51 protein-coding genes (2 of these 51 cut by a window edge) are annotated in these 55773 nt (G+C 69.2%); 23 read left to right on the top strand and 28 right to left on the bottom strand.

The annotated features are described in order from the left end of the window. The 3 genes from ACOYR3_RS03325 to ACOYR3_RS03315 all read right to left on the bottom strand — a co-directional run. Positions 1 to 834, bottom strand: the 5' portion of a protein-coding gene (locus tag ACOYR3_RS03325) for a thiolase family protein (RefSeq protein WP_422845084.1). 342 nt of this gene lie to the left of the window's left edge; 834 of the gene's 1176 nt are visible here — the first part of the coding sequence; the start codon lies at positions 832 to 834; its stop codon lies beyond the left edge, outside the window. Next, positions 831 to 1262, bottom strand: a complete 432-nt coding sequence (locus ACOYR3_RS03320; protein WP_422845083.1) for a Zn-ribbon domain-containing OB-fold protein — start codon at positions 1260 to 1262, stop codon at positions 831 to 833. Before ACOYR3_RS03320 ends, ACOYR3_RS03325 begins: the two co-directional genes overlap by 4 nt. Before the next feature lie 64 nt (positions 1263 to 1326). After that, the gene (locus ACOYR3_RS03315; protein WP_422845082.1) at positions 1327 to 2307 is read right to left on the bottom strand and encodes a Bug family tripartite tricarboxylate transporter substrate binding protein; all 981 of its coding nucleotides are present in this window, start codon (positions 2305 to 2307) and stop codon (positions 1327 to 1329) included. 191 nt (positions 2308 to 2498) lie between these two features. Here ACOYR3_RS03315 and ACOYR3_RS03310 point away from each other — a divergent pair, with 191 nt between their 5' ends. Genes ACOYR3_RS03310 through ACOYR3_RS03285 form a run of 6 tightly spaced genes read left to right on the top strand, consistent with a single transcriptional unit; the run spans position 2499 to position 9704 of the window. After that, complete coding sequence (locus tag ACOYR3_RS03310; RefSeq protein ID WP_422845081.1) at positions 2499 to 3308, top strand: IclR family transcriptional regulator; 810 nt, start codon at positions 2499 to 2501, stop codon at positions 3306 to 3308. A 50-nt stretch (positions 3309 to 3358) separates the two neighbouring features. Next, a complete protein-coding gene (locus ACOYR3_RS03305; RefSeq protein WP_422845080.1) occupies positions 3359 to 4495 on the top strand; it encodes an acyl-CoA dehydrogenase family protein in 1137 nt (378 codons plus the stop codon). A 6-nt stretch (positions 4496 to 4501) separates the two neighbouring features. Further along, a complete protein-coding gene (locus tag ACOYR3_RS03300; RefSeq protein WP_422845079.1) occupies positions 4502 to 6631 on the top strand; it encodes an acetate--CoA ligase family protein in 2130 nt (709 codons plus the stop codon). After that, on the top strand, positions 6628 to 7734 hold the full coding sequence (locus tag ACOYR3_RS03295) for a CaiB/BaiF CoA transferase family protein (protein WP_422845078.1): 1107 nt from the start codon (positions 6628 to 6630) through the stop codon (positions 7732 to 7734). Before ACOYR3_RS03300 ends, ACOYR3_RS03295 begins: the two co-directional genes overlap by 4 nt. A gap of 3 nt (positions 7735 to 7737) precedes the next feature. Continuing rightward, positions 7738 to 8769, top strand: a complete 1032-nt coding sequence (locus ACOYR3_RS03290) for an NAD(P)H-dependent flavin oxidoreductase (RefSeq protein ID WP_422845077.1) — start codon at positions 7738 to 7740, stop codon at positions 8767 to 8769. Next, complete coding sequence (locus tag ACOYR3_RS03285; protein WP_422845076.1) at positions 8766 to 9704, top strand: NAD(P)H-dependent flavin oxidoreductase; 939 nt, start codon at positions 8766 to 8768, stop codon at positions 9702 to 9704. Before ACOYR3_RS03290 ends, ACOYR3_RS03285 begins: the two co-directional genes overlap by 4 nt. Positions 9705 to 9735: 31 nt before the next feature. Here the strand turns inward: ACOYR3_RS03285 and ACOYR3_RS03280 are convergent, their stop codons facing one another. Both ACOYR3_RS03280 and ACOYR3_RS03275 read right to left on the bottom strand, forming a co-directional pair. Continuing rightward, on the bottom strand, positions 9736 to 11265 hold the full coding sequence (locus tag ACOYR3_RS03280) for a hypothetical protein (RefSeq protein ID WP_422845075.1): 1530 nt from the start codon (positions 11263 to 11265) through the stop codon (positions 9736 to 9738). 1 nt (position 11266) lies between these two features. Then, a complete protein-coding gene (locus tag ACOYR3_RS03275) occupies positions 11267 to 12610 on the bottom strand; it encodes an SPFH domain-containing protein (protein ID WP_422845074.1) in 1344 nt (447 codons plus the stop codon). 232 nt (positions 12611 to 12842) lie between these two features. On the opposite strand from ACOYR3_RS03275, the gene ACOYR3_RS03270 reads away from it, so the two are divergent. The 3 genes from ACOYR3_RS03270 (at position 12843) to ACOYR3_RS03260 (ending at position 16267) form a co-directional block, all read left to right on the top strand. Then, positions 12843 to 13562: a response regulator transcription factor gene (locus ACOYR3_RS03270; RefSeq protein WP_422845073.1), complete on the top strand. Its 720-nt coding sequence runs from the start codon at positions 12843 to 12845 to the stop codon at positions 13560 to 13562. After that, positions 13559 to 15730 carry a sensor histidine kinase gene (locus ACOYR3_RS03265; protein ID WP_422845072.1) on the top strand — a complete coding sequence of 724 codons (2172 nt, stop codon included), beginning with the start codon at positions 13559 to 13561 and terminating at the stop codon, positions 15728 to 15730. The genes ACOYR3_RS03270 and ACOYR3_RS03265 overlap by 4 nt, the downstream gene beginning before the upstream one ends. Before the next feature lie 153 nt (positions 15731 to 15883). Then, positions 15884 to 16267 (top strand): hypothetical protein, encoded by a 384-nt coding sequence (locus tag ACOYR3_RS03260; RefSeq protein WP_422845071.1) that lies wholly within the window; start codon positions 15884 to 15886, stop codon positions 16265 to 16267. A gap of 131 nt (positions 16268 to 16398) precedes the next feature. On the opposite strand, the gene rpe is transcribed toward ACOYR3_RS03260, so the two are convergent. Next, the gene (rpe, locus tag ACOYR3_RS03255; RefSeq protein WP_422845070.1) at positions 16399 to 17088 is read right to left on the bottom strand and encodes a ribulose-phosphate 3-epimerase; all 690 of its coding nucleotides are present in this window, start codon (positions 17086 to 17088) and stop codon (positions 16399 to 16401) included. A gap of 63 nt (positions 17089 to 17151) precedes the next feature. Between rpe and apaG the strand changes: the two genes are divergently transcribed. The 4 genes from apaG (at position 17152) to ACOYR3_RS03235 (ending at position 22123) form a co-directional block, all read left to right on the top strand. After that, entirely contained in the window at positions 17152 to 17559 is a 408-nt protein-coding gene (gene apaG, locus ACOYR3_RS03250; RefSeq protein ID WP_422845069.1) for a Co2+/Mg2+ efflux protein ApaG, read from the top strand. Between the two features lie 17 nt (positions 17560 to 17576). Continuing rightward, positions 17577 to 19562, top strand: a complete 1986-nt coding sequence (locus tag ACOYR3_RS03245) for a site-specific recombinase (protein ID WP_422845068.1) — start codon at positions 17577 to 17579, stop codon at positions 19560 to 19562. A gap of 181 nt (positions 19563 to 19743) precedes the next feature. Continuing rightward, positions 19744 to 21009, top strand: coding sequence for a cation:proton antiporter (locus ACOYR3_RS03240; protein WP_422845067.1), 1266 nt, complete (start codon positions 19744 to 19746; stop codon positions 21007 to 21009). Further along, a complete protein-coding gene (locus ACOYR3_RS03235; RefSeq protein ID WP_422845066.1) occupies positions 20999 to 22123 on the top strand; it encodes a YbdK family carboxylate-amine ligase in 1125 nt (374 codons plus the stop codon). Before ACOYR3_RS03240 ends, ACOYR3_RS03235 begins: the two co-directional genes overlap by 11 nt. Before the next feature lie 30 nt (positions 22124 to 22153). Here the strand turns inward: ACOYR3_RS03235 and ACOYR3_RS03230 are convergent, their stop codons facing one another. Continuing rightward, entirely contained in the window at positions 22154 to 22306 is a 153-nt protein-coding gene (locus ACOYR3_RS03230) for a tautomerase family protein (RefSeq protein WP_422845065.1), read from the bottom strand. Between the two features lie 81 nt (positions 22307 to 22387). Continuing rightward, a complete protein-coding gene (locus tag ACOYR3_RS03225; RefSeq protein WP_422845064.1) occupies positions 22388 to 22618 on the bottom strand; it encodes a hypothetical protein in 231 nt (76 codons plus the stop codon). A 140-nt stretch (positions 22619 to 22758) separates the two neighbouring features. On the opposite strand from ACOYR3_RS03225, the gene ACOYR3_RS03220 reads away from it, so the two are divergent. Genes ACOYR3_RS03220 through ACOYR3_RS03210 form a run of 3 tightly spaced genes read left to right on the top strand, consistent with a single transcriptional unit; the run spans position 22759 to position 25162 of the window. Further along, entirely contained in the window at positions 22759 to 23670 is a 912-nt protein-coding gene (locus tag ACOYR3_RS03220) for a LysR family transcriptional regulator (RefSeq protein WP_422845063.1), read from the top strand. Positions 23671 to 23701: 31 nt separating this feature from the next. Further along, positions 23702 to 24748, top strand: a complete 1047-nt coding sequence (gene thiL, locus ACOYR3_RS03215; protein WP_422845062.1) for a thiamine-phosphate kinase — start codon at positions 23702 to 23704, stop codon at positions 24746 to 24748. Between the two features lie 60 nt (positions 24749 to 24808). Next, positions 24809 to 25162 (top strand): hypothetical protein, encoded by a 354-nt coding sequence (locus ACOYR3_RS03210; RefSeq protein WP_422845061.1) that lies wholly within the window; start codon positions 24809 to 24811, stop codon positions 25160 to 25162. Between the two features lie 36 nt (positions 25163 to 25198). On the opposite strand, the gene ACOYR3_RS03205 is transcribed toward ACOYR3_RS03210, so the two are convergent. Continuing rightward, on the bottom strand, positions 25199 to 25927 hold the full coding sequence (locus ACOYR3_RS03205) for a pirin family protein (protein WP_422845060.1): 729 nt from the start codon (positions 25925 to 25927) through the stop codon (positions 25199 to 25201). A gap of 185 nt (positions 25928 to 26112) precedes the next feature. Between ACOYR3_RS03205 and ACOYR3_RS03200 the strand changes: the two genes are divergently transcribed. Further along, positions 26113 to 27015 (top strand): LysR family transcriptional regulator, encoded by a 903-nt coding sequence (locus ACOYR3_RS03200; protein ID WP_422845059.1) that lies wholly within the window; start codon positions 26113 to 26115, stop codon positions 27013 to 27015. 53 nt (positions 27016 to 27068) lie between these two features. Here the strand turns inward: ACOYR3_RS03200 and ACOYR3_RS03195 are convergent, their stop codons facing one another. Together ACOYR3_RS03195 and ACOYR3_RS03190 are read right to left on the bottom strand one after the other, a co-directional pair. Continuing rightward, positions 27069 to 28232, bottom strand: coding sequence for an iron-containing alcohol dehydrogenase (locus ACOYR3_RS03195; protein WP_422845058.1), 1164 nt, complete (start codon positions 28230 to 28232; stop codon positions 27069 to 27071). A 120-nt stretch (positions 28233 to 28352) separates the two neighbouring features. Next, the gene (locus ACOYR3_RS03190; RefSeq protein WP_422845057.1) at positions 28353 to 29276 is read right to left on the bottom strand and encodes a LysR substrate-binding domain-containing protein; all 924 of its coding nucleotides are present in this window, start codon (positions 29274 to 29276) and stop codon (positions 28353 to 28355) included. A 136-nt stretch (positions 29277 to 29412) separates the two neighbouring features. Here ACOYR3_RS03190 and ACOYR3_RS03185 point away from each other — a divergent pair, with 136 nt between their 5' ends. From ACOYR3_RS03185 to ACOYR3_RS03175, 3 genes are all read left to right on the top strand, one after another. Beyond that, on the top strand, positions 29413 to 30564 hold the full coding sequence (locus ACOYR3_RS03185) for an alkene reductase (protein WP_422845056.1): 1152 nt from the start codon (positions 29413 to 29415) through the stop codon (positions 30562 to 30564). Positions 30565 to 30610: 46 nt separating this feature from the next. Continuing rightward, positions 30611 to 31633: a zinc-binding alcohol dehydrogenase family protein gene (locus tag ACOYR3_RS03180; RefSeq protein ID WP_422845055.1), complete on the top strand. Its 1023-nt coding sequence runs from the start codon at positions 30611 to 30613 to the stop codon at positions 31631 to 31633. 118 nt (positions 31634 to 31751) lie between these two features. Continuing rightward, on the top strand, positions 31752 to 32165 hold the full coding sequence (locus tag ACOYR3_RS03175) for a VOC family protein (RefSeq protein WP_422845054.1): 414 nt from the start codon (positions 31752 to 31754) through the stop codon (positions 32163 to 32165). A gap of 107 nt (positions 32166 to 32272) precedes the next feature. Here ACOYR3_RS03175 and ACOYR3_RS03170 read toward each other — a convergent pair whose 3' ends face one another. After that, positions 32273 to 33283, bottom strand: a complete 1011-nt coding sequence (locus tag ACOYR3_RS03170) for a fumarylacetoacetate hydrolase family protein (protein ID WP_422845053.1) — start codon at positions 33281 to 33283, stop codon at positions 32273 to 32275. Between the two features lie 85 nt (positions 33284 to 33368). Between ACOYR3_RS03170 and ACOYR3_RS03165 the strand changes: the two genes are divergently transcribed. The 3 genes from ACOYR3_RS03165 (at position 33369) to ACOYR3_RS03155 (ending at position 35882) form a co-directional block, all read left to right on the top strand. Further along, entirely contained in the window at positions 33369 to 34151 is a 783-nt protein-coding gene (locus ACOYR3_RS03165; protein ID WP_422845052.1) for an IclR family transcriptional regulator, read from the top strand. A gap of 33 nt (positions 34152 to 34184) precedes the next feature. Continuing rightward, positions 34185 to 35366 carry a DUF3108 domain-containing protein gene (locus tag ACOYR3_RS03160; RefSeq protein ID WP_422845051.1) on the top strand — a complete coding sequence of 394 codons (1182 nt, stop codon included), beginning with the start codon at positions 34185 to 34187 and terminating at the stop codon, positions 35364 to 35366. Between the two features lie 213 nt (positions 35367 to 35579). Further along, positions 35580 to 35882 carry a BTH_I0359 family protein gene (locus ACOYR3_RS03155; protein WP_422845050.1) on the top strand — a complete coding sequence of 101 codons (303 nt, stop codon included), beginning with the start codon at positions 35580 to 35582 and terminating at the stop codon, positions 35880 to 35882. 39 nt (positions 35883 to 35921) lie between these two features. On the opposite strand, the gene ACOYR3_RS03150 is transcribed toward ACOYR3_RS03155, so the two are convergent. The 16 genes from ACOYR3_RS03150 to ACOYR3_RS03075 all read right to left on the bottom strand — a co-directional run. Beyond that, positions 35922 to 38351: a tetratricopeptide repeat protein gene (locus tag ACOYR3_RS03150; RefSeq protein WP_422845049.1), complete on the bottom strand. Its 2430-nt coding sequence runs from the start codon at positions 38349 to 38351 to the stop codon at positions 35922 to 35924. A gap of 104 nt (positions 38352 to 38455) precedes the next feature. Then, the gene (locus tag ACOYR3_RS03145; protein ID WP_422845048.1) at positions 38456 to 39532 is read right to left on the bottom strand and encodes an AbrB family transcriptional regulator; all 1077 of its coding nucleotides are present in this window, start codon (positions 39530 to 39532) and stop codon (positions 38456 to 38458) included. Between the two features lie 126 nt (positions 39533 to 39658). Further along, on the bottom strand, positions 39659 to 40624 hold the full coding sequence (locus ACOYR3_RS03140; RefSeq protein WP_422845047.1) for a UDP-glucuronic acid decarboxylase family protein: 966 nt from the start codon (positions 40622 to 40624) through the stop codon (positions 39659 to 39661). Further along, the gene (locus ACOYR3_RS03135; protein ID WP_422845046.1) at positions 40621 to 42027 is read right to left on the bottom strand and encodes a UDP-glucose dehydrogenase family protein; all 1407 of its coding nucleotides are present in this window, start codon (positions 42025 to 42027) and stop codon (positions 40621 to 40623) included. The genes ACOYR3_RS03140 and ACOYR3_RS03135 overlap by 4 nt, the downstream gene beginning before the upstream one ends. 59 nt (positions 42028 to 42086) lie before the next feature. Beyond that, positions 42087 to 44309, bottom strand: coding sequence for a tetratricopeptide repeat protein (locus ACOYR3_RS03130; protein ID WP_422845045.1), 2223 nt, complete (start codon positions 44307 to 44309; stop codon positions 42087 to 42089). Between the two features lie 149 nt (positions 44310 to 44458). After that, on the bottom strand, positions 44459 to 44938 hold the full coding sequence (locus ACOYR3_RS03125) for a hemerythrin domain-containing protein (RefSeq protein WP_422845044.1): 480 nt from the start codon (positions 44936 to 44938) through the stop codon (positions 44459 to 44461). An 88-nt stretch (positions 44939 to 45026) separates the two neighbouring features. After that, positions 45027 to 45443 (bottom strand): ribonucleotide reductase subunit alpha, encoded by a 417-nt coding sequence (locus tag ACOYR3_RS03120; RefSeq protein ID WP_422845043.1) that lies wholly within the window; start codon positions 45441 to 45443, stop codon positions 45027 to 45029. A 51-nt stretch (positions 45444 to 45494) separates the two neighbouring features. Continuing rightward, the gene (locus ACOYR3_RS03115) at positions 45495 to 46175 is read right to left on the bottom strand and encodes a nitroreductase family protein (protein WP_422845042.1); all 681 of its coding nucleotides are present in this window, start codon (positions 46173 to 46175) and stop codon (positions 45495 to 45497) included. Positions 46176 to 46200: 25 nt separating this feature from the next. Beyond that, positions 46201 to 47532 (bottom strand): NnrS family protein, encoded by a 1332-nt coding sequence (locus ACOYR3_RS03110; protein WP_422845041.1) that lies wholly within the window; start codon positions 47530 to 47532, stop codon positions 46201 to 46203. Further along, positions 47529 to 49958 (bottom strand): adenosylcobalamin-dependent ribonucleoside-diphosphate reductase, encoded by a 2430-nt coding sequence (locus ACOYR3_RS03105; protein WP_422845040.1) that lies wholly within the window; start codon positions 49956 to 49958, stop codon positions 47529 to 47531. Before ACOYR3_RS03105 ends, ACOYR3_RS03110 begins: the two co-directional genes overlap by 4 nt. A 101-nt stretch (positions 49959 to 50059) precedes the next feature. Continuing rightward, complete coding sequence (locus ACOYR3_RS03100) at positions 50060 to 50737, bottom strand: carbonic anhydrase (RefSeq protein ID WP_422845039.1); 678 nt, start codon at positions 50735 to 50737, stop codon at positions 50060 to 50062. Between the two features lie 28 nt (positions 50738 to 50765). Continuing rightward, the gene (locus ACOYR3_RS03095) at positions 50766 to 51590 is read right to left on the bottom strand and encodes a peptidylprolyl isomerase (protein ID WP_422846515.1); all 825 of its coding nucleotides are present in this window, start codon (positions 51588 to 51590) and stop codon (positions 50766 to 50768) included. Positions 51591 to 51737: 147 nt separating this feature from the next. Beyond that, the gene (gene narI / locus ACOYR3_RS03090) at positions 51738 to 52469 is read right to left on the bottom strand and encodes a respiratory nitrate reductase subunit gamma (protein WP_422845038.1); all 732 of its coding nucleotides are present in this window, start codon (positions 52467 to 52469) and stop codon (positions 51738 to 51740) included. Then, entirely contained in the window at positions 52466 to 53167 is a 702-nt protein-coding gene (narJ, locus tag ACOYR3_RS03085; RefSeq protein WP_422845037.1) for a nitrate reductase molybdenum cofactor assembly chaperone, read from the bottom strand. Before narJ ends, narI begins: the two co-directional genes overlap by 4 nt. A 20-nt stretch (positions 53168 to 53187) precedes the next feature. Further along, entirely contained in the window at positions 53188 to 54711 is a 1524-nt protein-coding gene (narH, locus tag ACOYR3_RS03080; RefSeq protein ID WP_422845036.1) for a nitrate reductase subunit beta, read from the bottom strand. A gap of 23 nt (positions 54712 to 54734) precedes the next feature. After that, positions 54735 to 55773 carry the end of a nitrate reductase subunit alpha gene (locus ACOYR3_RS03075; RefSeq protein WP_422845035.1) on the bottom strand. It continues 2765 nt past the right edge of the window, so only the last 1039 of its 3804 coding nucleotides appear in the window; the start codon falls outside the window, past its right edge; the stop codon is at positions 54735 to 54737.

Genomic DNA, 55773 nt, shown 5'->3' with positions numbered 1-55773 from the left:
GATGCCGGCTTGCTCAAAAGCCGCCTGCGCGCTGCTGCGCACCAGTTCCACGGCGCTGTCGCCGTAGTGCGTCTCGGGGCGCTCGCTGCCCGCCACCGACGCCCGCACGCGCACGCAGCGGCGCGCATCCAGCCCCATCTTGCGGATCGCGTGGCCGGACACCACCATCACGGCGGCCGCACCTTCGCCCCGGGGGCAGCACTGCTGCACGGTGAGGTCGCCCACCACGCGGGGCGACGCCAGCACCTGCTCCAGCGTGCGCGGCTTGCGGAACTGCGCGAACGGATTGCGCGCAGCGTTGGCGTGGTTCTTCACCGCCACGCCGGCCATTTCCTCCACCGAGGCGCCGCGTTCGCGCAGGTAGGTGCGCGCCATCATGGCGAACTTCACCGCCGGGATCGTGGCCGTCTCGCTCAGCCGCTCCAGGCCGTCCTTGTTGGCGGCGCGGCGGCCATCGCCGTGCTTGTCCACGCCCACGGCCAGCACCACATCGCTCATGCCGGTGGCCACTTCCATGCAGGCCTGGCGGAAGGCGAACGAGCCGGAGGCCGAAGCGTTCTCCACCTGCGTCACCGCCAGGCCGGAGGAGCCGAGGTGGCGCAGCATCACGCGGCCCGCGGCCATGCCGATGGAGGTCGTGCCCACATAGGCGCTTTGCACGCGGTCCCAGGGCAGCCCTGCGTCGGCCAGCGCGGCGCGCACCGCCGTGAGGCCCAGCACCGTGTAGGGCGTCTCGGTGGGGAACTGGTACGGGTGCAGGCCGATGCCGGCAATGAACACGCCGCCGTTGGCGTCGAGCCAGCCACCGGCCTGGGTTTCAGCGCTGCGGCTCATTGCACGGCCTCCGCGTTGGCGGGGACGAAGCGGCAGGCGTACACGCCGTCGGCTTCATTCACCGCAGCCACCGCCTGCAGGGCCATGCCGGGCCGCAGCAGCGCTTCATCGGCCACGGCAATCACCCCCTCCTCAATGATTCCGGGCGCAATGCGGATGTCGCCGGCAATGCTGGGCGCGGCCATGCCCGGCAGCAGCGGCACGTGCAGGGTGACGAATTCCAGCAGTTCCCCGCCGCCGGGGCGGGTGACTTGCGCGGCACCCTCCAGCGGCTGCCCGCAATGCATGCAGCCCGGCACATTCGCCGGAAAGCTTAAGCCCCCGCAGGCGCTGCATTGCGTGAAGAGGAAATGGAGGGAGCGGCCGTCTTCAGCCAGCGCGTAGAGCGTGGGCTGCGCCGGCTTCAAGGAAGCCTGGGTATCAGTCATGGGCAGGATGGGGGTCAAGGAACAAAGGGGAACGTGGGCGGCCGTGCGGGCGCCGCCCGGCCTATCAATCGAGCTTGGCGCCGGACTGCTGGACCACGGCGCGCCAGCGGGTCATCTCCGACTTCACGAAGGCGCCCAGCTTGGCGTCGCGCAGGCCGACAAGCGGAACGCTGCCGAACTTCTCGGTGGCCTGCAGCATTTCGGGGTTCACGATGGCCTTGGCGATCTCGTCGCCCAGGCGCTTGACGATGTCCGGCGGCGTCTTGGCCGGCACAAATACCGCGCCCCAGGCCGTGGACTCGGCTTCCGGAACGCCCAGTTCCCCCACGGTGGGCACGTCGGGCGAACTCGGCAGCCGCGCCTTGGAGGTGACGGCCAGCGCCTTGAGCTTTTGCGCCTGCACCTGGGGCAGCACCACGGCCGGGTAGTCGAACATCAGGTCGATGCTGCCGGCCATGAGGTCAGTGAGCGCGGGGGCGCTGCCGCGGTACGGCACGTGGGTCATCTTGATGCCTGCCGCGCTCTGGAACAGCTCGGCCGTCAGGTGGGTGCCGGTGCCCGGCCCCGCGGAGCCGTAGTTGAGCTTGCCGGGGTTGGCCTTGGCGTAGGCAATCAGCTCGGGCACCGTCTTGAACGGGCGCGAGGGATTGATGACCAGCATCAGCGGCGTCTCGGACATGGCGTGCACGGGCACGAAGTCCGCCACCGGGTCATAGCGCACGTTCTTGTACAGCGCCAGGTTGGCGCCATGCGTTCCCTGCGTGCCGTAAATGAGGGTGTAGCCGTCCGGCGGCTGGCGCGAAGCCGACTCGACCCCGATGGAGCCGCCGGCGCCCGGGCGGTTGTCCACCACCACCGACTGCCCTAGCTGCGTGCTGAGCAGCTTGGCCAGAAGCCGCGACGTGTTGTCCGTGATGCCCCCGGGCGGGAACGGCACCACAAAGGTGATCGGCTTGCTGGGCCAGGCATCGCCCGCCGCATGAAGGACGCCGAAGGCCAGCGAGGCCACACCAAAAACGACCAGTTTTCGCAAGGTTCTACGCATGCTTGTCTCCGTTTTTTTGTTGCCACTTGATTGCGGCTGGTCGTAGAATACTTCAATATTTCGTAGACATGCAATACCTCGAGTCGCGCGATTGACAAAGGAATCCCGGGAAAATGGCCTGCCAAAGCTATCGTTTCATTGGTATCCACGGACTATGATTCGTTGATATCTACGAAATACCGGAGTAAGAAATGCCCACCATCGTCCCCGCCGCCTCGCGCACCATGGCCCTGCTGGAGGTCTTCGCCCGCGAGCGCCGTGAACTCTCCAATTCCGACCTCGCACGCCTGATGGACCTGCCGGAGAGCAGTTGCTCCGACCTGCTGCACACGCTGCACGAGCTGGGGTACCTGATGCGCACCGCGCGCACGCGGCGCTTCTATCCCACGGCCCGGCTGCTCACCATCGCCAAAGGCATTGCCGCGGGGGACTCGCTCTACGCAGTGGCGTCGGAGGCCTGCGAACTGCTGCGCGACAAGACCGGCGAGACGGGCATGTGCGGCCGGGTCGAGGCCGGCGTGGTGAAGGTGCTGGCCTTTGCGGAAGGCACGCACCCGCTGCGCTACGTGGAAAACGTGGGCAACAAGATCGCGCTGCACGTCTCTGCCCTGGGCAAGGCCGTCCTGTCGCTGGGCACGCCCGAGGAGGCCGCGCGCCAGCTGCGGCTCAAGCCGCTCAAGCAGATTGCCCCCGGCTCCATCACCGACCTCGCGGTGCTGGAGGCCCAGGTGGAGCAGGCCCGCCAGCAAGGCTGGATGTGGGTGGAAAACGAAGGCTTTGACGGCCTGGCCGCCATCGCCGTGGCCGGCTACCTGGGCGACGAACCGCTCGCCCTGTCGATTGCCGGCCCCACGGAGCGGCTGCGCCGCACGCAGGAGGCCTGCCTGCAGGCCCTCAAGGAGGTGCAGGCCCTCGTATTCCACGCACCCAACGCCCCGCCGCCACTGCGGGCCCCCACGGGGCGGCGCAGCGCCGGCACCAAAGACACCAGCCCCGCCTAGCGGCGGGGCCCACGCATTCACTACCAGGAGACCGTTCCATGTTTGCCGCCATGAATTCCGAACAAGAGATGCTGCGCGACAGCGTGCGCCGCTTCATGAAAAGCGAAGTCGCGCCCCACGTCGCCCAGCACGACAAGGGCAAGACCTTCCCGTTCGAACTGCTCCAGGAGCTGTCCCAGTTCGGGTACATCGGCGGCCGGCTGCCCGAGGCCCAGGGCGGCATGGACATGGACCAGATGACCTGGGCCATGCTCATGGAGGAAGCCGGCTACACCTGGCTGTCGCTGCGGACCATGGTCAACATCACCAACGCCGCCATCAACAAGCTGGCGGCAGAGGCCAACGAGGAGCAGCGCGAGCGCTTCCTCAAGCCCTTGCTGGCGTCGAAGCGCCGCGTGTTCAACGCCATCAGCGAGCCGGGCACGGGCTCCAACATCGCCCAGGTGCAGACGCGTGCGGACTTGCAGGGCGACCACTACGTGCTCAACGGCCGCAAGCTGTGGATCACCAACGGCGCCTTTGGGGACTTCGGCATCGTGGTCGCCCGCACGTTCAGCCCGGATTGCCAGGGCGGACTCTCCACCTTCCTGGTGGAGCGCGACGTTTCCCCCTACGAGATGCGGCCTGTGGACACGATGGTCCTGCGCAGCACCGGCACGGCGGAGCTCTCGTTCGACAACGTCAAGGTGCCGCGCGAGAACCTGCTGGGCGAAGAAGGCAACGCGCTCAAGAAGATGCTGATGGGGCTGGACAGCGCCCGCGTCAACATCGCCATGGGCGCGGTCGGCGCCGCGCAGGCAGCGCTCGACCTGTCCATCGACTACGCGCGCACCCGCACGCAGTTCGGCAAGCCCATCGGCAGCTTCCAGCTGGTGCAAAAGCTCATCGTGGACATGACGATCCGCGTGGAAGCCGCGCGTGCGCTGGGCCTGCGCGCCGCCGCGGCGCTGGATGCCAATGCCGATGCGCGCACTGCCTGCTCCATTGCCAAGCTCTACGCCACCGAGGCCGCGCACGAGGTGGCCAGCATGGCCCTGCAAGTACATGGCGGCCTGGGCTATGCCACCGAGTACCCCATCGAGCGCATCTTCCGCGACACGCGCGGCGGCACGATCCCCGAAGGCACCACCGAAGTGCAGACCCTGATCGCCGGCCGCGAAATCCTGGGCATCTCGGCGATTGCCTGAGCCTCCATGCCAGAGAACAACCAGGAGACAAGATTGACCGACCTTTCACGACTGATCCGCCCCCGCTCGATTGCCCTTGTCGGCGCCTCGGACCGCCCGCAGAGCATTGGCGAGCGCACGCTGACCAACTTGCTGGACCATTCGGAGTTCGACGGAGACATCTACCTCGTCAACCCGACCAAGGCGGAGATCCGCGGCCGCCGCTGCTGGCCCAGCATCGCGTCGCTGCCCGCCACGCCGGACGTGGCGGTGATCGTGGTGCCCGCCTCCGGCGTGCTGGCGGTGGCCGAGGAGTGTGCAGCCCGGGGCGTACCCTTCGCCATCGTGCTCACCTCGGGCTTTGGCGAGGCGGGCGAAGAAGGCGAGCGCGCCCAGGCGCGGCTCAAGGAGATTGCCGACGCGGGCGGGATGCGCCTGTACGGTCCCAACTGCCCCGGCCTCACCAACGTCAACCACCGCCTGGGCCTGACCTTCTCGCCTTCCTTCCCGCACGACCTGGTGAAGGGACCGATCGGCCTGGCCACACAGGGCGGCGGCCTGGGGCGCAACGTGATGCAGGCCATGGACCGGGGCATCGGCATCGGCCTGTGGGCCTCCACCGGCAACGAGGTGGATCTGCAGGTGGCGGACTTCATCCACTACATGGCCGACGCCCCCGACATCAAGGTGATCGTGACCCTGCTGGAGGGCATCAAGGACGGCGCAAAGTTCGTGGCCGCCGTGAACCGCGCCGCGGCCAACGGCAAGCCCGTGATTGCACTCAAGGTGGGCAAGTCGGCCTACGGGCAAAAGGCGGCGCAATCCCACACCGCGTCCCTGACAGGGTCGGCCGAGGTGAACAGTGCCGTGTTCCAGCAGTGCGGCGTGATCGAGGTGGACGACATCGACGAGCTGGTCGATACCGCCTGGCTGTTTGCACGCGGCGAGCCGGCGCCCAGCGAAGGGGTGGCCATCTACACCTCGTCGGGCGGCACGGCGGCCTTGACGGCAGACGCCGTGGGCACGGCAGGCCTGACCCTGGCGCAGTTTGCTCCGCACACGCGGGAAGTCCTGGCCGCGCTGCTGCCCGACTTCGCCGCGCTGGACAACCCGGTGGACACCACCGCCGCCGTGCTGAGCGATGCGGCGCTGATCGAAAAGTCGCTGAGCGCCGTGGCGGCGGACCCGAACCTGGGCTGCGTGATCGTTCCCATCGCGCTGGACTACGGCGAGACCACCATCCAGCTGGCGCGCACCATCATCGCGGCGCAGAAGGGGTGCGCCACACCCATCCTGCCCATCTGGATGAGCGACCGCATGGGCGAGGGCTACCGCATGCTCGTCGAAGCCGGATTCGCGCCGCCGCGGTCGGTGGGCAAGGCCATCAAAGCTATCCAGCGCTGGATCGACTATGGCCGCTGGAAGCGCACCCGCGGCACGCACACGCAGCTGAACCCCGTGGCGGCGCTGCCGCCCGCCCGCGCCACGCGCAGCCTGTCCGAGGCCGAGGCCAAGTCCCAGCTGCTGGCGGCCGGCATCCCGCTGCTGCCCAACGCCCTGGCCCGCTCGGTAGAGGAAGCCGTCGCAGCGGCCGACGCCATGGGCTACCCGGTAGTCGCCAAGATCGCCAGCGAGCAGATCGTGCACAAGTCCGACATCGGCGGCGTCATCGTGGGGCTGCAGAACGCCGACGAACTGAGCCAAGCGTGGGAGGACATCATGGCGGCTGCGAAGCACCACCGTCCCGACGCGCACATCGACGGCCTGCTGATCGAGAAGATGGCGCCGCGTGGCGGCATGGAGCTGATGGTCGGCGTCACGCGCGACCCGGTGTTCGGCCCTGTGATGACCTTCGGCCTGGGCGGCATCTACGTGGAGATCTTGCGCGACGTCACCCGGCGCATGCTGCCGCTTTCTGCCAGCGAGGCTGCCGCGATGGTCCGCGAGATGCGGTGCTTCCCCCTGCTGGAGGGCGCACGCGGCCGGCCACCGGCGGACCTGGAGGCGCTGCAAACGCTGCTGCTGCGCCTCTCGGACTTCGTGATGCGCAACGCAGGCCGCATCGAGGAAATGGACCTCAACCCCGTGTGGATTGGCGCGCAAGGCGAGGGCGTGCTGCCGCTCGACGCCGTGATCATCGAAAGAACCGCCGCATGACCGCCACCACAGCCCGGCCGCCGCTGCAGGGCATCACGGTGGTCGATTTCAGCGAGCTGCTGCCAGGGCCCTTCCTGACGCAGAACCTGGCGGAGATGGGCGCGCGCATCCTCAAGATCGAGCGCCCTCCGCACGGCGACAACGCGCGCCACCTGGGCCAGGGTGCCTTCGCGGCTGTGAACCGGGGCAAGCAGAGCCTGCTGGTGGACCTCAAGGACGAAACCCAGCGCGCCCAGGTTCGCGAGTTGATCGCGTCGGCCGACGTGGTGGTCGAGTCCTACCGCCCGGGCGTGATGGCGCGCCTGGGCCTGGATGCCGCCGCACTCTGCCAGGCCTACCCGCGCCTCATCTATGTGTCCCTCAGTGGCTACGGCCAGACGGGGCCCTGGGCCGACCTGCCGGGGCATGACATCAACTACCTGGCCGCCGCCGGGGTGCTGGCCGTCTCGGGCCCGTCGGACGGCGCCCCCGCGCAGAGCTTCGGGCTGCCGGTGGCCGATCTGTGCGGGACCATGTACGCACTGTCCGCCACGCTCGCCGCGCTGTTCCAGCGCGAGACCACGGGCCGGGGGCAGTACCTGGACGTGGCGCTGGCGGATTGCGCCTTGCACTGGATGAACCCACGGCTGGGCGCCTACCGGTCGGCCGGTGCCCGCACGGTGCAGGCGCAGCGCGAGGCCACGCTGGTCAAGGCCGCCTACGGCGCGTTCCGGTGCAAGGATGGGCGCTACGTGTCGATTGCCGCGCTGGAAGACCATTTCTGGAAGCGCCTGTGCACTGCCCTGCCGCTCGCGCCCTTCGATGGGCCGGAGTACGCCGCGCACAAGGCACGCAAGGCAGTCGCTGATGCGATCAACCGGCGCATTGCGCAGGCCTTGGAGCCCCTGGATTCGCGGGAAGCCTTCGGGCTGCTGTGCCGTCACGACGTTCCCGCCGCGCCGGTGGTGCACCCCGCCGAACTGTCGGCCCAGGCGCACTTTGCCTCGCGTGGTAAGTTTGCCACGGGGGATGACATGCCCTGGGTCCGCTTTCCGGTGGCCCTGGAGGGGATGGGCGGCACCGACCTGGCGGGCGCGCCGCCGCTGGGCGCGGGGATCGACTGAGCCATGGCCGCCGTCCTGCGCACGCGCATCACCCAGCTGCTGGGGATCGACCACCCCATTCTGGGAGGCGGCCTGATGTGGCTGTCCGACGCCCGGTATGTGGCGGCGCTGGTGAATGCGGGCTGCATGGGTTTCATCACGCCCCGGTCGTATGCCAGCGAAGCGGATTTCCGGGATGCCCTCGCGCTATGCGCGGAGCTGACCCACGGCAAGCCCTTTGGCGTGAACCTCACGCTCTCGCACCGGCCTGAAGCCAACGCCATGGTTCCGCGCTGGATGGATGCCGCCCTGGCGCAGGGCGTGAGGATCTTTGAGACCGCGGGGCATGCGCCGGCGGAACTCATCGCCGCGCTGCACCGGGCCAACGCCATCGTGGTCCACAAGGCCTCCAGCATCCGCCACGCGCTGTCCGCAGAACGCGCTGGCGCCGATGCCATCGCGCTCGTCGGCATGGAGGAAGGCGGGCACCCCGGCACAAACGAGCTGCCCACCATGCTGATGGGTGCGCTCGCCCAGGGCCAGTTCAGCGTGCCCGTGGTACTGGGGGGCGGCATCGGGCGCGGCAGGCAGCTGGCGGCGGCACTGGCCCAAGGACTCGATGGCGTGCTCATCGGCAGCCGCTTTCTGGTGTGCGAAGAAATCCGCACGCACCCCCGCTACAAGGAGCACCTGCTGACCTGCGACGAGCACTCCACGGTGCGCCTGCTGCAGTCGCTGGGCAGCACCTGGCGCGTGCTGCGCAACGAGACCGCACGTCAGGTGCAGGCCATCGAGCAGGCCGGCGCCCGGGACCACGCGGCCTTCGGCGACCTCATCAGCGGCACCACCACGCGCGACCGTTGCTACGCGCAGGGCGACTGGCAGCAGGGCATGGCCTCGCTCGGGCCCTCGATCGCGTTCGCCCGGCGGATCGAGCCGCTGCAGGCGATCGTGGACGGCCTGGTGGCGGAGGCGGTGCAGGCCATCGCCGCCCTGCGCGCCATCACGGCCACCGACGCATTGGATGCAATGAATTCGATGGAGCAAAAACGATGAACCGATTGCCTTTCATGGACCGGCTGGTGGTGCCGGTCATTGCAGCGCCCATGCTGCGCGTCTCGGGGATTGAATTGGTGTCGGCGGCCTGTGCTGCGGGCGTCATTGGCGCCTTCCCGACGGCCAACTGCGCATCGCTGGACGAGTTTGAGGCCTGGCTGCAGCGCCTGAACCGCGAGGCTGCCGAACAGCCGCAGCGGGCCCCGTACTGTCCAAATCTCATCATGCGCCGCAGCCCCGAGCGGCTCAAGGCCGAGGTGGATCTGATCGTGCGGCACCGCACCGAGCTGGTGATCACCAGCGTGGGCTCGCCGGCCTCGGTGATTCCCACGCTGCACGACGGCGGCTGCCGGGTGTTGGCCGACGTGGCATCGCTGCACCACGCGGAGCGCGCACTAGAGGCGGGCGTCGACGGCCTGGTGCTGCTGTCCTCGGGGGCAGGCGGACACACCGGCTGGGCCAACCCGTTCGCCTTCGTGCGCGCCGTGCGCCAGCTGTTCAACGGCCCCATCGTGCTGTCGGGCGGCTTGTCGGACGGCGTTGCCCTGCGCGCCGCCACGGTCCTGGGCTGCGACCTGGGGTGCGTGGGCACGCGCTTCATCGCCACCCAGGAGAGCCTGGCCTCGGACCCATACAAGCAGATGCTGCTGCACAGCTCCATGGACGATGTGCTGGCCACGCGCGCCTTCACGGGGCTGCCCGCCAACTTCCTGAAGCCCTCCATCGTCCGGGTCGGCCTGGACCCCGACGACCTGGACGAAACCGTGTCGGTGCAGGCGGCCCGCGAGAAGTTTGGCGGCGGTTCGGAAAGCGCCGTCATCCAGCGCTGGGCAGACCTCTGGAGCGCGGGGCATTCCGTGTCGGGCGTGAATGCCTTGCCGCCGGTCGCCGAGCTGGTGCAGTCGATGCACGCGGAGTTCAACGCGGCCGGCTGACGGCGGCACCGCCCTGCCCCGGCCTGCTGCCTCACCGCAGGCTCAGCGTCTGCCGCTTCCACCCCGCGTCCTGCCAGCGCTGGAACAGGGGCAGCGCGGCCACGTCGCCGGTAACGCGCTCCGTGGTCAGTCCGTCCAGGCGCACCACCTCGAAGCTCTTGCGGTAGCGGCCCTGGCCCCGGGCTTCGCGGGCCACCAGCATCTGTTGGCCGCCGGGCACCCAGCCGGCCCACTCGGCCACGCCGGTCTCGGGCGTGGCGGGTGCGGGGGGCAGCACATCGGCCACCCAGCCGCCTTCGCTCTTGCGCAGCACCCACAGCTCGCGCCAGCCTTCCAGGGGCTGCACGGCCAGCGCCACGGCCGTGCCCTCGCGGTTGGTGCTGGCCGATGCCATCCACACCACGCCATAGGTGCAGCGGCGCAGCAGCGCGGCCTGGGCGGTGTGCTGGGCATCCACCAGCAGCACGCAGGTTTCGCCGGGGGCGCCGGGCTCGGTGCGCAATGCGGGGCGCGAACCGGCGGGCGCCACGGCCGCCACGCTGGGCACAAGGGCCCAGCGCACGGCGCTCACGCGCATGGCGGCGTCGTTGTAGGCGCTCTGGTCTTCGTCCGTCAGATCGGCCCGGCTCACGCCCGCGAACTCCGCCAGGGCGCGCGCCGCGGCGGCGGCCACGGCCGGGTCGGCGGTGTTCTTGCGGGCCTGCTGGAAGGCCGTCGCGCCCCACACGCTGGCGCGGCGCATCTGCACCCGGTTGCGCAGGTAGCCGGGCAGGCCGGCCACGTCCGCGCGCTCCAGCACGTCGGCCTGCCAGGCGATGACTTTGGCGCGCTCATGTGCCGGCAGGTCGGGGTTGATGCACTCGGGGCGGGTCAGCGCCAGGGCGGCGCGGGCGCGCTGCCCGGCATCGGCCGCGGGCATGGCCAGCAGGCGGCGAAAAGCCTCGCCGTCGTAGCAGACCTGCATGCGGCCTTCGACCTCGTAGGTGGCAAAGCGCACGCCGTAGCCGCTGGCCACGTCCAGGTGTGCCGACAGCGTGGCGCCCGAGGCCTTGCCCGGCACAGCCGCCGAGGCGCGGCGCGCCAGCCGGTCGGCAAAGGCACCCAGCGCATCGAAGGCCTGCGCACCCTCCGCGCCCGCCAATGTCTGGGCCGGCGCGGCCTGCAGGTAGGCGGCGATGAGGCCGATGCCCAGCGCCTCGGCGCCCGGCGTGTCCTGCACAAAGCGCGCCACGGCCAGCAGCGCGGGCCCTTCGGCCTCGGTGAGCGCCATGCGGCGCACGTCGCTGGCGCGGACGAAGCCGCCGCGCTCGCGCTTGTGGTCCCACACCTGCAGGTAGTCCAGGCGCTCGCCGCGCACTTCCAGCACTTCACCCTGCCAGAGCACGGTCTGCTGCTGGGCGCCATCGCGCGGTGCGGCGCGCAAGCTGGCCTGGTCCTGCACCACGATGGCGGTGCCGAGGGTGCCAGGCACGGGGGCGGGGGACGTGGGTGCAGCTTCAGCGGCCACGGTGGCGGCGGCGCTGGCCACGGCCACCACCAGGGTTGCGAGGGTGGCGTTCATGTTATTGCTCCGTGGTGGTTGCGGTGGCGTCGTCGGCGGGTGCCGCGGCCTGCGCAGCCCCGGCCTGGGCGTTGCGCTGGCCACCCAGCAGCGCGGCGCCAATGAAGTCGCCGTTGGTGGGCGGGGGCGCGATGATGACCTGGATCTTGTCCGACAGCTTGTCCGCCAGCGTCTTCTGGATGAGCAGCGGGTGCTTGGTGACGAGGGCGCCTTCGCGCGCCATCTGCTCGGCGTTCACCTTGCCGATGCGGTCCGTGCGGTAGGCCTCGGCCTCGGCCAGCTTCTGGCGGGCTTCGGCCTCGCCCGCGGCTTCGATGCGGCGGGCCTGGGCCGCGCCTTCGGCGGCCTTCACGCGGGCCACGCGCTCGGCTTCGGCCTCCAGCTGGCGCTGCTCGATCTGGCGCTGCTTGAAGGGCAGCACATGCTTCATGGCTTCTTCCTGGGCCTTGGCGGCAATGACCTGCTCGCGGGCGGCGGCCTCGGCGGCGACCTCGCGGCGCACCTTCTCGGCGGTGGCGTCCAGCTCGTTTTCCTTCACGCGCTTGTCTTTCAGCTCCAGCGTGTAACGCATCTTCTCGGACGCCAGCTCTTCGGCCAGCAGGCTGTCCATGCCGCGCCGGTATTCGGCGGGCAGGTCCACCTTGCCGATCTGCACGCTGCGCAGCGTGACACCATCGGCCGCCAGGCGGGCGCGCAGTTCCGTTTCAATGGTTTGCGCAATCTCGGCGCGCTTGGACGAGAAGATCTCGCGCACCGTGTAGCGGGCAAACACCTTGTAGACCAGGCCCTGCACCGCCGGCTCCACGATGTCGGCGCCCACGTTGTCGGGCAGGTTGCCGGCCTTGACGGCGGGCGAGCTGGGGTCCAGCGCGTAGCGCACGCTCAGGTCCAGGCCCAGGGAGAGGCCCTCCACCGACTGCAGCGGCGCGCTGCCGTTGGCCTGGCGCATGGTCTCGGGGCGATAGCTCTGGTCGCGCAGCGAAAACACACGCAGGGTGTGCAGCCCCGGCACCACCCACACGCCGCCGTCGCGCCACAGGCTGACGTCGCCGGTGAACTGGTTCAGTCGCACCCCCAGCTCGCCCTGCGCCAGATGCTGCACCGGCGGGTTGCGAACCACCATGAGGCCCGCTGCGGCCACCACGGCGCCTGCGGCCAGCCAGCGCACGGTGCGGGCGGTGGGCAGCAGGTAGGCCCAGTTCAGGGGCGCGGCCGGTGCGGCGCCCACTGCGGCGGGGTCGCCTTGCAGGCCGGCATCCAGGACGGGCTCGGTGCCCGCCTCGGGCAAGGAGGTGGAAGAGCGGCCCTTCAGGGTCTGCACGATGCGGTACCAGGTGGCTTTCATGGTGTTTTCTCTCTCTCGGGTGGGTTTGGTGTTGTTGTCGGTCTCTGGGCCGCCGCCGTGGCAGGCTCATTGAGGACCGATTGTTCGAATCCACCCCGGAAGCAACAACGCGGCGCGCCGCCCAAACCCGTCACACCACCCGCGCGAATGCTCCGGCTCCGGAAGAAAAACTCACGCCGGTGCCGCCGGGCGGCCGGGATAATCCGCCCACCCCCACTGACCCGCCCTGCCCATGACCCGCATTGCCGTGATCGAAGACGACCTGCCCACCAGCAACCAGCTGGCCGGCTGGATTGCCAGCGCCCGAAGCGGCATCGTGATCGACCAATGGTTCACCCGCGACGACGCCGAGGCCGCCCTGGCCCGCGAGCACTACGACGCCGTGGTGCTGGACATCGAGCTGGGCCGCGAGCGCCATGCGGGCGTGGCGCTCATCAACGCCATCAACAAGCGCCGCCAGGGCACACCCGTGCTGGTGGTGTCGGCCATGCCGGCGGCCATCTACCGCAGCATCATGAAGGCGCTGGACGCGTGGGACTACCTGCAGAAGACCACGTTCGAGGAGTCCGACTTCATCGAGACCTTCCTGGACATCCTGCGCACGGCCAGCCCGGCCGCCGCCGCGCCCGCAGCCCCGGCGGGCGACGCGCTGGTGCTGGACCCGCTGTGGCAGCGCAGCCCTACCTGGCGCGGCGAGCGCATCAACCTGCCGCTGACGGCCCAGCGCATCCTGGCCACGCTGCACCAGCGCAGCGGCGAAGTGGTGTCGTACGACGAACTGTTCGAGGTGGTGAAAAGCGGCCGCAGCCGTGACAACGTGCGCAAGCATGTGAGCACGATCCGCGAGGCGTTGCGCGAAGTGGACCCTTCGTTTGAAGGCATTGAAAACGTGCCGATGCGGGGTTTCCGCTGGGTGGGCCTGCCCGCCGCATCGGGCAGCAAGCGCCCATGAAACGCCTGCTGCGCCCGGCCCTTGAAATCCCCCGCCTGGAGATGCCCCGGCTGGGCCTTCCAGCCTTCCGGCTGCGCATCCTCGTGCGCGGGGTGTTCCTGCTGCTGGCCGTGGCCACGCTGGCGTTGAGCGTGGTGCTGCTCAAGGAAGAGAAGGAACGCGCCTGGCAGGGCTACCAGCACGGCTTCGAGCGCAGCCAGGCCGAGGTGATGGCCCGGCTGCGCCACCCTGCGGGCCAGTTGGCCCTGCTCAATGCCCATCTGCAGGGCCAGGCCGCCACCCCGCTCGCGCCCGTGCTGCTGCCCTACGCAGCCATTGACTTCGACGACCAGAACAAGGCCCAGCAGGCGGTGGAGATGGCGGGCTGCGCGGTGCAATACCCTGACGGCGCCACGGCCTGCGCGGCGATCGGCAACAACCCCTACGCGGGCGGCTTCATCTACCTGGTGGGCAGCTTCTACGCGGGCGAGCTGGTACCGCGCGAGCGCGGCGCGCTGGAGCTGGCCGGCGTGCACCGCGCGCGCATCACGCTGGACATGCGCGGCGCCACCTACCGCTGGGTGGCGCCCTTCGAGGCCCTGCCGCCGCAGGGCAGCCTCCAGACGCGCGGACGGCTCACCGGTTTTGTGGACAACAGCAATGGCGAGGACAGCGAGGGCGCCGACCAGCTGGACGCCCGCGCCCGCCCGGTGCGCGACTTCCGCGGCTGGCTGTGGCAGAACAACCTGTGCCGCGACCTGGCCGGCACGCCGCCCGGCTGCCAGCGCCGCACCTTCTATTCCGTGCGCCTGCCGGTGGAGCTGTTCCGCGAGGCGCTGTTCAACCACAAGCAGCGCGTGGTATGGCCGCCCGAAGACCTGGGCAGCATGCGCGTGCGCATTGAGATGCTCGGGCCCGGCTCCGCGCCCGTGCTGTTTGACAGCAACACGCCCGGCGCGCAGCCCGCGGCCTCGCTGGCCGAGGTGGCGCGCTCGCTGCTGCCCGGCGAGAAGGCTCAGGTCCGCAAGCTGGGCAGCAGCGCGCAGGAGGCGATCATGCTGCACGGCTCGGCAGTGGAGGCGGGCCCGTCGGCCCCCTGGCTGATGCGCCTGATCAGCTGGCTGCCGCTGGATGGCACATGGACGCGCCCCAGCCAGCGCCCGCAGCCCGCGGTGCCCGCCGGCCTGGACATCCTGGACACCCCCGTGGGCAACTACGCCGTCACCTTCACCGGCGACCTGCGGGGCGTGGAGCAGGGCCTGGCGGTGGTGGCCACGCGCATGGCGTGGTACCTGGGCGCCATGCTGGCCGCCATCGGGCTGGCCTGGCTGGTGGTGGAAGTGGGCCTGCTGCGCCGCGTGACCGCCCTCACCCGCCGCGCCGCCGCCGTGTCGTACAACGTGCAGGACGGCCACATCGGCCCGCGCCTGGGCGACCTGGAGGTGTCCGACCTGCGCGGATCGGACGAGCTGGGCATCCTGGCCGGCGGCCTGGCCGACCTGCTGCAGCGCGTGAAGGACGACCTGGCGCGCGAGCGCCTGCGCGCCCAGCAGGAGCGCGACATGTGGCACGCCGTGGGGCACGAGATCATGTCGCCCCTGCAGTCGCTGATGGTGCTGCACGGCGGCGCCGAGGACCCCGGCCACCGCTACGTGCAGCGCATGCAGCAGGCGGTACACGTGCTCTACGGCACGGCCTCACCCGCCGAGGCGCTGCAGGCGGCCGACGTGCCCCAGGGCCGGCTGGACCTGGACGCCTTCCTGCACCATGTGGCCGACAACGCGCACTTTGCGGGCATCGCCAACGTGGTGTACCAAGGCAGCCCCGGGCCGGTGATCGTGCGGGCGGATGAGTTTGCGCTGGAGGACGTGGTCACCCACATCCTGGGCAACGCCGACCGCTACCGCCCCGCCGGCTCGCCCATCACGCTGACGCTGGCTGCGTCCGAATCCACCGCCAGCGCCACCTTGCACAACCAGGGCTCGACCATCGAGGAAAACCTGCTGGAACGCATCTTCGAACTGGGCGTGTCGGACCCCGGCCTGCCCGCGCCCATGGGCGAAACCGAGCACCGGGGGCAGGGGCTCTTTGTGGCCAAGACCTACATGGCAAAGATGGGCGGCACCATCAACGCGCGCAACGCGGAAGGCGGCGTGGCCTTCACGCTCACCTTCCAGCGCCTGGGCTGAAGAGCGGCTTGCGCGATCGTCTGCGCAGGACCGCGGCGCCGCTGCGGACGGCGGCGTCTGGCGGTGTCTGACAGACAGCCGCCGCGCCCGGGCGTACGCTGCCCTTCCATGGGTAGGCCGCTGCCTGCCCGCGTTCGAAAAAGGAGTTGTCCCATGCGATACCGTGATGCCGTCAAGCCGCTTTTCACCGCCACCCTGCTGCTGGCCTGCGCCGCCGCCAGCGCCCAGACCCCGCCGCAAGATGCACGGGCGCGCTACGAGCAGGAACGCCAGCGGTGCCAGACGAACAACACCCAGGACAGCCTGGCCACCTGCCTGCGTGAAGCCACCAACGCCTACGACGCAGCCCGCAAGGGCCAGCTGAGCGACCCCGGCCCGATTGCCATCGCCAACGCAACCCAGCGCTGCGAAGCGTTCCAGAACACGGCGGACCGAGCGGAATGCGTGCGCCGGATCGAAAGCGACCCCGCCAGCGGCTCCGTGTCCGGGGGCGGCGTGCTGCGCGAATCGGTCACGACCACGGTGATTCCCCAGTAAGCCCGAGGCGGCAGAATATTAATAGAAATGGCCTCTAGCGCTTATCCATCAAGCGCTGATAGCTATTAATTTAATAGCAATTGCAGCAGGCTGCCGCTGCGGGGCACGTACCAGCGGCAGGCCCCGAAGGCTCAGGCTGCGGCGAGTGCGCCGCGCATTGCGTCCACGACCGCCTTGTAGTCCGGCTTGCCGAAAATGGCGCTGCCGGCCACGAAGGTGTCTGCACCGGCGTCGGCCACGCGGCGGATGTTGTCGGCCTTGATGCCGCCATCCACTTCCAGGCGGATGTCCTTGCCCGAGGCGTCGATGCGCTTGCGCACGGCCTCGATCTTGCGCAGGGCAGAGTCGATGAAGCTCTGGCCGCCAAAGCCGGGGTTCACGCTCATGATGAGGATGAGGTCGATGTCGTCGATCACCCAGTCCAGCACGTCCAGCGGCTCGGCGGGGTTGAACACCAGGCCCGGCTTCACGCCCTTGGCGCGGATGGCCTGGATGCTGCGGTGCACGTGGCCCGCAGCGTCCGGGTGGAAGCTGATGTAGTCGGCACCTGCCTCGGCGAAGGCGGCTGCCAGCGCGTCCACGGGCTGGATCATCAGATGCACGTCGATGGGCACGGCCGCGCCGGCAGGCGTCTTGGCGTAGGGCTTCAAGGCCTGGCACACCATGGGGCCAAAGGTGAGGTTGGGGACGTAGTGGTTGTCCATCACGTCGAAATGGATCCAGTCGGCGCCGGCGGCGATGACGCTCTGCACTTCTGCGCCCAGGCGGGCGAAATCGGCAGACAGAATGGAAGGGGCAATGCGGTAGGTGGGGCTGCTCATGCCCGGATTGTCGCAAAGCCCGCGGCCCCGCGGTTTTTTGCCGGCCACGGTTACCATTCCGCCATGCCCAAGTACCAGTTCGATGTGGCGGTGGTCCCCGAGTACCTGCCCGAGCAGTCGTCGCCCGAGAGCGCGGTGTTCAGCTTCGCCTACACGATCACCATCACCAATGCCGGCGACGCGCCGGGACAGCTGATTTCACGCCACTGGGTCATCAGTGATGCGCAGGGCCACACCGAAGAGGTCAAGGGCCTCGGCGTGGTGGGCCACCAGCCGCTGCTCAAGCCCGGCGAATCCTTCCAGTACACCAGCGGCTGCCGGCTGCGCACCTCCAGCGGCACCATGCACGGCACCTTCCATTGCGTGGCGGAAGACGGCGAGCCGTTTGACGCCCCGGTGCCCCTTTTTGTGCTGGAAGCCGTGCACCAGGGCCCGGGCGGCGGGCCCATCAGCGGCCGGGTGCTGCATTGACGGCGAAGAACCAGGGCTTGCCCCTCCCCGCCCCGGCCGACCTCCCCAGCCTGCTGGCCGCGCTGGACCCCGAGGCCGGCCTGGCCGTCCGCCATCTGTGGCTGATCCAGCTGCTGGACTGGGTGCGTGGCGGCGGCGACTCCGTACCGGCCGCCGTGGGGCGGGTCCAGCTGTTCCTGGATGCGGTGGAAGCCCGGCCCGAGGCCGCGGCCCGCCTGCGGGCCTGGTGGACCACGCTGGTGGAGCACGTGGACATCACCACGCTGCTGGCGGATTTCGGCTTCGCGCCCCGCACCGCGCTGGTCAGCGAGATGGCCGAGCGCCTGCGCACCAAGCTGCTGCCGCACAGCCCCGAGACCATCGACGCGTCGGAGCTGTTCATGCTGGCCCTGCCGGGCGAATTCGACGCGCAATGGCTGGCGGCGCTGGAGGAAACCCAGCTGCAGCGCCTGATCGCGCTGCTGGCCCCGCCCCCGGCGGACGAGGCCCGGGGCGGCGCCTCGCGCTGGCAGAAGGCGCTGCTGGACGCCATCACCTACTGCGCGGGGCAGATCCTTTCCACCGGCTTTGCGCCCGAGTTGCGCCTGCGCATGAGCGAGGCGGCGCGCGATGCGCAGCCCTTTCACGCGCTGATCCGTGATGTGGAGAGCCTGCGGGTGGAGGTGCTGCACGCGCTGCGCACGCCCGACCGCCTGAACGAGGCCGCGCAGCGCCTGCGCGAGCGGCTGGAAGCCTGCCGCGCGGCCGCGGCCACCGTGTACACCCACTTTGAAGACAACGGCATCTCCGTGGGGCTGGTGTTCCGGCTGCGGCAGCTGCGCGAGCGCATCCTGCGGGTGCGCGAGCTGCTGGACTGCCTGCTCTCCCCCACGCCCGCCGCCACCGCCGCGCGCCTGATGGCGCATCTGGTCATGGTGGGGCAGGACCGCCGCAGCCTGCGCGCGCTGCTGGCCTCCAACTCATCGCTGCTGGCCGCCAAGGTGGCCGAGCGCAGCGCCGAGACCGGCGAGCACTACATCACCCGCACCGGCGCCGAGTACCGCGCCATGGTCCGCAAGGCGGCCGGGGGCGGGGCGCTGATGGCCTTCACCACGCTCGCCAAGTTCGGGCTGTACGCGCTGGCCCTGTCGGCCTTCTGGGGCGGCTTCTGGGCCGGCGTGAACTACGCCGTGAGCTTTGTGCTCATCCAGCTGCTGCACCTGACCGTGGCCACGAAGCAGCCCGCCATGACAGCGCCGGCGATGGCGGCCAAGCTCAAGGAACTGGGCACGGGCGGCGGCACCGAAGCCTTTGTGGACGAGATCACGCACCTGGTGCGCTCGCAGGTGGCGGCGGTGCTGGGCAACGTGCTGGTGGTGTTTCCCGCCGTGCTGGCCCTGGCCGCGCTGATTGCCTGGGGCACCGGCGCTCCTGCCATCAGCCACGGCCAGGCCGGGCATGTGCTGGAGTCGCTGCACCTGCTGGGTCCGTCCGTGCTGTTCGCGGCCTTCACGGGGGTCTTGCTGTTCGCGTCGAGCATCGTCGCGGGCTGGACGGAAAACTGGTTCGTGCTGCACCGGCTGGACTCGGCCATCCACTACAACCCGCGCATCACCCGCTGGCTGGGCGCCGCGCGCGCGGCCCGCTGGGCGCGCTTCCTGCGCGAGAACATCTCGGGCTTTGCGGCCAACATTTCCCTGGGCTTCATGCTCGGCCTGGTGCCGGCGTTCGCGGGGTTTTTCGGGCTGGCGCTGGATGTCCGGCATGTCACCCTGTCCACCGGCCAGGTGGCCGCGGCCATGGCGTCGCTGGGGCTGCCGGCGCTGCACTCGCCCGCCTTCTGGTGGGCGGCGGCCACGCTGCCGCTGCTGGGCGCCCTCAACGTGTCGGTGAGCTTCTACCTCGCGTTCCGCCTTGCGTTGCAGGCGCAGAACGTGAGCGGCGTGGAACGCTCGCGCATCTACGCGGCCGTGCGGTCCCGGCTGCGCAGCGCGCCGCTGAGCTTCTTCCTGCCACGGCGCTAAGAACCTGCGGCTTGTCGGGCCGCCAGCGCCAATCGGCGCCCGTGTCCTACATCGGCCGCCTGTTTCAGCCTGTAAATTCAAGCCCGCACGGGGGCGCAACCCCGCAGGGCCCGCCAGGTCCCTGCCGTCAACAACAACAGCACCGCGGGGGGCTCCTGCGGTGACACGGAGGTTCCATGACATGAATGAAATCCTGAGCTTCTGGGCGCAATGGCTGCGCCCCTCGGCCGGGTTGCCCACGGTGCAATGGTCGCTGCTGCTGGCCGTGGCCGCGATGGCAGGCTATCTGACGCAGCGCCACACGGGCCTGCCCAAGGTGCTAGGCTATTCGCTGGTGGGCACGGCCGCCGGGCTGGCGGGGTTCAGCGGGGCCGTGTGGCCGCTGCAGGGCATCGGCCTGTTCCTGCTGGAACTGGGCCTGGCCATCGTGCTGTTCGAATGCGGCGGGCGTATCCCGCTGCGCTGGTTCCGGCACAACCCCATGGTGCTGGTGCAGAGTATTGCCGAATCGGTGCTGACCTACTTTGCCGTGTACTGGGTGCTGGTGTGGCTGAACCTGCCCACGCAGGTGGCGGGGCCCCTCGCCCTGGTGGCGCTGGCCGCATCGCCCGCCGTGCTGACCCGGGTGGTGGCGGACACCCGCGCCGCCGGCCCGGTGACGGAGCGCGCCATCGTGCTTACCACCCTGTCGTCGCTGTACGCGCTGACCCTGGGCAGCGCGCGTGCCGAATTGCTCAACCGCCAGAGCGTGACGGTGCTGGAGACCATCTCGCCCGTGGTGGTGGTGCTGGGGGTTTCCATCATCGTGGCCGCCGTGCTGGCCCTGGTGCTGCGCATGGCGCTGCGCGTGATGAGCCCCACCAGCGAGAACACGTCCATGCTGTTCCTGGCCCTGGTGGCCGCCGGCACCGCCGTGGCCGCGCACATGGGCGGATCGGCGCCGCTGGCCGCGCTGCTGGCGGGCATGCTGCTCAAGCAGCTCAACCCCCGGCCCTGGGCCTGGCCGCGGCAGCTGGGCAATGCGTCTTCGCTGCTGACCATGCTGATGTTCGTGCTGGTCTCCACCGTGGCGGCACAGGCCGACTGGAGCGCGCACGTGGCGGGCGTGGTGCTGGCGCTGATCACGGTGCGCCTGCTGGCCAAGGCCGTGGGCGTGGCACTGGGCAACGTGGGCAGCGGCGCCAGCTGGAAGCAGGCGCTGTGGGTGGGCTGCGCGATGACGCCCATGTCCTCCATCGCGCTGCTGATCGCCTCGCAGTTCGTGCTGGCGTCGCCGTCCACCGGCCACGTCATCGCGGGCGTGGCGCTGCCCGCCATCCTGCTGATGGAGGTGCTGGGCTCGGTGATCGCCACCGTCGCCATCTACCGGGCGGGCGAAAGCTCCAAGCCCTGGGCCGCGCTGACCACCCCTGGCAACCACAACGGAGATACCGGCCGTGAGTCTTGAAGCCTTCAACCATTCCGAACCGCTGACGCTGGGCGTGGAGCTGGAGCTTCAGCTCGTCAACACCAACGACTACGACCTGGCGCCCTACGCCGAGGACATGCTGCGCCTCATGAAGAAAACCCCGCTGCCCGGCAGCGTGGTGCCGGAGATGACGAACAGCATGATCGAGATCTCCACCGGCATCTGCCATTCGGCCAGCGAGGTGCTGGGGCAGCTCACGCCCATCCGCGATGCGCTGGTGCGCAGTGCCGACAAGCTCAACATCGCGGTGGTGGGCGGCGGCACGCACCCCTTCCAGCAGTGGCACGAGCGCCGCATCTACGACAAGCCGCGCTTTCGCGAGCTGTCGGAGCTGTACGGCTACCTGTCCAAGCAGTTCACCATCTTCGGGCAGCACGTGCACATCGGCTGCCCCGATGCGAACGCCGCGCTGCTGATGCTGCACCGCATGAGCCGCTACATCCCGCACTTCATCGCGCTGTCCGCCTCCAGCCCCTATGTGCAGGGGCAGGACACGGCGTTCGATTCGGCGCGGCTGAACTCGGTGTTCGCCTTCCCGCTGTCGGGGCGCGCGCCCATGGCCCTGACCTGGGACGACTTCACGGTCTACTTCAACAAGATGACCCGCACGGGCGTGGTGCGCAGCATGAAGGACTTCTACTGGGACATCCGCCCCAAGCCCGAGTTCGGAACCATCGAGATCCGCGTGTTCGACACGCCGCTGACCATCGAGCGCGCCGCCGCGCTCGCGGGCTATGTGCAGGCCCTGGGGGCCTGGTTCCTGGCCGACCAGCCGTTCATGCCCGAGGAGGACGATTACCTGGTCTACACCTACAACCGCTTCCAGGCCTGCCGCTTTGGCATGGACGCGGTGTACGTGGACCCGGCCACCGGCGACCACATGCCGCTGCGCGAGCACATCCTGCGCACCATGGACACTGTGGCCAGCCACGCCGCCCGGCAAGGGGCGGCGAGCGCCATGCACATGCTGCGCACCGAAGTGGAAGCGGGCCAGAACGACGCCCGCTGGCTGCGCCAGCGCCAGAGCGAGGAGCAGCTGCTGGCCGAGGTGAGCCGCCAGGCGGCGCTGCGTTTCCGCGGCGCGCTTGGGTGAGCGCTCCACGCCGCCCGCCCGGCGGCGGGCTCAGGCAGCCAGGGCCGCCTTGCGGGCCTGCTGGGTGCGCCCGCCATAGCCCCAGTCGCCCGCTGGCAGCTCGCGCACGATGACGTAGCTGGCCTCGGCCAACGGCCCGTCGCCCGCCAGTTGCTGGCGCAGCTCGGCAAAGGCCGCCTGCACGAAAGCGGCTTTCTCCGCCGGCGTGTCGGTGCCCTGCGTGATGTCGCGAGGGTTATGCAGGACATCCCAAGGGGCCGATCTTCAGAACGAGGGTGGGCATGGTGCGGTGGTCTCCTGGGGTGGTGGCATGAAGGCGGTGGCGCAGGCCCGGGGGCGCGCACCCGCGCGGCGCAGGGCCTTGCGAACCCACCGCAGCAGGGTACGGGCAAGCCAGACCTGCGCGTCGCGGACCGCCTCGCGGCGCAGCTCCATCGCGTGGCGCTTGGCCTGCTCGCGCAGGCGGTGGTATTCGTCGGGGGACAGGGGTTGCATGGCGCGCTCCTCGTCGGGGGTTGGCTGGGGTGAACGGGACTGTAGGCACCGCGCACCGCCCGCGAAACAGCGTGCCGCGCAAGGGCGTTTTGCAGCGGGTGCAAGGCCTGGCGCACCCGGGGCCCCGTTACCATTGCCCGATGCGCGACCTCCGTTTCGAAGACCTGCACCTGTTCGTGCGCGTGGCCGAACTGGGCTCGCTCTCGGCCGTGGCGCGCGAGCGCAACGCGCCCGTGAGCCAGGTGTCGCGCACGCTGGCGCGGCTGGAGCAGTCGTGCGGCGCCCGGCTGGTGCACCGCAGCACCCACGGGCTTGCGCTCACGGCCGAAGGGCTCACCTTCCTGGACTACTGCCGGCGCATCACCGGTTCGCTGGACGAGCTGGAAGGCGAGTTCGCCAGCCACAGCGGCCAGCCCAGCGGCTGGGTGCGCGTGGCCTCCAGCTCGGTGGTGGCTGAACACCTGCTGATCCCCAGCTTTGACAGCCTGCAGCAGCGCCACCCGCAGCTGCGCGTGGAACTGGTGGTGGACGACCGCATGGCCGACATGGCGCAGGGCGGCATCGACATTGCCATCCGCACCGGGCCGCCGCCCACTGACACCGTGGTGGCGCGCCCGCTGGGCACGCTGGCGCGCGGGCTGTACGCAACGCCCGGCTATCTGCAGGCCCACGGCGCGCCGCAGCGGCCGGCCGATCTGCGCCAGCACCGGCTCATCACGAACAGCGCGGTGGCTTTCTTGAACCACTGGCCCTTCCAGGTCGATGGCGAGGCGCAGGTGCTGGTGGCCGACGGCCACTGGCGCTCCGGCAGCACCGCCATCACGGCGCGCATGGCGCTGCAGGGCCTGGGCATTGCGCGGCTGGCCACCGTGGTGGCCACGCCGCTGGTGCGCCGGGGCGTGCTTGCGCCTGTGCTGGCGGACTGCGTGGACCTGCAGCCCACCCCCATCCATGCCGTGACCCTGACGCGCCGCCACCGCCTGCCCAAGGTCCAGGCCTGCATCGACCACTGGGCCGTGTGGTTTGCCGCGCAGGAGCGCGGCGGCGCGTAGCGCCCTCCTTCACAGTTTCTTTGCACACACCATGGGTGAATTCGACCTGATCGCACGCTATTTCACGCGCCCCGTGCGCCACGCCGCCCTGGGCGTGGGCGACGACTGCGCGCTGCTGGCGCCCGCAGCCGGCATGCAGCTGGCCGTCTCCAGCGACATGCTGGTGGAGGGGCGGCACTTCTTTGCCGGCGTGGACCCGGAGGCCCTGGGCCACAAGGCGCTGGCCGTGAACCTGTCGGACCTGGCGGCCTGCGGCGCGCGGCCGCTGGCCTTCACCCTGGCGCTGGCGCTGCCGCGGGTGGACGAACCGTGGCTGGCCGGCTTCTCGCGCGGCCTGCTGGCGCTGGCCGATGCGCACGGCTGCGAGCTGGTGGGGGGCGACACCACCCAGGGCCCGCTCAACCTGTGCATCACGGTGTTCGGCGAGGTGCCTGCGGGCCAGGCCTTGCTGCGCAGCGGCGCACGGGCCGGCGATGACATCTACGTGAGCGGCACGCTGGGCGACGCGCGCCTTGCCCTGGAAGCGCTGCTGGGCCATATCGACCTGCCGGCCCCCGTGCTGGAGCGCGCGCGCCAGCGGCTGGAGCGCCCCACGCCACGCGTGGCGCTGGGCCAGGCCCTGCGCGGCGTGGCCAGCAGCGCCATGGACGTGAGCGACGGATTGCTGGGCGACCTGGCCCACCTGCTGAAGGCGTCCCGCGTGGGCGCCCGCATTGACACCCACGCTACTTCAAATTTGATAGCTGCCAGCGCTTACGTACCAAGCGCCGCAGGCCCATTTGATGCAGAAATGGTACGCCAGTGCACCCTGGCCGGTGGCGACGACTATGAGTTGCTGTTCACCGCCCCGCCCGCGCGCAGCGCGGCCGTGGCGGCCGCGGCCCACGCCAGCGCAACCCCCGTGACCCGCATCGGCACGGTGCAGGCGGAGGCCGGCCTGCGGCTGGTGGACGCGCAAGGGCGGCCGGTGGACCACCGCTACGCCTCGTTCGACCACTTCGGGAGCCAATCGGCCGCCCCAGGCGTTCCGTCCCCGCCTGCGCCCCGGCCGCAGCCGGAAGGCCCGGCTGCGCAATAGTTCACGCCCCGGGCCGCCGGCTTGCGGGCGCTAGGTGCAACCAGGTGCAACATCCGGCCCATGGCCTACACCTACCTGTTCTTCCAACCCACGCGCTTGCCGCTGACCACCGAGGAGCTCTCGCCCGACACGGTACAGGTGCTGCGCGACATCGACCACATCAAGGCTTCGCTGGCCCGGGTGCTGCCCGGCCTGCAGTGGGCCCTGCCCACCTGGGGCCACGCCACGGTGCTCGGCCATCCGGTGGAATTCCACCTGCCCGAAGCGGCTGCCGACGGCCCCCTGGCGATGCACTGCACCCTGCGCACCGACTACACCGCCTGGGTGCAGTCGCTGTGCGACACGCTGGGCTGGCTGGCCTTTGACGAGCGGCCCATGTGCCTGCAGCCGCACGGACCGGCCGTGCCGGCCTGAGGCCCTGAACGCGGCCCACGGCCCCCAGCCGCCACCTCACTGCGGCATCGTGGGCAGCTCGTGGGGGCGCAGGTCGAACACCAGCACCTCGGCGCCCTCTCCCTGGCCGAAGCGCAGCGCGCCGGCGTTGCGGATGCGCGCGCCATCGCCTTCGGACAGGCGCTCGCCGTTCACCTCCAGGCTGCCGCGGGCCACGTGCACGTACACATGGCGGTCCGGGCCCACGTCCAGCGTGGCCGTCTCCGCGCTGCCGTCAAACAGGCCGGCATACACGCGGGCGTCCTGGTGCACGGCCAGCGATCCGCCCTCGCCCCCGGGCGAGATGATCTGGCGCAGGCGGCCGCGCTTTTCGGCCGCGCTGAAATGCACCTGCTGGTAGCGGGGCTGCACCCCGCGCGCCCCGGGCACGAGCCAGATCTGCAGAAAGTGCACCGGCTCCTCGTGGGAGTGGTTGAACTCGCTGTGGCGCACGCCCGTGCCGGCGCTCATCATCTGCACATCGCCGGGGCGGATGACCGAACCGGTGCCCATGGAGTCCTTGTGCTCCAGCGCGCCCTCGAGCACGTACGAGAAGATCTCCATGTCCCGGTGCGGGTGCGTGCCGAAACCCTGGCCCGGGGCCACGCGGTCGTCGTTGATGACCAGCAGGTCCGAGAACCCTTGCTGGTTCGCATCGTGGTAGTGGCCGAAGGAAAAGGTGTGGTTCGATTGCAGCCAGCCGTGGTTGGCCTTGCCGCGGTGTTGGGCCTTGCGGATGTCGAGCATGGTGTCTTCCTTTCAGTAGCTGTCGATAAATTTCACACTGGACGCTGTCTTGCAAATCAGCGCAAACTCATTGGCGTTCAGTGCTGCGATGAAGGAAGTATCGGGCGCATGGCCGGTGCTTTGGTTGAAAGGTTTGGCCTTTCATCATCGATAATTTCGATGATTCATATCAAGGCGGTGTGCCCATGCTGAAACTCACCCTCGAAGCCATTGAACTGGTGGATGCCATTGCCCGGCACGGCTCGTTCGCGGGCGCCTCGGAACGGCTGCACAAGGTGCCTTCCACCATCTCCTATGCGGTGGGCAAGCTCGAAGAGCAGCTGGGCCTGGCGCTTTTCACGCGCAACGGGCCGCGCGTGGCGCTTACCCCGGCGGGCCAGGAGCTGCTCAAGGAGGGCCGGTGGCTGCTGGCGTCGGCACGGCAGCTCGAGTCCCGCCTGCGTCAGATCGCCACGGGCTTCGAGTCCGAGCTGCGGCTGGTGCACGATTCGCTCATCCCCACCAGCGCGTTCAGCGACGACATTGCCGCGTTCGAGGCCCTGAACTGCGGCACGCGCCTGCGCATCGGCTGCGAGACGCTGACCGGCACCTGGGAGGCGCTGCGCGAGGGCCGCGCGGACCTCATCGTGGCCGCCGGGGAAGGCCCGGCCGGCGGCGGCTACAAGGCCGTGGCGGTGGGCAGCCTGGACTTTGTGTTCTGCGTGACGGCCACGCACCCCCTCGCCCGGCTGGGCCGGCCGCTCACCCCGGCGGACCTGCTGGAGCACACGGCGGTGGTGGTGGGCGACGGGGCGCGCACGCTGTCGGACCGCACGGTGGGGCTGCTATCGGGCCAACGCCGCATCACGGTGCCCTCCATGCAGGCCAAGATCGCGTGCCAGGCGGCCGGGCTGGGCCATGGCTTTGTGCCGCGGGCCTGCGTGCGCGTGGAGCTGCACAACGGCATCCTCGTGGAACTGCCGGTGCAGGAACCCCGCCCCGACGAGACCTTCTGGCTGGCCTGGAAGCCGGAGCACCGGGGCGAGGCCCTCAAATGGTGGTGCCAGCGCCTGAACCGGCCGCTGCTGCCGGGGATCCTGCCGTACTGACGACGCATGCGGCGCCAGCGCGGCGAGAACCCCGGGGCGAAGGGGGCGCTGGCCTACAACGCCGCTTCGAGAATGCGGCGGCTCACGGCCGGCGTGATCTCGCGCTGCTCGCCCAGCTTGACCATGCCGTGGGCCTCGAGCTGGGCCACGGCCTTGTCGATGACGTCGGCGCCCAGGCCGTAGCCCGACAGCCGGGTGCGGATGCCCATGCTTTCAAAGAAGTCGCGCGTGCGCTCGATGGCGGCGGTGATGCGCTCGTCGTCGGTGCCGGCGGTGATGCCCCACACGCGCTCGCCGTACTGCAGCAGCTTGGCGCGCTTGGCGGCCCGGCGCTCGTTCAGCAGCGCGGGCAGCACGATGGCCAGCGTGCGCGCATGGTCGATGCCGTGCAGCGCCGTCAGCTCGTGGCCGATCATGTGCGTGGCCCAGTCCTGCGGCACGCCGGCGCCGATCAGGCCGTTGAGCGCCATGGTGGCCGCCCACATGAGGTTGGCGCGGTCGTCGTACACCGGCTCGGGGGCGGTGAGCAGGCGCGGGCCGACCTCGATCAGCGTCTGCAGGATGCCTTCGGCAAAGCGGTCCTGCACGGGCGCGTTGACCGGGTAGGTCAGGTACTGCTCCACCGTGTGCACAAAGGCATCCACCACGCCGTTGGCCAGCTGCTGGGGCGGCAGGGTGTAGGTCTTGGTGGGGTCCAGCACCGAGAACACGGGGAAGGTGTGGTTGCTGCCGAACGACAGCTTGGCGCCCTGGGCGCGGTGGGTGATGACACCGCCGTTGTTCATCTCCGAGCCCGTGGCGGGCAGCGTGAGCACGGCGCCGAACGGCAGGGCGCCCGTGACGTTGCGGCCGTGCTTTTCCAGGATGGCCCAGGGGTCGCCGCCCTCAAACTTCACCGCGGCCGCGATGAACTTGGTGGCATCGATCACCGAGCCGCCGCCCACGGCCAGCAGAAAGTCGAACCCGCCTTCGCGGATCTGCGCCACGGCCTTCATGGAGGTCTCGTAGCTGGGGTTCGGCTCGATGCCGCTGAAGGTGGCGTGCTGGCGGCCGCCCAGCGCGGCGCGCACCTCGGCCAGGGTGCCGGTCTTCTCGGCGCTGGCGCCGCCCGCCAGGATCAAGACCTTGGCGGCGGCTGGCACCAGCTGGTTGAGGTCTGCGATGCGGCCCTGGCCGAAGGCGATGTGGGTGGGGTTGTGGAAGTCGAAGTTCAGCATGGCGTGGAGGAAGTGTGGTGGGGGAAGGGGCGCACGGACTGCCCGCGCGCGCAGCAGGCCATTGTGCGACCGGCGCGCGAGGCCTGCACGTCGCCCGCCGGACAACCCCCATCCTTCCGCTCAGGCGCCCCCCGGCGCACCGTCGGCCAGCGCCTGCAGCCGCCCGGCCACGAAGTCGCGCAGCGCCCGCAGCAGCGGCGTGAGCTGGCGCCGGCTCGGGGCCACCAGGAACAGGGGCACGGCCTCCGTCACCCAGCCGGTGCACAGCGGCACCAGGCGGCCAGCGGCCAAGTCGTGGGCCACGTCAAAGAACGACTTGTAGGCAATGCCCCGGCCCCGCAGCGCCCAGCGGCGCACCACGTCGCCGTCGTTGGACACGTTGCGGCTGCGCACGCGCACCTGCACCTCCTGCCCTGCCGCATCCCAGAAGCGCCAGCGGTCGTGCACATCCTCGCCCAGCATGAAGCACAGGCCGTCATGGTCCGCCAGCGCGTGCGGGGTGGCGGGCGCGCCGCGTGCGGCCAGGTAGGCCGGCGCGGCGCAGAGCACGCGGCGGTGCGCGGCCGACAGCGGCAGCGCCACGAGGCTGGAGTCCTGCGGCTTGCCGTAGCGAAAGGCCGCGTCCACCGGCTCGCTGTAGACGTTGGCCATGCGGTCCGACAGCTGCAGGCGCAGGTCGATGCCCGGGTGCTCGGCCTGGAAGTCATCCAGCCACGGCAGCAGCACGTTGCGCCCCAGGTCCGAAGGGGCGGCCAGCTGCAGCGTGCCGCGCAGCCCGCCGGCGCGCCCGCCCTGCAACTGCCCGTGCACCTGCTGCAGCGCGGCCAGGGCGGGGCGGCAGTGCTCCAGGAACAGCGCGCCCTCCTGCGTGAGGCGCAGGCTGCGGGTGGAGCGCACGAACAGCGCCACGCCCAGCTCGGCCTCCAGCCGCTTGAGCGCGGCGCTGGCGGCGGCGGGCGTGAGGTCCAGCGCGCGGGCGGTGGCGGACAGGCTGCCGCTGTCCACCGTGCGCACAAAGATGTCGAGGTCTTGCAGGCTTTTCATGGGAGAGGCCGGGCGTCGTGGCGGTTATTTTCAAATTTTCATTGAATATTTCTTCAACAGCCATCCCATTTAAAGAAATACGCACCGCAATCACCATCACGGCATGTTCCACCCCCTGGCGTCCCGCCTTGACCTCATGACCACGTCCCTCACCACCACCGCCGCCGCCACGCCCCTCTTCCGCCCCCTGCAGCTGGGCCCGCTGCAGCTGCCCAACCGCATGGTGATGGCCCCCATGACCCGCGCCCGCAGCAGCCAGCCCGGCGACGTGCCCAACGCACTCATGGCCGCCTACTACGCGCAGCGCGCCAGCGCGGGCCTGATCGTCAGCGAGGCCAGCCAGGTCTCGCGCCAGGGCCAGGGCTACAGCTTCACCCCGGGCATCTACAGCGAGGCCCAGGTGCAGGGCTGGCGCCGCGTGACGGAGGCCGTGCACGCGGCCGGCGGGCGCATGGTGCTGCAGCTGTGGCACGTGGGCCGCATGTCGCACCCCAGCTTCCATGCCGACGGCCGGCCCGTGGCGCCCTCGGCCCTGACGCCCGCCGCCCGGGTGTGGGTGGCGGGTGACGACGGCGTGGGCCGCCTGCTCGACTGCCCCGTGCCCCGCGCGCTGGAAGCCGCCGAGATTCCCGGCGTGGTGGACGACTTCCGCCGCGCCGCCGCCAACGCCATGCGCGCCGACTTCGACGGCGTGGAGATCCACGGCGCCAACGGCTACCTGATCGACCAGTTCCTGCGCACCACGTCCAACCACCGCACGGACGCCTACGGCGGCCCGGTGGACCACCGCACCCGCTTTGCCCGCGAGGTGGCCGCAGCCGTGGCCAGCGAGGCCGGCGCCGAGCGCACGGGCATGCGCCTGGCCCCGTTCATCACCCAGCGCGGCATGGACTGCCCCGAGATCATCCCCACCATCCTGCACCTGGCACGCGAGCTGGACGCGCTGGGCCTGGCCTACATCCACCTGGCCGAGGCCGACTGGGACGACGCGCCCGCCGTGCCGGACAGCTTCCGCCACGCGCTGCGCGCCGCCTTCAGCGGCCGCGTGATCGTGGCGGGCCAGTACACCCCCGAGCGCGCCCGGCAGATCCTGGCCTCCGGCCTGGCCGACCTGGTGGCGTTTGGCCGGCCGTTCATCGCCAACCCCGACCTGCCCGCGCGCTATGCGGCCGGGCTGCCGCTGGCGGCCTTCGATCCGGCCCAGCTGTTTGGCGGCGGCGCACGCGGCTACACCGACTACGCGCCGGCCAGCAGCGCCCAGGCAGTGGCCGATGCGACGGTGGCCTGAGCGCCAACGCCGTCCCCCTTTTTCTTGCAACACCCAGGAGCCCCTCATGAAAGCCGTTGGCTACCAGACCGCCCATCCCATCGACCACCCCGAGTCGCTGCTCGACATCACCCTGCCCGACCCGGCGGCCACCGGCCGCGACCTGCTGGTGGAGGTGCGCGCCGTGTCCGTGAACCCCGTGGACACCAAGGTGCGCGCCAGCAGTTCACGCAGCGGCGACGGGCCCGGCTACAAGGTGCTGGGCTGGGACGCCAGCGGCATCGTGCGCGCGGTGGGTCCCGAGGCCACGCTCTTCAAGCCCGGCGACCGCGTGTGGTACGCCGGCTCCATTGCCCGACCCGGCACGAACAGCGAACTGCACCTGGTGGACGAACGCATCGTGGGCCATGCACCCACGTCGCTGGACTTTGCCGAAGCCGCCGCGCTGCCGCTCACGGCGATCACCGCGTGGGAGTTGCTGTTCGACCGGCTGAAGGTAACGCCCGGCAAGCAGCCCAGCCACAAGACCTTGCTGATCATCGGCGCCGCGGGCGGCGTGGGCTCCATCCTCACGCAGCTGGCCGCACGGCTCACCAGCCTGACGGTGATCGGCACCGCATCACGCCCCACTACGCAGCAGTGGGTGCGCGCGCTGGGCGCGCACCACGTCATCGACCACAGCCTGCCGCTCACGCAGGAGCTGGCGCGCATCGGCCACCCCACGGTGGACACCATCGTGAGCCTCACGCAGACCGACGCCCACTTCGACCAGATCGTGGAAGCCATTGCGCCGCAGGGCCAGTTCGCGCTGATCGATGACCCGGTGTCGCTCGACGTGACGAAGTTCAAGCGCAAGTCGGTGTCGGTGCACTGGGAGCTGATGTTCACGCGCGCGCTGTTCGGCACCGCCGACATGGTCGGCCAGCACCGCCTGCTGAGCGAGGTGGCGCAGCTGGTGGACGCGGGCCTGCTGCGCACCACGCTGGACCAGCGCATGGGGCCGATCAACGCCGCCAACCTGAAGCGCGCGCATGCGCTGGTCGAAAGCGGCTCGGCGCGGGGCAAGCTGGTGCTGGAGGGGTGGGGCTGAAGCCGGCCGCGTTGCCCTGCAGCCATCGGCGGGGATGAGCCGCAGGGCCCAAAAAATACTGTGATTAAAACCAGTCTTTGGGATATAAAGCAGGGCACCACAACCAAGGAGTTCTTCCATGCTGGACCACATGACTTTCCGCGTGACCGACATCGGCCGGGCCAAGGCGTTCTACAGCGCCGCCCTGGCACCGCTGGGCTACAGCCTGTCCTTTGAGGGCAACTACGGCATGAACATCCTGGGCTTTGCCTACCCCGATGCGTCCGAGCCCGACGGCAAGAAGGCCGATGTGTGGTTCATCGACGGCCCCTCGCCCTACGGCGGCCCCCCGGCCACCACGGGGTGCCACCTGGCGTGGCGCGCGCAAAACCGCGCCCAGGTCGATGCGTTCTACGCCGCGGCCATCGCCGCCGGCGGCAAGGACAACGGAGCCCCGGGCCTGCGGGCCGAGTACCACGCCCACTATTACGGCGCTTTCGTGATTGATCCGGAAGGCAACAACGTGGAAGCGGTGTGCCACACGCCCGCGTGACAGGCGCGCCGCGGCGCCGGCCGGTGCCAGCGCCAAATCGCTATTAAATTAATAGCTTCTTGCGCTTGCTGGACGGGCGCCAGAGGCCAAAAATACCAAAATCCCCGTCACGCGGCGGGCGCCGCGATGGTCTGGTCGATCGCGCCAAACACGCTGGCGCCGTCCTGGCCCTTGACCTCGATGCGGATGGTGTCGCCGTACTTCATGAAGTCGGTGCTGGGCTTGCCGTCCTGGAGGGTTTCGATGCAGCGCTTTTCCGCGATGCAGCTGTAGCCCTTGGGCCATTCCATGCGGCCGTTCTGCTTCACGCCCTTGTTGCTGACGGTACCGCTGCCCACGATGGAGCCTGCGCGCACGTTGCGGGTCTTGGCGATGTGGGCGATCAGCTGGCCAAAGTGGAAGGTCATCTCGGGGCCGGCGTCGCACATGCCGACCTTGCGGCCGTTCCAGGTGGACTGCACCGTGAGGTGCAGGCGGCCCTGCTCCCACGCATCGCCCAGCTCGTCCAGCGTCACGGCCACCGGGCCGAACGCCGTGGCGGGCTTGCTCTGGAAAAAGCCAAAACCCTTGGCCAGCTCGGCCGGGATCAGGTTGCGCAGGCTCACGTCGTTGGCAATCGTCACCAGCCGGATGCCGTCGAGCGCCTGCTCGGGCGTGGCGCCCATCTTCACGTCGCCGGTGATAACGGCGATCTCGGCCTCAAAGTCGATGCCCATGGCCTCGCTGGGCACCACCACGTCGTCGCAAGGGCCCAGGAAGTCGTCGCTGCCACCCTGGTACATCAGCGGATCGGTGTAGAAGCTCTCGGGCACCTCGGCGTTGCGCGCCTTGCGCACCAGCTCCACGTGGTTGATGTAGGCCGAGCCGTCGGCCCACTGGTAGGCGCGCGGCAGCGGCGCCATGCATTGCGCGGGGTCGAACGGAAAAGCGTGGCGCGCCCGGCCGCTGTTGAGCTGGTCGTACAAGTCCTGCAGCTGGGGCGACAGAAAGCCCCAGTCATCCAGCACCTGCTGGAGCCTGGCGGCAATGCCGGTCGCATAATGGGCCGTGCCCAGGTCGCGCGAGACGACCACCAGCTGGCCGTCGCGCGAACCGTCTTTGTAGGTAGCGAGTTTCATGGGAGCGAGGCCGGTGCGTCACCCAACACGAATTACGATTGGGTGAATTGATTTAACCAAACAAAACTCGCAAATTTTAGTGCACATGGACAAAGGCCGTGCGGGCATTCAATCGGTGGAGGTGGGGTTTGCGCTGCTGGACGGGCTGACGCGCTCGCGCGGGCCGCTGATGCTCAAGGACGTGGCCGCTGCCGCCGGCATGAGCGCTGCCAAGGCCCACCGGTACCTGGTGAGCTTTCAACGCCTGGGCCTGGTCACGCAGGACCCGCGCACCACACGCTACGACCTGGGCCCCGCAGCGCTCAAGCTGGGCTTGGCCTCCCTGGCCCGGCTGGACGCGGTGCGCCTGGCGCGCGATCGCATGCCCGCGCTGATGGAAAGCATCGGCCACACCCTGGCCCTGGCGGTGTGGGGCAACCACGGCCCGACCATCGTGCACTGGGAGGAGTCGCCCCAGGCCGTGACCGCCAACCTGCGGCTGGGCGATGTCATGCCGCTGCTGTCGTCGGCCACGGGACGGTGCTTTGCGGCCTACCTGCCGCCCGAAGTGGTCGCCCCGCTGCTCCGGGAGGAACTGGCGCGGGCGGCCGCATTGCACCGCACCGACCTGCCCGCCAGCCCTGCCGCGGTGGAGGCCCTGCTGGCGGAGGTGCGCGCGCAGGGCGCCGCCCGCGTCGTGGACACGCTGCTGCCCGGGATCGTGGCGTTCTGCGCCCCCGTGTTCGACGCCGGCGGCCACCTGGCGCTGGGCATCACGACCCTCGGATCGGTGGCCACCTTCGATCCCCAATGGAACGGCGCCATCGACACCCCGTTGCGGGCGGCCGCCGCCCAGCTGTCGCGCGACCTGGGCGCGGAAGGCTTCTGACACCGCCGCCGCACCGGCCCGCACCCCGCCCGCATGCCCCGTCGCACCCTCGTCTTCATCACCGCGCTGGTGCTCGCCCTGCACTGGCTGGCCCTGCGCGGGGTGCCGCTGGCGTGGGAGCCCCCCTCCCCCGCGCCGGCCGGCCCGGTGTTCAGCACCCGCAGCATTGCCCCGCCTCCGCTCCCTGCAGCCGCGCCAAATGCCCCCACCGAGGCCAGGGCCGCCGCACCCGCGCCCCGGCCCCAGCCTGCGCCGCGCCCCAAACCGCCGGCGCGCAAGCCCGCGGCAACCCCCGAGGCCGCACCGCCAGCCCCCGCGCCCCCCGGTGGCGAAGCGCTTGCAACGGCCGACCCGGGGGCTGCCCCGTTGCCAGATTTCCCCGTCCCGCCAGCCCCCGCGGCGGAAGATCCGGTCACGGTGGCCGCTGCTCCGCAGCCCCCTCCCGCCGCCGAACCTCCCGCGCCCCCCCCAGCCGCGGCCGCCTCCGCCCCGCCGCTGCCCGACACCGCCGGGGGCGTGGACATCACGCCCCCCGGCGGCCGCGCCCAGCCCGCCCCTGGGGCCCCGGCCCCGCCCGTGCGCATACCGCCGCCCACGCGCCTGAGCTTTGACGTGAGCGGGCAGGCCAAGAAGTTCTCCTACAGCGCCCGCGCCGAACTGCTGTGGCAGCACGACGGCAGCCGCTACGAGGCACGGCAGGAAATCAGCGCGTTCCTGGTGGGCACGCGCGCACAACGCAGCGTGGGCACCATCACCGCCGAGGGGCTGCAGCCCGAACGGTTCTCGGACCGGTCCCGCAGCGAGCAGGCCGCCCATTTCGATGCCGCCAAGGGACGCGTCACCTTCAGCGCCAACACCCCGGACGCCGCCGTGGGCCCGGGCGCCCAGGACCGCCTGAGCGTCTTTCTCCAGCTGGGCGCGCTGCTGGCCGCAGACCCGGGACGCTTTGTGCCGGGGACCCAGGTCAGCCTCACCACGGTGAGCGCGCGCAGCGCCGACCGCTGGACGTTCAACATCGAGGGGCCGGACACGCTGGACCTGCCCTCCGGCACCACCGCCACGCTCAAGCTGCAGCGGCTGCCCCGCAAGGACTACGACCAGAAGGCGGAACTGTGGCTCGCGCCCAGCCTGGGCTACCTGCCCGTGCGCATCCGCATCACGCAGGCCAACGGCGACTTTGCCGACCTGCTGCTGCGCGCCGCCAGCCCCCCATAGCCCCTATAGCGCCCGGCAGACGCCCGCGCTTCACCTGTTGCACGCACACGCCAGTGCGCCAAAAAAGCCGCACCGGCCCGCCAGCCCGGCCGTTTCATGAAATACTGCACCGCAGCAGGGAAGAAAGAAAAGCGGCGGTGCGCCCCGGGACCGGCGCTCTTGAACTCTGCACCCACGCTGTCATCTAAGGTCTATATCGACAAGGGGAACACGATGCACATGCTCTACGACTCAGAATCCTTCGTGGTAGTCCACATGCTGCCCGACGCCCCCGGAAAGCAGAGCAGCAGCCAGCCGCTCAACGACACCGCCCCCGCCGCTCCCCAATTGGCCCGCCACGGCTTCGAAATCGTGGACAAACGCTCCGGCAAGGAGGTGTACCTGGATGGCTCCTGGGCCGAGATGTTCCAGCAGCAGATCCTGGCATGGCAGCGTGAAACCCCCACGCAGGAAGAGGTGGAAGACACCCTGGACCGCTACGCGGGGCTGGCGCAGAACCCGGTGGTGGTGCACTGAGGCGCTGAGCCGCCCTGGCGTCCCGCCGTCCTAAGCCGCCTAGATTTCGATCACATCGGGCGGCAGCCCCTGGAGGTATCGCCCGTGCATGGCCACATACGCGGCCTCCAGGTCCCTCGCGAACTGCCGGCCATTGAAGAGGGGGGACTGCTCCTTCTGCGCCTTGAGCTTGTCCCGCAGCGACGAAAGTTGGGCGGGGTTCGTTGCGAGCTGGATTGCCAGGGCCTCGTACTCGGCGCAGGAGCGCGTCACCAGCTCCGGCAAGCCCACCGCCTGCAGCAGGCTGGCCGCGACACGCGCCGCAAACGACTCCCCCAGCCGGGTGAGCACCGGCAGCCCCGCCCACAAGGCGTCGCTGGCGGTGGTGTGGGCGTTGTAGGGCAAGGTGTCGAGGAACAGATCCGCCAAACGATGCCGTGCCAAGTGCAAGTCGGAGGACATGCGCGGCGCAAAGACCAGCCTGTCGCGAGCGATCCCCCGCGCCTGCGCTTCACGCCGCAGGTTTTCCGGCACGCCAGCGTTGTCCTCGAAGAGCCAAAGCACACTGCCCGGCACGGCCTGCAGAATGCGCATCCAGCTGTCAAAGACCGCCGGCATGATCTTGTAGTTGTTATTGAAGCAGCAAAACACGAAGGCTGATTCGGGGAGCCCCAGCTCACTGCGCGTGAACACGCGCTCGCTGATCACCCGTTGTGAGTCATTCACTTGGTAGCTATGGGGCATGTACACCAGCTTTTCGGTGAAGTGCACCTGCGCCTCGGGCGGCACCACGATTTTGTCCGCAATCACATAGTCCATGTAATCGGCCCCGGTGGTGCCAGGGTAGCCCAGATAACTCACCTGGATGGGCGCACAACGGTGGGAAAAAATGCGAAAGCGGTTGTCCAAGGTAAACCCCTTGAGGTCTACCCCGATGTCGATGCCAAGGTCGCGCGACATGCGGGCGATCTCGGCGCCCCCGAGTTCGCGCACGTCAATGAACCGGTCAAAGCTCGCTGCAACCCGGTCTCGCATCGCGTCGGCCGCCGGGGGGCCAAAAGAAAATGCAATCCACTCAAAACGATGGCGATCGTGGCACTCGAAGAGTTCCGCCATGAGGTGCGCGGTAGCATGGCTGTGCAAATCTGCCGAGTAGTAGCCCACCCGAATCTTGTCGCCGGGCGCACGCGGCTTGAGGGCGCCGAGTGCAGGCGATGCGGGGTACTCCGCCTCCACTTCTTTTTTCGCTACCTGCAACTGCAACGCCGGGTCATCGAACAAGGACAACGCGATGAATGGAGAAACCCGCATCTCGCCCTCTCGGAGGCTGCGCTCACAGGCTTTCAGCAAATCGCCGAGCCCCTCCCAGGCACAGCTTTTCATCTTGCCATGCACCAGAGCGCCCAACAAATACCGGATTTCCGGCTTTATACGATAGGCTGCCTCGTAATCTGCGGTGGCGGCATGGTGCTTATTAAAGCGTGCGTGCAACCCGGCGCGATTCAAAAGAGAATCCGGCACATCGAGCTCTAGCCGGGCTGCCTGGCCATAAACAGCCAGGGCCTCTTGGTGTTTATTCGCATCCAATAACGAAAGAGCAAGAAGCGACAGAGTATCTGCGTCTGCGGGCGACAGCTGCGCCGCCTGCTGGAAGGCCCGGACGGCATCGTCATACTGGAACAGTGCGCGGTATGCTGATCCGAGATTCTTGTGCGCGTTGGGCAGCTTGCCGTCGGACTGGATCGCCGCCCGAAAGTGCGAGATCGCCTGCTCCCACTGTTCCCGCTCCGCCAGAATGGCCCCTTTGGCGTTGTGCGCCTCGGCATGTTGGGGCCGCAGTTGGATGACCTGATCAAAGCAGCGCAATGCATCGTCAGGCCGCTCTGCATTGGCAAGGAGCACGCCCATGTTCTGGCAGGCATCCACATCCTGCGGGTCCACGGCAAAGGCCTGGCGGTAGCATTCCAGCGCCTCGTCCGCGCGTCCCAGCTGGCGCAAGGCGTTGCCCTTGTTGTTGAACGCCGCAGCCAGCTGCGGCTCCAGCGCAATGGCCTGGTCGTAGCTGGCGATCGCCTCGTGGGCGCGTCCCAATTCCTTGAGGGTGATGCCCCGGTTGACATAAGCGGCCGCAAAATCCGGGCGCAGGGCGATGGCGCGCTCACAATGCGCCAGGGCCTCTCCGTGGCGCTGCATGGCCCCCAATGCGAGCGCGCGGTTGACCTGGGGCGCAGGGTCGTCCGGGCCGTGCTTGATCGCCTGGCCGATGAGATCCACCGCCATCTGCAGATGGCCCGCCTGGTAGGCCAGAACGCCCTGCATGTGCAGCGCGCCCACATTCCGGGGGTCGTTTTTCAGGATGGTGTTGTAGAGCTGGTTGGCCCGGGCGAGCTGCCCTTGTTGATGGGCCTGCATGGCCTCTTCCAGCCACGCGGCCAGCTGGGCCTGGGAGGCCTGGGCAGGGCGAAAACCCAAGTTGTAGTGAATGCTCATGGTCCGAAGGGTGGCGCGGATGAAACAGGGTAGAACGCAACCACGGCCCCCCGTCAGGCGGGCCGGTGCAAGCTGTCGATTGTGCCGCGCCCCCCGGACCGGGTTCAGTGCCCCCCAGCGGGATACAGACGGTGGTACAGCGGCCCCACCAGCATCAGCACGGCGATCAGCCTGCACACCTGCAGCGCCGTGACCACCGGTACGCCCAGCTGCAGCACCTTGGCGGTGATGGCCATCTCGGTAATGCCGCCCGGAGAAGTGCCCAGCAGCAGCGTCACCCAGGGCAAGCCCGTCGCCCAGGCCAGCCCGCCGGCAAACAGCGCGCACGCCCCCATCAGCACCAGGGTGCCCAGCGCCACGGAAGCAAGCCAGCGGGGCGCGGTGCGAAGGAAATCCGCACGAAAGCGCACGCCCAGGCTCACGCCGATGACCAACTGGGCCGCGTTGACCAGGGGCTGGGGCACCGCGGACAGGCCGACGCCCGCCATGGTCAGCCCCATCGACACCAGCAGGGCCCCCATGAACCAGGGATTTGCGCGCCCCAGCCGGTCCATCAGCAGCGCGCCCACGCCGGTCAGCACGGCCATCAGCGCCAGGCCTGGCGCGCTGACCAAGCGCACCGTGGGCGGCAGGATGTCCAGGCCGTGCAGCCCGCTCCACTGCAGGGCAAACGGGATGGTCACGGTCACGATGAGGAGCCGGAGGCTGTGGCTGGCGGCCACCAGGTCGGTGCGGGCGTTCTCGCGTTCCGACAGCAGCGTCATCTCCGACGCCGCGCCAATGGCGCCGGCGAAATAGCTGGTGGCCCGCAGCATGGACGCGGGCACCCCGTGCATGCGCGGGGCGTGCACGCGGTACAGCCAGGCCCCGAACAGCCAGCCCAGCGCCAGCGCCCACGCGACGCTCAGCAGGATGGCCCACCAAAGCCCGCCGATCAGCGCCACCACCTCGGGGGTGAAATACAGCCCCAGGGCTGCGCCAATGGTCCACTGGCCCGCATTGCGCAGCGGGCCCCAGCTTTCCGTGGGACCTCCACCCATCGATACGAGGGAGGTGGCCAGCAAGGGGCCGATCATCCACGGCAGCGGCGTGTGCAGCGCGACGCAGGCCGCCGCAGCCGCCCAGGCCACCAGCAGCGTGACGACGATGCGCAAGGGGGAACGTGCGGACACCAGGGCCATGGAAGCTCGGTCAGGCAGAAACAAGAGGGCAGCGGGGCTGCGGCTTCAGCCGCCGAGCCGAAGCAGCGGGCCAGGCGGCCGCGCGGTGCGCAGGGGCGGCGGCTTCACGCCTCCGGTGGCCGCAGGTCACGCACCGCCAGTCTGCTGGAAAAAGGCGATGGTCCGGCGCAGTCCGGCATCCAGGTTCACGGTGGGTTCCCAGCCGCCCAGCACGGCGCGCGCCAGGGTGATGTCGGGTTGCCGCTGCCGCGGGTCGTCGCCCGGCAGGGGCCGGTGAACAATACGGGCGCTGGACCCGGTGAGGGCCAGTACCCGCTCGGCCAGTTCCAGGATCGTGAATTCGCCCGGGTTGCCCACGTTCACGGGGCCGGCGATGTCGTCAGGCGTGGCCATCAGGCGCACCAGGGCCTCCACCAGGTCGTCCACATAGCAGAAGCTGCGGGTTTGCGTTCCGTTTCCATACACCGTCAGGTCCGCGCCTTGCAAGGCCTGGACGATGAAGTTCGACACCACCCGGCCGTCGTCGGGCCGCATGCGGGGCCCGTAGGTATTGAACAGCCGGGCCACCTTGGTGCGCACGCCGTGCTGGCGCCGGTAGTCAAAGAACAGCGTCTCCGCGCAGCGTTTGCCCTCGTCGTAGCAGGCCCGCACCCCGATGGGATTGACATGGCCCCAGTAGGATTCCGGCTGGGGATGCACCGAAGGGTCGCCATACACCTCGCTGGTGGAAGCCTGCAGGATCACGGCGCCCCGGCGGCGGGCCAGCTCCAGCAGGTTCATCGCGCCGAGCACGCTGGTGCGCAGCGTTTTCACCGGGTCGGCCTGGTAGTGGACCGGCGACGCCGGGCAGGCCAGGTTGTAGATGCAGTCCACCTCGGCGTCCAGAGGCTGGGTGACATCGTGGCGCAACCAGCGGAAACCCGGCAGGTGCTCAAGGTGGGCAATGTTGCGCTCCAGCCCCGTCGAAAAATCGTCCACGCACAGCACGGCGTGGCCGTCTGCCAGCAGCCGCTCGCACAGATGGGAGCCCAGGAAGCCCGCGCCTCCCGTCACCAGCACTCGTTTTTTTTCAGCGGACCCGGCCGACGTCATGCTGCACCTCCGGCGGCCGTGCCGGGCACGTTGCGCCCCACGGTCACATAGTCAAAACCCTGCGCCCGCAAGGTTTCGGGCTCGTAGAGATTGCGCCCGTCCAGGACCAGGGGCCGGCGCAAGGCCGCCCGCAGGGCCGTGAAGTTGGGGCTGCGGAAAACCTGCCACTCGGTCACGATCAGCAAGGCGTCGGCCCCGCTCGCTGCGCCCAGGGGGTCCTGCGCATAGTGGATGTTCGACAGCAGCGCGGGCTGGTCGCGCAGGTCTTCCGCGAAGCACCGGCGCGCCTCGTGCATGGCCACGGGGTCAAATACCTGCACCTTCGCGCCGCGCTCCAGCAACTCGCGCACCAGCACACGGCTGCAGGCCTCGCGCATGTCGTCGGTGTTGGGCTTGAAGGCCAGACCCCACAGTGCAATGCAGCGCCCGGACAGGTCTGCTCCCAGCCGCTGCACCAGACGCTCTGCCAGCAGCTGCTTTTGCGCTTCGTTGACGCGGGCCACCGCCGCCAGCACGTGCATGGGCAGGCCGGCCTGTCCGCCCATGTGCTGCAGTGCCGCCACATCCTTGGGAAAGCAGCTTCCGCCGTAACCCACGCCAGGGTACAGGAAGCTGTCGCCGATGCGCGGATCGGCGCCGATACCCACCCGCACGGGCTCGATATCGGCCCCCAACGCATCGGCCAGGCGCGCCATCTCGTTCATGAAGCTGATGCGCGTGGCCAGCATGGCGTTGGCCGCGTACTTGGTGAACTCGGCGCTTCGGCGGTCCATGCAGATCACGCGGTCATGGCCGTGGGCGAAAGGCCGGTACAGCTCGCGCAACACCGCGCCCGCCCGCTGCTCGGCCGGGGTGTCGCCAAAGCCGACAATGATGCGGTCAGGCCGCATGAAGTCGTCAATGGCGCTGCCTTCCTTGAGGAACTCGGGGTTGGAGACCACGGCGAATTCCGCCGCGGCCTCGGCACCCGCCGGCCGGCCGCGCTCGGCCAGGGCGGCAGCCACGGCTGCGTGCACCGCGTCACCCGCCCCCACCGGCACGGTGGACTTGTTGACGATGACCTTGAAGCCTGTCATGTGGGAACCGATGGCCCGTGCCACCTGGAACACGTACCGCAGGTCGGCGCTGCCATCCTCGGCGGAGGGCGTGCCCACCGCGATGAACTGGACCTCGCCATGCGCCACGCCCTGCGCCACGTCCGCCGAGAAAGCCAGGCGCCCCGCGCGGGCATTGCTGTCGACCAGCTCCGCCAGGCCAGGCTCATAGATAGGCACCTCGCCACGCTGCAGGGCGGCGACCTTGGCCGCATCCGTGTCAACGCACAGCACATCATTGCCCAGCTGCGCAAGGCACACGCCCGTGACGAGCCCTACATAACCGGTTCCGAAGACAGTGAGATTCATGGAAAAACAAAAAAAGAACGCAGGGCGGTGCGGGGCGGGTGCCGGGGGCACCCTGGCCATCACACCTCGATCACTTCGGGAGGCAACCCTTTTTGCCGGCGATCCTGCATGGTCGCAAACGCGGACTCGATATCCCGCGCAAAGCGCGGCGTGTCGAACAGGGGCGACTGCGGCCCCTGGCGGCGCAACCGCTCACACAGGCCTGCGAGTTGCGCAGGGTCGTTCGCCAGCGCGATCGCGCGGGCCTCGAAGGCTGCCTGCGTCGAGGTGACCAGTTCCGGCAGGCCCACCGCGTACAGCAGGCTGGCGGCCACCCGGCTGGCAAAGGACGCGCCCATGCAGGTGAGCACCGGCAGTCCGGCCCACAAGGCGTCGCTGGCGGTGGTGTGGGCGTTGTAGGGCAAGGTGTCCAGGAACAGGTCGGCCAAGCGATGGCGCGCCAGGTGCTCGTCCCGCGGCATGCGCGCAGCAAAAACCAGCCGGTCCGCAGAAACGCCCCGGGCCTGCGCCTGCTGGCGCAGGTTGGCCGCAGCGAGGGGGTTGTCCTCGAACAGCCACAGCACGCTGCCCTCCACGGCCCGCAAGATGCGCATCCAGCCGTCAAAGGTGGGCGGCAGGATCTTGAAGTTGTTGTTAAAGCAGCAAAACACAAAGCCGGTGGCCGGCAGGCCCAGTTCCTCGCGCGCAAAGCTGCGGTTCGATATCTCGCGGTGCGAATCGTTAACCTGGTAGCAGTGGGGCATGTAGACCACCTTCTCGGCAAAGTAGTCCCGGGCCTCAGGGGGAATGACCACCCGGTCGGCCACCACGTAGTCCATGTAGCCGGCGCCGGTCGTCCCCGGATAGCCCAGGTAGCTGACCTGCACTGGCGCACACCGGTAGGCGAAGCAGCCCAGGCGGCTGTCCTGCGTGAAGCCCATCAGGTCCACGGCGATATCGATGCCCAGATCCCGGGAGAGCTGGGCAATCTCCTGGTCACTGCGTTCGCGCACGTCGATGAAGTGGTCCAGTGCCGCCTCCACACGCGCACGCAGGGGGTCCTGCACGTCCGGCCCCACATAAAACCCGAACCACTCGAACCGTTCTCGGTCGTGGAGTTCGAACAGTTCCACGATGAGCTGCGCGACGGGATGGTTGCGAAAGTCGGCCGAGTAGTAGCCCACGCGGATCTTGCCGGCCGGGCGGCTTTCACCGATGGGGCCCAGGGCATCGGAGGCGGACCGCAGGTGATTTTCGACCTGCCGCCGGGCAGCCGTTTGGTGCAGGGCTGGCTCGTCCCACAACGACAAGGCGACGAAGGGCTCCACCTCCGCCGAGCCCGCTTTCAGCGCCTGCTCCAGCTGCGCGGCCTCGCTGTCCAGGTTTTCCCACTGGCAGCTGTGCATCTTGGCCGCAACGATCCCGCATGCCAGCATGGGGCTCTGAGCGCGCAGACGCCGCGCTTCGTAGAACTGTTCCAGCGCCAAGTCGTAGCGTTTCATTTCCCGGTAGATCCTGCCCAGCAGGAAGCGGAAAGCCCCCTGGTCGGGGCGCAACCGTACCGCCTGGCGCAGGTCCTCCATCGCCAGGTCCCAACGCCGCAACTTCAAATGGGCTTCGCCGCGGTTGTTCAACGCCTCGGCATACTGCGGCCGCAAGTCCAGCGCCCGGCTGAAGCTGACCTCTGCCTCAGCATACCGCCCCAGCCTCAGCTGGGCGGTTCCCAGGTTGTTGTGCACCTCGGGGACCTGGGAGGCCTGGTCGGCCAACGGGTGCAAGCAGGCAAACGCATCCTCGAACTGCTGGTTGTCCAGGAACCAGGTTCCCAGGTTGAAGCGCGCCTGCACATGCCCCGGGTCCATCGCCACGACGGTGCGGTAGCCTTCCAGCGCCTCGGGCATGCGGCCCAGCGCCTGCAGCACGGTGGCGCGGTTGTAGTGCGCCAGCACCAGGCTGGGCGACAGCGCAATGGCCCGGTCGTAGGCTTCCAGCGCCTCATCACGGCGCTGCAGGCGCAGCAACGCATTGCCGCGGTTGAAGTGCGGATCGACATAGTCGGGGCGCAAGGCAATCGCGCGGTCGTAGGCCCGCAGCGCATCCTGGGGCCGATTGGCAAGCAGCCAATCGTTGCCGCGGGTATTGCAGGCGACCGCATCGTCCGGAAGTTCCGCCGCAGCGGGCGCGCTCGCCACCTGCGGTGTCCAGGAGGTCGCCGGCAGCGAGAACTTGAAACTGGGCAGGCCGGTCGGCGCACGGCTGGCCGCAGGGGTCTGACCGAAATAGGGCTTTTTTGCTTCCGTCAAGAGAGTGACTCCACCGCGGCGCCTGGCAACCGGCCACACCGCGGCGCTCGCGCAATCTGCCAGCCGCCGCATTGCAGCGACCCGGCTTGAGGTCGGCGGCGGTCGTCAGAAGGAACGGCTACGCCAGCCGGCAGGGGCGGACGAGTGTATCAGCCAGCTCCGCGCCGCCGGGCCATTTCGCGCCCCATGCTCGCCAGCGCGGCGGGCTCGGCGCGGGAGAGCGCCGCCGGGTAGGCCTGGTCTTCCTCCGTTCGGATATGGTCGGCATAGCGCCCCGCGAACCGGTCCAGCACCGCGCCATCCCCTTCCGAGAAGGACTGCGCATGGCCCTCGGCCAGGGCCAGCAACGGGCGGCGCGCAGCGGCCCAGTCGGCAGCCATGGCCACATGGTCCTGCTGCAGCCGCTCCACCAGCGCCCTCATCCCGGGCGTTGCCTGCGCCAGCAGGGCCGGGAACACGTGCCGCTCCTCGTCCTCGTGGTGCAGCGGGGCGGCGATGTCAAAGTAGCGCAGCACGTCGCGGGCCGCCTGGCGCGCATTGCCGTCTGCTCCGTGCTGGCGGACGTGGTCGCGCAAGCGCTCCAGCAAGGCCAGCGTGCGTTGCACGCGTTCGTGGCACGCTTCCAGCATGGCAAAGGGCTCTTCAAATCCGACGGCGGGTGCGCTGAAACCGGGGAGGTGCCTGGTCGGCACGGCAGGTGGCGGGGACATCACGGCCTCATTCACCCAGGTGCACGGGCCGGCCCTGGCGGTCGAACGGGATCAAGGTGCCATGCGCGCCCCGTTTGATCGCGTCCACCATGCGCTGCAATGGCGCTTCGGCATCGGCACTGGTGGGCGCCTTGTCCAAGGTTCCCGACAGGGCCGCCGCAAACACCATTGCCCAATCGTGGCCCGGCGCCGTGAACTGGCGCGCCTCCTCCACCAGCGCGCCGAACGACGCGAGTTCGTCCGGCGTCTTGTCGACACACATCAACGGCACCAAGGCCCCGCCCTCCCCGGCCTGGAAGCGCGCGCGCTGGGCAGGCGTCGCGTCGTCCGGCAACTCGACTGCTGCGAACACAAACAGCAGGCGCTGGGGTTCGGGCTGCAACCGCGCCGCGTGCAAAAGGTCGTCAAAGCTGGAAATCTGCATGGCAAGGTTCTCGTGCAACTCAGGCAAAAAAGGAATCAAGGGGCCGCCGGCTCAGAACCCGGGCACCACCCCCCGGTGGGGGTCCAGGGTGCTGACATAGGCGGTGGCCGCAGGGCGCGCGCGCGCCGCCTTGCGCGACGCCACGGTGCCGATGCTGATGAAGCAAACGGCCTGCTCACTGGGCGCCAGCTGGAACAGCGCACGCAGGCTGCTCGCTTTCAGGGCTTTGCCGCTGGTCAGCGCCGAGCCATAGCCCAGCGCGGTGGCCATCAACAGCATGTTTTGCACTGCGCAACCGGCGGAGACCAGGCGCTCGGCGGCATCCACCTCGGTATCGCCGCGCTGCGCGTCGACCACCACCAGGAGGAGCACCGGGGACCGGTACGCTTTTTCCCGCGCCTGCCCGGCCTGCTCGGTGGTAGCGGACGCATCGCGCTCCTGCAAGGCCTGGGCAAACACGTCCGCCAACGCTGGCCGCGCAGCCGCTGGCACCAGCACAAAGCGCCACGGGGTCAATTGGCCGTGATCGGGCGCATGGGCCGCGGCGCAGAGGATCTGCGCGAGCTCCTCGGCCGTAGGCCCCGGCGCGGCCAGCCGCTTGGGCAGGATGGTCTGGCGCGACTGGATCAGCGCCGACGCCAGGGCCCCGGCGTCCTCCGGGCCCGAGGCGCCGGGTGCGGCCGCCGCGCCATGCCGCGGCGCGTTCTTCAAGGGCCAGGGAATGACAGCCATTGCAAATTCCTTCCAGTACCGGCGCTCAACCCGGCCGGCCGTCTGCCCGCAGGCAGCCGTACCAGCGGCCCAGGCGTGCGCCCCACAGGCCCATCGTGACCGCCCACAGGCAGGCGGCGGCCGGAAGCACCCAGGCCCAGGCCACGCCGAAGAGGCCCGGCAATTCGGCCGCGATGCGCAGTGCCACGGCCAGCTGCAGCATCCAGAACAGCCCCCAGGCGATGCGGTCGGCGACGAGCGCCCGCCCGCTGTGGCCGCAGGACACCCGCGTGACCATAGCAAGCATCAGCGAGGCCAGGCACCCCATGGTGAGCGCATGCAAGGGCGCCAGGCCCAGCACGGCCATGCCGTAGCGCCATGCCAGCCAGTGGGAACTGCCCGCCAGCAGGAACGACAGCCCCAGCCACAAGAAACCGATGTGCAGCATGGCCAGCAAGCGGTTCTTGAGGCTCTGCACCAGGCCCCAGACCCCGGCCAGCCACACCAGGACACCGCCCACCACCAGCTGCAGGGTTCCCAGCACCAGCGTCCACGGCGGCCCCCAGCCCTGCAAGGGCACGTTCGCCCATTCGATCCAGGCCGCAGCAGCCTGCATCAGCGCCGCCGCCAGCATGAACCACAACACCCACGAAGGCCGCCAGACCTGTACCAGCGGCAAAGCGCTGGAGGTAAAAAACGGGATCATGCGGTGCGCTACGGTCACGTACACCGCGACCACGAAGCCCCACAGGCCGGTGTAGACAAATGCACGGGCCAACGCTTGCGTTCCAAAGGCCAGGCTCAGCCACAAGCCGGCCAGGCACAGACAACCCACCAGGCTGGCGGCGGCAATCACCCGGGCATGCAACTGGTCTTCCACCCGGCTGATGCGCAGGCGGCCGGCAAACAGCGCGGTCATCCATGCCAGCCCGGCGCCCGCCAGCGCGAGCCCGGCCAACGCGGCACCGATGCGCCAATGCGCTCCCCCCAGCCACAGCAGCCACCCCACCGCCTGTGCGGCCAGCGGCGCCAGCAGGGTCCGGGGCGGCAGCGGTTCCACACCCAGCCACTTGGGCCCAGCCGTGAACAGGAAACCGGCAAAGAACAGCGGGATGAACCCCATCACCATCACCGCGGCGTGCACCGTGGTGGGCGACAGGGCGTAGTAGACCCCGTCCCATCCGGTGGACCGCGCCAGCTGCACCAGCGCCCACCAGGCCCCCGAGGCCACGAGCACCACCATGGCGAGGAAAAATCCCAGCCGGTGGGGCGCCAGCATCAGGTAGCGCCAGCGCCAGCGCTTGTCCATCCGCGCCAGTGCCTCGGGCGAAGGCTTGCCCGCAACGGGGCGCAGCGGGATGGACGAAGGCAATGTCACCCGCATGTCCCCAGATGGCCGCACTGCGTGCAGTAGTCGCAGCCGTCCTTGCGGATGACGGCATGGGCGCCGCATTCGCTGCACTTCTTGCCCACCATGGCCTGCGGCACCGCTGCAGGCGGCGGCGCGGGCTCGTCCAGCGGAAGCTGCTGCTGGACGGGATCGGCCACCCGGCGCGCCAGGATGTTCTGGATGGCGTACGCCATGGCCGCCACTTCGGAGTCGTGCCACATGGGCACCAGGGTACCGTCATCCTTGCGGTGCTGCCCCAGGCGCACCGGCCCCCGGTCCCAGGCTACCTTGCGCATGTCGGAGAGCGCGCGCTCCAGGAAGCCGCCGCGGGCTGCCAGCGACAGCAGACGCATGCTGGAGGTGATCCACTGCTGCGATTCGCCGCTTTGCCCCACCGGCATGAAAAACTCGATGGCCCGGTCCACCGTGCGGTTACCCACGCCCGTGGGCACAGGCAGGAACGAAACAATCAGGTACAGCGTCTTGTGGCCCTCCTGCGTCCAGTACTCCAGCTTTTCCGCCACGGCCGACAAGCCGCCCTGCGGCCGGCTCTCGATGACGGTGCGCATCGGGTCCACGGGCGGCGCTGCGGGCGCGGGGGGGGCCGGCGGCTCGGCATGGGTCTCCAGCACCGACCCCAGGATCGCGTTCGGCCGGTAGGTGGCCAAGCCCTTGAGCCGCGCGCGCCACGCCTGCAGGTACAGGTCCTTGAAATCTTCGTACGGGTAGTCCGCCGGAATGTTCACGGTCTTGGAGATGGCCGTGTCCACAAAGGGCTGCACCGCTTCCATCATCGCAATGTGGTCCTGCGCGGACATGGCCAGCGCCGACACGAAGTAGTCGGGCAGCGCATTCACGTCGCCGCCCAGCTCACGGTACAGGCGCCAGGCATGGTCTTCCACCGCGTACTCGGTGGTGCTGCCGTCGGACTCGCGCTTCTTGCGCTTGTACATCCACGAGAACGGAGGTTCGATACCGTTGGACGCGTTGTCGGCAAAGGCCAGGCTCACCGTGCCGGTGGGTGCGATGGACAGCAGGTGGCTGTTGCGGATGCCGTGCTCGCGGATGGCGGCCTGCAGGGCTTCGGGCAGCCGGCTGGCAAAGGTGCCCTTCGCCAGGTACCCGTCGGCGTTGAATCTGGGGAACGCACCTTTCTCGCGCGCCAGCTCCACCGATGCAGCGTATGCGGCATCGCGCATGCACTCGGCAATGCGTGCCGCCATGGCGCGGCCCTCGGGCAGGTCGTAGCGCAGGCACAGCATGGCCAGCGTATTGCCCATGCCGGTAAAGCCCACGCCGATGCGCCGCTTCGCCATGGCCTCGTCGCGTTGCTGCGGCAGCGGCCAGAAGGTCACGTCCAGCACGTTGTCCAAGGCCCGCACCTGCAGGGCAACGGCCTGGCGGAACGCGTCGAAGTCAAATGCGGCCACGCCGCCAAAGCCGAAGGGGTGGCGGACAAAGCGGGTCAGGATGATGGGCCCGAGGTCGCAGCAGCCATACGAGGGCAGCGGCTGCTCGCCGCAGGGGTTGGTCGCCGCGATCTGCTCGCAATAGTGCAGGTTGTTGTCTTCGTTGATGCGCCCCAGGAACAGGATGCCGGGCTCGGCGAAGTCGTACGCGGACTTCATGATCGTGTCCCACAGCGCGCGCGCCTGCACGGTGGCATACACCCACTGGCCGTCGGCGCGCTGGTGCGCGCCCTGGGCCCGCAGGACGGCGCCGGGTGCGGCCTTGTGCACCAGCTCCCAGGGGGCGTCGCTCTGCACGGCGTCGATGAACGCATCGGACACGCCGACCGACACATTGAAATTGTTCCAGCGGCCCGGCGTGCGCTTGGCCGTGATGAACTCCTGCACATCGGGGTGGTCGATGCGCAGCACGCCCATTTGCGCGCCCCGGCGGGCACCCGCGCTTTCGACCGTGGAGCAGGACTGGTCGAACACATTCATGTAGCTGCACGGGCCGGAGGCCATGGAGGCCGTGCCTTTCACGTGCGCACCCTTGGGGCGGATGCGCGAAAAGTCATACCCCACGCCGCCGCCGCGGCGCATGGTTTCCGCCGCTTCGCGCAGCGCTTCGTAGATGCCGGGGTAGCCTTCGTCATCCACGCCCTGGATGCAATCGCCCACGGGCTGCACAAAGCAGTTGATCAGCGTGGCCTGGATGTCGGTGCCGGCCGCGCTCATGATGCGGCCCGCGCCGATGGCGCCGGCCTTCAGGTTGGCCAGAAACAATGTTTCATATTTGTCGCGCAGGTTTTCGGCTTCGGCGGATGCGAGGGAGCGGGCCACGCGCCGGTACAGCTCGTCGGCGGAGGTCTCGCCGGGCTTGAGGTACTTCTCGCGCAGCACGTCCAGGCTGATGGGCTGCAGGGTGGTCACGGGGCTGAGGGGGGGCTGGGGTTCGCGTTTCATGGGCCGATGATTTGGGTTTCACCTGGAGACGGTGTTGAGGTCCGTCAAGGAGCGCTCATTCCACTCCGAATGCAGGCGCATGGCAAGCCGCCGCCCCAGGGCTACTCATCCACCAGCACCTGGCCGTCGTGCTCCACATAGGGATGGTACGGCCCGGTCCCGCTGTTGTCCGCGCGCGAGGCCGGCACAAAGCCGCCGGTGCTGACGTCAAAGACATGGACCTCTCCTTCCTCGATCACGTAGTGCCAGCCGTGCAGGCTGATCTGGCCCGATTGAACGCGGCCGCGCACCATCGGGTATTCCATGAGGCGCTCCAGCTGCAGCACCACGGCACGCTGCTCGGTGCGGCGCAGCACCTCCGGGCCCGGCGACATGGGCAGCAACGCCTCGCGCCCCAGGTCCAGCCAGCGGTCCAGGTTGGGGGCCTCGGGCGAGACCTCACCATACATGGCCTTGATAGCCCCACAGTGACTGTGGCCGCACACCACGATCCGGCGCACCTGCAGGTTGAGCACCGCAAACTCGATGGCCGCCGTGGTGCCATGGTGGCCATGCGAGCCGTCGTACGGCGGCACAAACGCACCAACGTTACGCACCAGAAACAACTCGCCCGGCCCGGCGCCCGTCAGCAGGTACGGCACCAGGCGCGAATCCGAGCACCCGATGAACAGTGTCGTGGGGTGCTGCCCCTCATCCACCAGGGCCTGGAACTGCTCGCGGTACTGGGGAAAGGCGTCGTTGTGGAATCGGCGCAGGCGGTCTAGGAGCTCGTCGGGCATGTGGCGCGGTCCGTAGGCAGAGCGGTCGCTACTGGACCAGCGGGGAGCTGGCAGCGTCCAGCGCCACGCCTTCCACCTGGGCGGCGCCGGCGAGCAGCTGCAGGTATTGGCGCAGCGCATTCACCCAGGCCTGCTGCCGCAGGGTGAGCGCAACCGCCTGGCGCACCTCTTCGAACGCGGGTTGGCGGCCGGGATCGCGCGCCACCACCTCCACCACATGCAGGCCAAAGCGGCTGTGCACCAGCCGGGCCAGCACGCCGATCTCGTTGCCGCCGAAGACCTCGCGGGCAAACTCCGGCGCGCAGTCGGCACGGGTCAGCCAGCCCAGCTCACCGCCCTGCTGGCCGCTCGGGCAGTTGGACCACTGGGCCGCCGCCCGCGCAAACTGGGCTCCGCCATCGTCTGCGCAGCGCAGCTCGATCAGCAAGGCCTCGGCCCGCAGGCGCAGCTGTTTCACATCCACACCGGGTGTCACGGCAAACAGCACATGGCGCAGTTGTGCGCGCTCGCCCTGGGCATGGGCCACCGGGTGCGCCTCGTGGTAACGGCGGCAGGCGTCTTCCGATGGGTCGGGAACGGACAGCTCACGCTCCAGCAGGCGCTCGATGGCGTCGGAGGCCTCCACGCTGACGGCACCTTCCGCACCCGGCACATCGCTGGCCGGCAGCAGTCCGGCCTGCTGCGCCGCCTGGCGCAGCAGCTCGGTGCAGGCGCGCTGGCGCAGCGCTTCCTCCTCCAGCCGTTCGTGGGGGCCGTTCAACGCCACGCCATTGACACGGGCGATCTCCACCGCCGGGCCGCCGCCTTTGGCAAGCTCCGCCGCACCGCCGGCGGGCGCCGGGGCTTGCGCCATGGCCGCGGCCAGGGCTTCGTAGGCCGCCGCCTGGGCGGGCGTCAGTGTGCTGGCAGGCACGGGGCTTCTGATCTCAGGGGCGGTGCTGCAGCCGCAGCCTCCGGTTCCACATCCGCTCATGGTGTACTCCTGGCAAAAGGTTGGGGGTCAGGCGCGGCGGTCTTGCGGCTGCATGTGGCCGGCAGGCAGGTTCAGGCGGCGCGCGCGCACCACCTGGTAGGGGCGCAGCACATAAGCCAGCGTGCCGAAGCCGCTCCACACATGCACCAGGCGGGTGAAGGGGAACACCAGGAAAATCGTCATGCCCAGGAACATGTGGGCCTTGAAGATCCAGCCCGCCTCGGCCAGCAGCTCCACACCGCCGCTGCGGAAGGTCACCACGCGCTGGCCCCATTCGGCCAGCTTCATCATCATGGAGCCGTCCAGGTGCTGCGCCGACAGGGGGATGGTGGCCAGCCCCAGGGCCAACTGCAGCCACAGCAGCACCAGGATCAGGATGTCGCTGGTCTTGGACGTGGCGCGGATGCGCGCGTCCGACAGGCGGCGGTGCAGCAGGATGGACAGGCCCACGAAGCCCAGCAGGCCGGCGACACCACCGGTCACCATGGCCATGAGCTGTTTGGCACCCGCGCTGATGAAGTGCTCATACAAAAAGTGGGGCGTGAGCATGCCCACGGTGTGGCCAAAGAACAGGAACAGCACGCCGATGTGGAACAGGTTGCTGCCCCAGCGCAGGCTGCCGGTGCGCAGCAGCTGCGAGGAGTCGCTCTTCCAGGTGTACTGGTCGCGGTCGAACCGGGCCCAGCTGCCAATGAAGAAAACGGCGAGGCAGATGTAGGGATAGATGCCAAACAACAGGGTATCGAGCCAGGTGGTCATGCTGAGACTCCTTCTGGTGCCCGCTCGGCGCGGGGGGTACGAACAAAATGCATGGGTTGCGGCTGACCGGGCTTGGACTGGCCCTGGGTGCTGCAACCTCCAAACGCTTCGGGCTCGGCCCACACCTCGTCCATCTCGGGCTCTGGGGTGAGTGCCACCGACTGCACACGCTGGCCAGACACTTCGAGCACGGCCGCGATCACGCTGGCGTAAGGGCTGTTGCGTGCCACCAGCGCGCTGAACAGCGCGTTGAGGATGTGGGCCATTTCGCCCAGGAACTCCTTAGCCACTTCGGGCGGCTGGGTGGAGGCGAACTCCAGCACCACCGGCAGGTGGTCGGGCAACTCGTCTGCCTCGAATTGCAGGCCAGCCTTTTCGTAGGTCTGCATCAAGTCGATGAGGGCCGGCCCCCGGTCGCGCGAGTCGCCGTGCACATGCTCAAACAAGTGCAGTGAGGTCTGGCGGCCCCGGTCGAAGTTGTCTACATAGCGTGCTTCGGCTTCCAGGGGGTCGAGGGCCGCGAGGTGTCGGCACACGGCTTCGAGCTCAGCCATGCGCTCGGTGCTCAGCGCTTGCTCCACCTGCAGCGCGTCGATGAGCTGCGGCATCACGCTGCGCAGCTGCGCATCGGGATAGCTCAGCAGGTAGCCCAGGGCGCGCAGGGTCAGGCGCACGGAGGTCGGGTTCTTCTTGAACATGGTGATTTCCTTCCCTGCGATCAGACCGTCGCCTTGATCGGGATGGTGCGGGGCTTCTTGCCACCGAACATGCTGACCTCGCTGGCGCCATCAGAGCAGCCGTTGCCGAACGAGAAGCCACAGCCGCCGCGGATGTCGAACGCGTTCTCGGCGTATTCGCGGTGGGCCGACGGGATCACGAAGCGGTCCTCATAGTTGGCAATCGCCATCACCTGGTACATCTCCTCCACCTCGGCCATCGACAGGCCCGCCTGCTTGAGCACCGACAGGTTCTGGCGCTGCTCTACATGCTTGTCGCGCTGGTAGGTGCGCATGGCCAGCATGCGCTCCAGCGCCCGCACCACGGGGCCGGTGTCGCCAGCGGTGAGCAGGTTGGCCAGGTACTGCACGGGGATGCGCAGCTGTGACACGTCCGGAATCTCGCCGTTCACGCCCACATGGCCCGCGTTGGCCGCAGCCGTGATGGGCGACAGGGGCGGCACGTACCAGACCATGGGCAGCGTGCGGTACTCGGGGTGCAGCGGCAGGGCCACCTTCCAGTCCACGGCCATCTTGTAGACGGGGCTGTTGCGGGCGGCTTCCATCCAGCTGTCGGGGATGCCGTCGATGCGCGCCTGCTTGATCACGTCCGGATCGTTCGGGTTCAGGAAGATGTCGAGCTGCGCCTGGTACAGGTCGCGGTCACGCTCCACGCTGGCGGCTTCCTGGATGCGGTCTGCGTCATACAACAGCACGCCCAGATACCGGATGCGGCCCACGCAGGTCTCGGAGCACACCGTGGGCTGGCCGGCCTCGATGCGGGGGTAGCAGAAGATGCACTTCTCGGCCTTGCCCGACTGCCAGTTGTAGTAGATCTTCTTGTAGGGGCAGCCGCTCACGCACATGCGCCAGCCGCGGCACTTGTCCTGGTCGATCAGCACGATGCCGTCTTCCTCACGCTTGTAGATCGAGCCCGAGGGGCACGATGCCACGCACGCAGGGTTCAGGCAGTGCTCGCACAGGCGCGGCAGGTACATCATGAAGGTGTTCTCGAACTGGCCGTAGATGTCCTTTTGCACCTCGTCGAAGTTCTTGTCCTTGCTGCGGCGGCTGAATTCACCGCCCAGGATTTCTTCCCAGTTCGGGCCCCATTCGATCTTCTCCATGCGCTGGCCGGTGATCAGGCTGCGCGGGCGGGCCGTGGGCGCGGCCTTGCTCTCGGGCGCGGCCTGCAGGTGGTCGTAGTCGAACGTGAAGGGCTCGTAGTAGTCGTCGATCTGCGGCAGGTTGGGGTTGGCGAAGATGCGCATGAGCAGCTTCCACTTGCCGCCCTGGCGGGGGGCGATGGAACCGTCGGGGTTGCGCACCCAGCCACCGTTCCAGCGGTCCTGGTTTTCCCATTCCTTGGGGTAGCCGATGCCGGGCTTGGTCTCGACGTTGTTGAACCAGGCGTATTCCACGCCGGGGCGGCTGGTCCAGACGTTCTTGCAGGTCACGGAGCAGGTGTGGCAGCCGATGCACTTGTCCAGGTTGAGCACCATGCCGATTTGTGCGCGAATTTTCATCGTGTTTCTCCTTGTCCTCGGCTTCAGGCGTGCGCGGCCGCGCTGGCGGCGGGCTCGTCCTCGAGCCAGTCCACGCGGTTCATCTTGCGCACCAGCACGAACTCGTCGCGGTTGGTGCCGATGGTTCCGTAGTAGTTGAAGCCGTAGCTGTACTGCGCGTAGCCACCGATCATGTGGGTGGGCTTGAGCACGATGCGCGTGACCGAGTTGTGGATGCCACCGCGGGTGCCGGTGATCTCGGAACCGGGGGTGTTGATGATCTTCTCTTGCGAGTGGTACATCATCACCATGCCGGGATTCACGCGCTGGCTCACCACCGCGCGGGCCGCAATGGCGCCGTTGGCGTTGAAGAGTTCGACCCAGTCGTTGTCCACGATGCCGGCGCTCCTGGCGTCGTCTTCGCTCAGCCACACCACCGAGCCGCCCCGGTTCAGCGTGAGCATCATCAGGTTGTCGCTGTACGTGCTGTGGATGCCCCACTTCTGGTGCGGCGTGATGAAGTTCAGCTGGATTTCCTTGTGGCCGTTGGGCTTCCTGCCTTCGACTTCTTCCAGCGTCTTCAGGTGCACCGGCGGGCGGTAGCTCACAAAGCCCTCGCCGAAGTCGCGCATCCAGGGGTGGTCCTGGTAGAACTGCTGGCGGCCCGTGAGGGTGCGCCATGGGATCAGCTCGTGCACGTTGGTGTAGCCGGCGTTGTAGCTGACCTTCTCGCTTTCCAGGCCCGACCAGGTGGGCGAGCTGATGATCTTGCGCGGCTGCGCCTGGATGTCGCGGAAGCGAATCTTCTCGTCCTCGCGGTGCAGCGCCAGGTGCACGTGGTCGCGGCCCGTCTGCTTGCCCAGGGCTTCCCAGGCCTTGCAGGCCACGTGGCCGTTGGTTTCAGGGGCCAGCATCATCACCACTTCGGTGGCGTCGATGTCGCTCACGATGCGGGGCATGCCCTGCGTCACGCCCTCTTCCTTCACACGGCCGTTCAGGTCGCCCAGCTGGCCCACCTCGGTCTGCGTGTTCCAGCCGATGCCCTTGCCGCCGTTGCCGGCCTTGTCCATCAACGGGCCCAGG

Origin of the sequence: Acidovorax sp. M2(2025) (assembly GCF_049330835.1) — a bacterium.
In the GTDB taxonomy this organism is placed as follows: domain Bacteria; phylum Pseudomonadota; class Gammaproteobacteria; order Burkholderiales; family Burkholderiaceae_C; genus Acidovorax.
Note: the sequence above shows the minus strand (reverse complement) of the source record. Positions and strands in the feature narration are given on the sequence as shown.

What these genes read in the sequence shown, in the direction of transcription:
- ACOYR3_RS03320 (WP_422845083.1), bottom strand. Translation starts at nt 1,262, where the DNA reads ATGACTGATACCCAGGCTTCCTTGAAGCCGGCGCAGCCCACGCTCTAC.
- ACOYR3_RS03315 (WP_422845082.1), bottom strand. Translation starts at nt 2,307, where the DNA reads ATGCGTAGAACCTTGCGAAAACTGGTCGTTTTTGGTGTGGCCTCGCTG.
- ACOYR3_RS03310 (WP_422845081.1), top strand. Translation starts at nt 2,499, where the DNA reads ATGCCCACCATCGTCCCCGCCGCCTCGCGCACCATGGCCCTGCTGGAG.
- ACOYR3_RS03305 (WP_422845080.1), top strand. Translation starts at nt 3,359, where the DNA reads ATGAATTCCGAACAAGAGATGCTGCGCGACAGCGTGCGCCGCTTCATG.
- ACOYR3_RS03300 (WP_422845079.1), top strand. Translation starts at nt 4,502, where the DNA reads ATGCCAGAGAACAACCAGGAGACAAGATTGACCGACCTTTCACGACTG.
- ACOYR3_RS03295 (WP_422845078.1), top strand. Translation starts at nt 6,628, where the DNA reads ATGACCGCCACCACAGCCCGGCCGCCGCTGCAGGGCATCACGGTGGTC.
- ACOYR3_RS03290 (WP_422845077.1), top strand. Translation starts at nt 7,738, where the DNA reads ATGGCCGCCGTCCTGCGCACGCGCATCACCCAGCTGCTGGGGATCGAC.
- ACOYR3_RS03285 (WP_422845076.1), top strand. Translation starts at nt 8,766, where the DNA reads ATGAACCGATTGCCTTTCATGGACCGGCTGGTGGTGCCGGTCATTGCA.
- ACOYR3_RS03280 (WP_422845075.1), bottom strand. Translation starts at nt 11,265, where the DNA reads ATGAACGCCACCCTCGCAACCCTGGTGGTGGCCGTGGCCAGCGCCGCC.
- ACOYR3_RS03275 (WP_422845074.1), bottom strand. Translation starts at nt 12,610, where the DNA reads ATGAAAGCCACCTGGTACCGCATCGTGCAGACCCTGAAGGGCCGCTCT.
- ACOYR3_RS03270 (WP_422845073.1), top strand. Translation starts at nt 12,843, where the DNA reads ATGACCCGCATTGCCGTGATCGAAGACGACCTGCCCACCAGCAACCAG.
- ACOYR3_RS03265 (WP_422845072.1), top strand. Translation starts at nt 13,559, where the DNA reads ATGAAACGCCTGCTGCGCCCGGCCCTTGAAATCCCCCGCCTGGAGATG.
- ACOYR3_RS03260 (WP_422845071.1), top strand. Translation starts at nt 15,884, where the DNA reads ATGCGATACCGTGATGCCGTCAAGCCGCTTTTCACCGCCACCCTGCTG.
- rpe (WP_422845070.1), bottom strand. Translation starts at nt 17,088, where the DNA reads ATGAGCAGCCCCACCTACCGCATTGCCCCTTCCATTCTGTCTGCCGAT.
- apaG (WP_422845069.1), top strand. Translation starts at nt 17,152, where the DNA reads ATGCCCAAGTACCAGTTCGATGTGGCGGTGGTCCCCGAGTACCTGCCC.
- ACOYR3_RS03240 (WP_422845067.1), top strand. Translation starts at nt 19,744, where the DNA reads ATGAATGAAATCCTGAGCTTCTGGGCGCAATGGCTGCGCCCCTCGGCC.
- ACOYR3_RS03225 (WP_422845064.1), bottom strand. Translation starts at nt 22,618, where the DNA reads ATGCAACCCCTGTCCCCCGACGAATACCACCGCCTGCGCGAGCAGGCC.
- ACOYR3_RS03220 (WP_422845063.1), top strand. Translation starts at nt 22,759, where the DNA reads ATGCGCGACCTCCGTTTCGAAGACCTGCACCTGTTCGTGCGCGTGGCC.
- thiL (WP_422845062.1), top strand. Translation starts at nt 23,702, where the DNA reads ATGGGTGAATTCGACCTGATCGCACGCTATTTCACGCGCCCCGTGCGC.
- ACOYR3_RS03210 (WP_422845061.1), top strand. Translation starts at nt 24,809, where the DNA reads ATGGCCTACACCTACCTGTTCTTCCAACCCACGCGCTTGCCGCTGACC.
- ACOYR3_RS03205 (WP_422845060.1), bottom strand. Translation starts at nt 25,927, where the DNA reads ATGCTCGACATCCGCAAGGCCCAACACCGCGGCAAGGCCAACCACGGC.
- ACOYR3_RS03200 (WP_422845059.1), top strand. Translation starts at nt 26,113, where the DNA reads ATGCTGAAACTCACCCTCGAAGCCATTGAACTGGTGGATGCCATTGCC.
- ACOYR3_RS03195 (WP_422845058.1), bottom strand. Translation starts at nt 28,232, where the DNA reads ATGCTGAACTTCGACTTCCACAACCCCACCCACATCGCCTTCGGCCAG.
- ACOYR3_RS03190 (WP_422845057.1), bottom strand. Translation starts at nt 29,276, where the DNA reads ATGAAAAGCCTGCAAGACCTCGACATCTTTGTGCGCACGGTGGACAGC.
- ACOYR3_RS03185 (WP_422845056.1), top strand. Translation starts at nt 29,413, where the DNA reads ATGACCACGTCCCTCACCACCACCGCCGCCGCCACGCCCCTCTTCCGC.
- ACOYR3_RS03180 (WP_422845055.1), top strand. Translation starts at nt 30,611, where the DNA reads ATGAAAGCCGTTGGCTACCAGACCGCCCATCCCATCGACCACCCCGAG.
- ACOYR3_RS03175 (WP_422845054.1), top strand. Translation starts at nt 31,752, where the DNA reads ATGCTGGACCACATGACTTTCCGCGTGACCGACATCGGCCGGGCCAAG.
- ACOYR3_RS03170 (WP_422845053.1), bottom strand. Translation starts at nt 33,283, where the DNA reads ATGAAACTCGCTACCTACAAAGACGGTTCGCGCGACGGCCAGCTGGTG.
- ACOYR3_RS03165 (WP_422845052.1), top strand. Translation starts at nt 33,369, where the DNA reads ATGGACAAAGGCCGTGCGGGCATTCAATCGGTGGAGGTGGGGTTTGCG.
- ACOYR3_RS03160 (WP_422845051.1), top strand. Translation starts at nt 34,185, where the DNA reads ATGCCCCGTCGCACCCTCGTCTTCATCACCGCGCTGGTGCTCGCCCTG.
- ACOYR3_RS03155 (WP_422845050.1), top strand. Translation starts at nt 35,580, where the DNA reads ATGCACATGCTCTACGACTCAGAATCCTTCGTGGTAGTCCACATGCTG.
- ACOYR3_RS03150 (WP_422845049.1), bottom strand. Translation starts at nt 38,351, where the DNA reads ATGAGCATTCACTACAACTTGGGTTTTCGCCCTGCCCAGGCCTCCCAG.
- ACOYR3_RS03145 (WP_422845048.1), bottom strand. Translation starts at nt 39,532, where the DNA reads ATGGCCCTGGTGTCCGCACGTTCCCCCTTGCGCATCGTCGTCACGCTG.
- ACOYR3_RS03140 (WP_422845047.1), bottom strand. Translation starts at nt 40,624, where the DNA reads ATGACGTCGGCCGGGTCCGCTGAAAAAAAACGAGTGCTGGTGACGGGA.
- ACOYR3_RS03135 (WP_422845046.1), bottom strand. Translation starts at nt 42,027, where the DNA reads ATGAATCTCACTGTCTTCGGAACCGGTTATGTAGGGCTCGTCACGGGC.
- ACOYR3_RS03125 (WP_422845044.1), bottom strand. Translation starts at nt 44,938, where the DNA reads ATGCTGGAAGCGTGCCACGAACGCGTGCAACGCACGCTGGCCTTGCTG.
- ACOYR3_RS03120 (WP_422845043.1), bottom strand. Translation starts at nt 45,443, where the DNA reads ATGCAGATTTCCAGCTTTGACGACCTTTTGCACGCGGCGCGGTTGCAG.
- ACOYR3_RS03115 (WP_422845042.1), bottom strand. Translation starts at nt 46,175, where the DNA reads ATGGCTGTCATTCCCTGGCCCTTGAAGAACGCGCCGCGGCATGGCGCG.
- ACOYR3_RS03105 (WP_422845040.1), bottom strand. Translation starts at nt 49,958, where the DNA reads ATGAAACGCGAACCCCAGCCCCCCCTCAGCCCCGTGACCACCCTGCAG.
- ACOYR3_RS03100 (WP_422845039.1), bottom strand. Translation starts at nt 50,737, where the DNA reads ATGCCCGACGAGCTCCTAGACCGCCTGCGCCGATTCCACAACGACGCC.
- ACOYR3_RS03095 (WP_422846515.1), bottom strand. Translation starts at nt 51,590, where the DNA reads ATGGCGCAAGCCCCGGCGCCCGCCGGCGGTGCGGCGGAGCTTGCCAAA.
- narI (WP_422845038.1), bottom strand. Translation starts at nt 52,469, where the DNA reads ATGACCACCTGGCTCGATACCCTGTTGTTTGGCATCTATCCCTACATC.
- narJ (WP_422845037.1), bottom strand. Translation starts at nt 53,167, where the DNA reads ATGTTCAAGAAGAACCCGACCTCCGTGCGCCTGACCCTGCGCGCCCTG.
- narH (WP_422845036.1), bottom strand. Translation starts at nt 54,711, where the DNA reads ATGAAAATTCGCGCACAAATCGGCATGGTGCTCAACCTGGACAAGTGC.